Source organism: Chthoniobacterales bacterium, from assembly GCA_039930045.1.
Classification (GTDB): Bacteria; Verrucomicrobiota; Verrucomicrobiia; order Chthoniobacterales; family DASVRZ01; genus DASVRZ01.
The window spans coordinates 224,044-268,174 of sequence record JBDSQB010000010.1 but is presented as its reverse complement, the minus strand read 5'-3'; the positions used below and the strand labels follow the sequence as shown (position 1 = coordinate 268,174).

Genomic DNA, 44,131 nt, shown 5'->3' with positions numbered 1-44,131 from the left:
CGGAGCTGCTCGATGTAGGGCGCGCCGAGAAAGATCCAGAGGAAGCAGGGGGCAAACGTGGCCCAGGTGGTGATCAACGCGCCGAAGGTCGCAGCGACAAGCGGCGGCAGGGTGCCGGGTTGATTCCATGCGCCGACGAAGCCGACGAATTGCAGGACCATGATGAGGGGCCCCGGCGTGGTCTCGGCGAGACCCAGACCGTCGAGCATCTGAAGAGCGGTGAGCCATTGATGATTCTCCACCGCCTGCTGCGCGACGTAAGGCAGGACGGCATACGCGCCGCCGAAAGTGACCATCGCCGCCTGGCTAAAGAAGATTCCTTCGCGAGCCAGCGCGTGCTCTGAGCCGAGCCAGAGTCGAATCAGAAAAACGGGCACCCACCAGAGGAGTCCGCAGACGAGGATCACTCGCAGGGCGCGGGCGAGTGAGGGCCGGGTGTGGTTTTCATCCAGAATTGCGTCTGGCTGGACGTGTCCGGGAACGACGAGAAATTTCTCCCGTTGCCAGCGGCTGCCGAGGAGTCCGATCACGGCGGCGGCGAGCATTAGGAACGGAAACGGCACGCGAAAGAAATGGATCGCGACGAAAGCGAGAAGGGCGATGGCCCACATGAGTTCGTTTTTCAGCGCTTTTTTTCCGATGCGCAGAACGGCGGCGGCGACAATGGCGAGCACGGCGGGTTTGAGTCCGTGGAAAATGGCGGCGATCCACCAGACGCTGCCATGCATTACATAAATGACGCTGAGCAGCCAAAGCAGCAGGGCCGAGGGCAGCACGAAGAGCGCGCCGGCCACGATTCCACCCCAAGTCCGGTGCAGCAGCCAGCCGATGTAAATGGCGAGTTGCTGCGCCTCGGGGCCGGGGAGGATCATGCAATAATTCAGCGCGTGGAGGAATCGCGCCTCGCTGATCCAGCGCCGTTTTTCGACGAGTTCGGTGTGCATGATGGCGATCTGACCCGTGGGTCCGCCGAAGCTGATGAAACCCAGCTTGAGCCAGAAGCGAAATGCCTCGCCGAAGCTGGGCGGCGGATGGGTTTCGAGCGGGTCTGGCATGACTGGCCGACAGATTAACCCGGGACGGGTTTCGGTGAGAAGCGGGATATGAATCCGAAAGTCGGAGAGACTTTTAGGTTCCAGCTGTCGTTCGAGGCTCGGATACCGTCTTCTGCCCCGACAGTTTTCCCGGATTTACCTTCGGAGCCAGTAGGCCGGGCGCTCGTAGTGGGCGTGCAGGCGATCCTCGTATTCGCGGGTGATCGGCAGGTTAAATTCCGGGGCGTCCTCGATGCGGGAGGAAGGCAGGTTCACCACGACTTCGGCTCCCTCGTAGGAGACGCCTTCGATCCACTCCGGCGCGAGCAAGACGTGACGCTGCGTGGGCCAGTGGCCGGGGCGAATGACGAGGTAACGGATGTGCCAGGTTTTGTCGTCGATGATGAAGTCCTCGACTTTGCCCAGTTCGCCGTCGTTGGCATGGATGCGATAGCCCTTGAGCTCGTCGCTACTGCGCAAATGCGTGGTGATCGGCGGTGGAGGCGTGATGTTTTCCGGGTAGGCGGCTGCGCCCACACCCATGGGCGATATTCCGAAGCCAATACCGCTGTCGGCGATGCTCCAGTAAGGGTCCCATCCATAGTATTTATACATCTGCTCCTCGTATTGGCGGGAGACGGGTTTGTCGGCTTCGACCGGGGGCGAATGGCGGACTTCCTCCTGGCTGAGGTGGACGGCGAGGGAGCGGTGGGTCTCGTCGATGCCTTCGATGACGGACGGAGCGATGAGGACTTCGCGACCGGTGAGCCAGGAGCCGGTGGTGACAACGAAGTAACGCACCTTCCAATGCTGGTCGTCGAAGTAGATTTCCTGCACTTTGCCGATTTCGCCATCGGAGGCGGCCAGTGAGCAGCCGTGGAGGTTCTGGAAGTTTCGCAACATACTCGGGGAGAGTCGAATGGAAGTCAGCGCTACTGGATCCCGAAGATTATTCGTTTATCCCAATGCGTCTGGCCGTGCAAATCTGGCCCTGGGATGGGCAGGTAAACTAATTGGTCGCAGGCCGAAACGTCACCGGAAGTCCCGCGGCGATGATGTCGGCATTGGTCGTGTAGCTGGTGCCTTGGTAAACGAGGACACCGCCATGGGCAGTCCAATCTTCAGGGATGGAAATGGTGGTGCCGTTGGCAATTATCGCCGTCGTGATCTCGAAGGTGATGGGGGTGGTGATCGTGATGGTGCCGTGAGGCAACAGCAACGTGGTCACGCTGCCAACCGTAACTGAACTGTTAGTATTGATGACTCCTGAGCTGGAGCCCGATCCAGCCAGCGTCAGCGTTCCTGCGCTGACGGTCGTTCCACCTGTGTAAGTGTTATTTCCGCTTAAGGTAAGTGTGCCTACGCCGCTTTTTGTTAAATCACCGCTCTCCAGCGAGTCATCCACTCCATCGTCATTGGCGTCTGAGTCATCCTCATTGCGAATGCCATCGCCATCCATGTCGCGGTCGCGGGAATTGACAATGCCATCGCCGTCCATGTCGTGCTCGTGACGGGAATTATTTTTCAGATGATCACCGATGTAGTGGCCTCTCAATGGGCCTTTGCGGCAGAAACCTCCGTCGATATTCGGGTCGAGACGATTCGGGATGCCGTCGTTGTCCACGTCGCGATCGAAGCGATTCGGGATGCCGTCGTGATCCAGATCGGGGCCGGCAGCGCAAACGCTAAAGGTGGTGGCCAAAAGAAAACATGCACCGAGCAGCTTGGGGGTCATGGAGTTTTTTAGTGAAATAATCGTGGGCAGACAATGCTTTTTTTGCGACTTGGATTCCACTTTCACTCGACTCACGGGAGATATTTCTTCGTATCGAGGCCGTCAGCCAACAGATGATACTCGGTGCTGGTGCGGAGGACGAATATCTCGCCGAGTTGCCCCAAAGTTGCGGTGGCGGTGAGGCCGGCGCCGGAAAGTTTGATGCGATAGCCGTCCATCCGCTCGCCGCGAATGACGATGCTGGCGCGATTTGCCTGGCACTCGATGGTTTTCCAAAGTGCGCCGGGTTCCATCGGCATCGGCGGGAATCCGGCGAGTGCTGGCGCGAGCATGGCGAGGCCGCCGCCGGTGAGAGGCAGTTCTTGGGTGCCGAGGTCGAGGTCGCCGTTGCGGATGTTGTAACGGACTTTTTGCGAGGCGAGCAGGACTTCGATGAGCGCATTAAGCGGCGGCTGGCGGCGGCTGAGCCGAAGCTGGATCGTCTCGGGTTTAAGCTGATTGTGCTCCAAGTCGAAGCGCAGCGAAAAGCTGTAGGTCTCAGGTTTGCCACTGTCCTGCGGGATGACCAAATTGCCGTCGAGGCTGACGGAGTCCGACGGGTTGTGGACAGGGGTGACGTTGACGCTGCCGATGCGTTTTTGCCCGCGATAAATGCCGAGGCTGGAGGCGACCTCGTGTTTCAGCACCTGACGGAAGACGAGCAGCGGCGGCATGTCGGAAAACGGGGCGTTGCCATCATTCCAAGTCGTGCGCACGAGCCAGCCAGTCATCACCGCCCAGAAGGCGACGATCCCTACGCCGAGGGAAACTTTTGCGAAACGAGACACGAGTTACATTGCCATCTGCGGCTTCTCGATCAGCGCGTAGGCGTTGTGGCTGTGGATGGATTCGTAGTTCTCGGCCTCGACTCGATACCAGGTGATGTTCGGGTCGAGGTTGGCGCGGGCGGCGATGTTGCGAACGAGGTCTTCGACGAAAACCGGGTTGTCGTAGGCGCGTTCGGTAACGGCTTTTTCGTCGGGACGCTTGAGCACGCTGTAAAGTTCGCTGCTGGCGCACGCCTCGACCAGCGAGATGAGGTCCTCGATCCAGATCGGGTGTTTGGAGCGGACGGCGAAGGTCACTTTCCCCCGCTGATTGTGCGCGCCATGGGCCGAGATCGCCTTGGAGCACGGGCAAAGTGTGGTGACGAGAACGATGACGGTGACCACGAAGTCGATCCGGCCATTTTCGTAGTTGGCGTTGAATTTCACCTCGTAATCCATCAGACCGGGCGCGGCGGTGACAGGGGCTTTCTTTTCAATGAAATACGGGAAGACAAACTCGACGTGGGCCTTTTCCGAGTGCAGCCGGGCAACGAGGGTCTGGAGAATTTCGTGAATGTTTTCGACGTGCAGGACGGGTCCGTGGGCGTTGAGCACCTGGACGAACCGGCTCATGTGGGTGCCCTTGAACTGGTGCGGCAGATCGACGGTGAGCGCGCAGGTGGCGACGGTGCTTTGCAGGCTGTGGCCGCGGTCGCGAATCTGCAACGGGTAACGCAAATTCGTAATGCCGACGCGGTCGATCGCGATCTTGCGATGATCGGGCTGGTTTTGCGTGTCGATGAGCAGCGGCTGCGGGTCCATCCTTTGATTGAAAGGGACTCTGCGGAAAAAGACAAGGGACGGAATTATTCAGCCCGCAGACTTGTCTCTCGCCCGACTCTTCGACATCGTGATCGCCGCATGTCAGACAAACCTCTCAAGATCGGCGTGGTCGGCCTCGGAATGGGCCGCGCGCATCTGCTGAACTACAAAAAGGTGGAGAATTGCGTCTGCCAGGCGATCTGCGATCAGAATGCGACTCTGCTCGAGCAGGTCGGCAATGAGTTTTCCATCCCGCAGCGGTTCACGACTTTCGAGGAATTCATCGAGAAGGCCGACATCGACGCCTTGTCGCTGGCGGTGCCAAATTTTTTGCATAAGGAAATGACGCTCGCCTCGCTGGATCGCGGTCTGCATGTGATGTGCGAGAAGCCGATGGCGATGAACACCGCCGAGGCCGAGTTGATGCGGGATAAAGTGCGCGCGTCGGGGAAGAAGTTCATGATTCATTTCAACCAGCGCTTTCGTCCGGAGCATCAGTTTTTCCGCAACGTGATCAAGAGCGGCACCCTCGGCACGGTCTATTACGCGAGCGCCGGCTGGCGGCGAATGCGGGGGATGCCACGCTTCGGCGGGTGGTTTGGGCAGAAGAAAATGAGCGGTGGCGGTCCCTTGATCGATCTTGGCGTCCATATGCTCGATCTGGCGCGCTGGCTGATCGGCAATCCCAAGGTGGTGACGGTTTCCGCGAGCACGTTTGCCCACATCGGGCAGGCGCTGGCGAAGGAGCAAAAAAAGGAATTCGACGTGGAAGATCTGGCCTCGGCTTTGATTCGATTCGACGACGGATCGAGCATGGTTCTGGAGGTGAGCTGGGCGCTGAACTTCGAGGAGCGCGAGAAAACGTATCTCGAAATGAGCGGCACGAAAGGCGGCCTCTCCAGCGTGACTTACGACTATCGCGACACCAGCGTCTGCATTTTCAACGAGCAAAACGGCGCAATGGTGAAGACCGTGCCGCTGAAATATCCCGAGACCAGCGAGACGGCGCAGTCACATTTCCTGAGATCGATCTGGGAGGATTTCGAGCCCGACTGCGGAGCGAGCGAAGGCGTGGAAATCATGCGCATCCTCGACGCGATCTACGAAAGCGCACGCATCGGACGCGAGGTGGAACTCCGCCATGTGGACCTCAGCGCCGCCCTGCCCGTGGGACCGGCGGTGCCAGCCTAAAGTTATGAAGGCCTACCACGATTTACTCCGGCTCGTCCTTGAGACCGGCACGCCCAAGGAAGATCGCACCGGCACGGGCACCTTGTGCGTTTTCGGTGCCCAAGCCCGCTTCGACCTGGCGGATGGATTCCCGCTCCTGACCACGAAAAAAGTCCACCTGCGCTCGATCATTCACGAGTTGCTTTGGTTTCTCCAAGGCAGCACCAATGTCCGTTACTTGCAGGAAAACAAGGTCACGATCTGGGACGAATGGGCCGACGCAAACGGCGATCTCGGTCGCGTTTACGGAGCCCAATGGCGCGACTGGATCACCGCCGACGGACGCCACATCGACCAGATCGCCAACGTCGTCGAGCAAATCCGCCGCAACCCCGACAGCCGCCGCCTCATCGTTTCCGCATGGAATCCCGGCGAGGTCGGCCAGATGGCGCTCCCGCCGTGTCACGCGCTTTTTCAATTCGTCGTGCTCGAGGGCAAACTCCACTGCCAGCTCTACCAGCGCAGCGCGGATTTGTTTCTCGGCGTGCCCTTCAACATCGCGAGTTACGCCCTGCTCCTGATGATGGTCGCCCAAGTCACCGATCTGGAGCCCGGGACGTTCGTCCACACCTTCGGCGACTTGCATATTTATCGGAACCACCTCGACCAAGTCCACGAGCAGCTTTCCCGCGAGCCGCGTTCGCTGCCCAGAATGCGATTGAACTCCGCTGTAAAAGATATTTTCGCCTTTCGCTACGAGGATTTCACCTTGGAAAACTACGACCCGCATCCGGCGATCAAGGCGCCTATCGCCGTCTAAACCATGGCGCCTATCGCCGTCTAAAATCAAGGCTCCCATTGTCGTCTAACTCCCGCCCCGCCGTGATCGCGCCCAACCTCTCCGCCATCGTCGCCATGTCGCGCAACCGCGTCATCGGTGCCAACGGCACCATCCCCTGGCATCTGCCCGAAGACCTGCGCTGGTTCAAAGAACGCACCATGGGCGCCGCCCTCCTCATGGGCCGCAAAACCTACGACTCCATCGGACGCCCCCTGCCCGGCCGCCGCACCTTCGTCGTCTCCCGCACCGCCGAGATCGCCGGTGTGGAAATGATCCCCGACCTCGCCGCCTTCGATCCCGCCACCATCGACACCCCCGTTTACATCGTTGGCGGCAGCGAAATCTACGCGCAGATGCTCCCCCGCTGCGCCAGCCTCTACGTCACCCAACTCCCCACCGAAGCCGAGGGCGACACCTTCATGCCCCCCTTCGAGCACGATTTCCCCCAAGTCTCGATCATTCGGGAAACCGAGAAATTCCAGATCCTGCATTATTCACGGTAGAAGGTTCTGAGGCATTTTGCCTTACATGCTGAGCGCCCCCGGCCCGCGAATAGAGAATGCCATGACCCGCATCGCCCTTCTCCTCCTCGTTCTCATCGCCCTCTGCACCAGCGGCTGCCTCACGCGCCGCACGATCAAAGAAGGCGACCACGTCGTTGCCGAGGGCTACGTCGTCAAGCCTCCCCTCGCCCCGCTTTCTCCGCCGTAAACTTCAGCGTGGGCCTTCGACCAGAGAAACGCCGTCGAGTTACGGCGTATTCGCGTAGCGGAAGGTGAACGATAATCCGTGCGGGGCCGATTCGAACCCCACTCTGGCCAGATAATCGCCAAACTCCACAGTTTGCGGGGCAATGATGATTTCCCGCACCCCGCGTTCCCGGAAGAAATCCGCCTGCTCCACAAAGAGGAAACGCCCCATCTTCAAGCTGCGATATTGCGGAATCACAAAATCGAGCAACACCCGCAACACCCCGCCCGATTCCACGTCGGCCATGAATACCCCCACCGGCGCCGCGTCCCGCAGAATGAAGAGTGCGAGCTGATTCGCGTGCGGTTGATAGGTGAAATCCGGCACGACCCGTCGGATTTCCTCACGATAGAAGTTCAGGAAATACGGCAGGTATTGCGACTCGGGATGCAGGACGAGCAGCTTAAAATATTCGCGCGTATGGAAGATTTTCCAAAGGTAAAACGCGTTCACCACCACGATGATCCCATTCAACACCGCCACCGGATAAGCCCCGATGAGAAGTCCATAAATCAGAAAAATCAGTGCGCCCGCCGAGTTGATCAGGCGCAGGCGCAGGATGGAACTCATCATCAACGACACCGCGATAATGCCCGATGCCGCATAGCCAATGAGCTCGAGCCAGAGATGCTTGTCCATAACGGTGAACCTGCCACGGAGCGACCATTCTCGCTGGCAGTTTTCGAGGAGTGAAAAAACAACGAGCGGGGCCCCGCCCTCAACCTAATGGCATTTCACTTCGAGGCGGTTGCCACTACTCACCCGATTGGTCTTAAAATAAGATCTAGCTTCAACTCGGCTGCGATGGCGGCGATATCGTTCGGAAAATCCTTGCCCAGCTTCTCTAAGCCTGCCGCCGGTGCAATGAAGACCAGTGTGCGAACTGCGACATCTGGATTGCGTCGATTGAAAACCAAAGCCTTGAACACATCGCGATAGATTTCCATATGGACGTTGTTCGGTGAAGACTTGAGTTCGTAGGCGACGCGATCTTCTAAATCCACTAGGTCAATTTGCTGGCTCCGGCCTGTTTTGTTCAGCCGGTGCTCGGGGTGAAAGCGGTCGGGGAACTTCGCTTTCACTTCCTCCTGCCAGGCGCGGCATACCGTATTCGAGCGTCTGGTTTGTGCCCCTACATCTTTGCCTGCGGCCCATCCCTTGCAATGGCAGTGACAAGCAAGCCCCACGACTTCATCAATCACATTCATTGCTAAATCCTTAGAAAGGAGATGCTCATTCAGGTTCGCACGTGTCATTCGTTTTCAGGGTATTCCGGCGACCATCAATGCTCGTTTTATTCTTAGCAACCTTGCCAAACTTACGCAATAACCAATCCAATACCGCTTCTTGGTCATCAATCGTCGAGCCGCGGATTTGAGCGAGAAGATGCACGCGGTCTGGCTTTGGTAGAGCGGTGCTCTGAAGCCCTTCGTTGCATTCATTACAAAGAATCCATGTTTCAAAACTAGAGCGTGGCCTAGAAGAAAGAATCACATTTTTACCAGGGCACGTCTGCCATGCGTCACCATTGATAGCCCCACACATTTGGCAGAAAGAAAGCCGCATCAGCTAATTAGGCAGCCGAACAACTGTTTGCAAGGTGTTCTTTTAACGAACACTGCATCATGCCATTTCTGCTACTCACTGGCGCATGGCAGACCGCCCCAAAAAAACTGAAACTCGCAACATCATTGGCTTGCGAGTAAAAGAGGCCCGCCTGCAATTCACTCCTCCCTTAACGCAGGATCAGCTCTCTGGCAGATTGGCCAGAGAAGGGATTCAGTTGGATCGTGTGGCTCTAGCCAAAGTAGAAGGCGGAAATCGTTGTGCTTTTGACTTTGAGGTAAAAGCTTTGGCGTTGGTCTTAAAAGTGGATGTGAACTGGCTTCTCGGTATCACCAAACCAGACTGATGGCTTTCGAAACATCAGCTTATCTTCGGAAGGCAACTTCTCGTGCGAAGTCCGATGTGGCCAATAAGCTGGTCAGCATGTTTCTTCATGAGGTCAGTCGAAAAATCTCTACATTGCTTCAGATGAATGTGGCTGATTCCGATTACGCAGAAGCCGTATCCGTAAGATTTGGTTCTAGTTGTTGCTACTGTCGCAATCCATTGGAACCAGATCGTGCCTCAGTCGAGCACCTTGATGGTATGAACCGGTTTAGGGCAGGTCTTCATATTCCAGGCAACGTGATCGTCTCCTGCAAGAGATGTAACAACGAGAAGCGTCGTGACGATCAACTGCGTGAACTCAAACTCGCATCCAGCGGATGGGCATCCTTTCTCTCGCATGATTCATTGAAGTGCGAGAACACCTGCAAGACATGCCAATATTGGAAATTAATTTGGCCGAACTTTGAAGAGAGACAGACGAATCTGAGAAGTTCGCTCACAAGTATTCTGGAGTTCCGCGCCAAGTATGAAAAATCCACCCTCATGGGGCTTAAATGCCGAGATTCTTTGCACGAGGAACTGGAAAGGCTCTATCGGGAATGCCAAGCCTTTGCGACAAGTCACATTAAAGGATCCGTGGATAGAGTAGTTGAAGATTTAGAGCTTACCAAAGCTGAGGGCTCTGCCTGAACGAGCCTTGCACATTTTCAAAGAGAACGCCCCCGTGGTTTGGTACCCTCCACCATGCATCCGGTTTCCTTTGGAACGAATCGGGAACAACCGTCTGTCTCGAACAACTTGCAAGTTTTCCGAATCGACAACCGAACATCTGTTCCCAAAAGGCCCATTCACCTCCTCCCAGCCCCGTAAACCTCCCCAAAACCCCATTTCCGATGCCCAAATGCCCCCTGGCACCGTGCAGCGGGGCGATGGGAGGCTCCGGCGTCCTGGAAATCCGTGCAGCGAGGGCTCCCCGGCTCTCCCGATGCTCCGTGGCAGCTTGCACCGAGGCGATGAGGTGCTCGCGATGGCCATTTGCGCCGTGCAGCAGGTCGTTGCGGCTCTCCCGATGACGATTTGCGGCATGCAGCGGGGCGATGGGGTTCTCCCGGTGCCCATTTGCAATGTGCAGCGAGGCGATGCGGCACTCGCGATGGGCCGTAGGCACCGTGCGGCGAGGCATCGCGACCGGGCCGCCCATCTCCAGAATCGCCTGCAACTCAACTGGGAATGTACTTCCTACCTTTTCTTAAAAATAAGTGTGGCCATTGCACTGCGGCCGTCAGTGCCTGTGTGGGGTTTGGGGGTCACAGCGAGGGCCCGCTTCCCTCCAGGGTGAGCGCGGGGGCCATTCGCTCCGATGGGAACCTAGCGCGGGGCTTTTTGGCTGGCCTCGTAGATTTTCAAGGCGTCGGGCAGCAGGCGTTCGAGGTTGGCAACGCGGGTGGCGTCGGCGGGGTGAGTGGAGGCAAACTCCGGTGGCTTTTTCCCGCCGACAGCCGACATGCGTTTCCAGAATTCGATGGCTTCTCGCGGGTCGTATCCGGCGCGCGCCATGTAGGTGAGGCCGACGCGATCCGCCTCGGTCTCGTGTCCACGAGAGAAGGGCAGGATCGCGCCGTATTGCGCCGCGCCGCCGAGTAGGGCGATAACGGTGCGTTGTTTGTCGTAATCCAGATCGGACATGGAGAATTGCGCGCCCATCATTCCGGCCTGCATGAGCTGGCTCTGGAGCATTCGTTGCGATCCGTGTCGGCAGGTCGCGTGCGCCATTTCGTGTCCCATAACGGTCGCGAGTCCGGCCTCGCCGTGCGTGAGGGGGAGGATCCCGGTGTAAACGACGATCTTGCCACCGGGCAGACAAAAGGCATTCACCTGATCGCTCTGCACCACGCTGACGGCCCATTCAAAATTCTTCGCGGCGTCACCGGTCGCACCGGCCAGCCGCCCGGCGACGCGTTTTACCAATGCGACTTCCGGTCCACTGCTGACGACGTGTTCCTCGGATAAAACCTGCTGATACGACTGCAACCCGAGCCGGCTTTCCATCGTCTCCGACATGCCGACGCGGTGCGCTTCGCCGGTCTCGGGATTGACAAATTTCTCCGCCGAGAAGTATTTGAAGGCGATAAACGCGATGGCGAGAACGATGGGGACGAGGTGGATTTTGCGAGGTTGCATAGGAAGGGGGTTAGCTCATTAGATCGCGGATCTCGTCCAGACTGAGTGCACCGAAAGTCGGCTCTTCGCTCTCAACGGTGGCGTCGATGATGTCACGTTTGCGCTGCTGGAGGGAGAGGATTTTTTCCTCCACCGTGTTGCGGGCGATGAGTTTGTAGGATGTGACGACGCGGGTTTGTCCTATGCGATGGGCGCGGTCGGTGGCCTGGGCTTCCACGGCCGGATTCCACCACGGATCGAAATGGATGACGGTGTCGGCGGCGGAGAGATTGAGGCCGACGCCACCGGCTTTGAGGCTAATGAGGAAGAGCGGCAACGTGTCGCTATTCTGGAATTTATCGACCTCGCCTGCGCGATCTCGAGTGGAGCCGTCGAGATAGGCAAACGGGATTTCCGCCGCCGTCATGCGGTCGGCGATCAGCTTGAGCATGGTGACAAATTGCGAGAAAACCAGCACGCGATGACCGCCGTCGATGGCTTCCTGGACGAGTTCGTCGAGCATCTCGAGTTTGGATGACGCGTCCTCTGGTTTTTCCAATCCAAGCAGCCGCAAATCGCAACACGCCTGCCGCAGTCGCAGCAAAGCCGTCAACGCGGCCATGCGACTCTTACCCACATTCTTCTCATTGCTGGCTTCCTCAATTTTCCGGCGGCCCTGCTCCAAAAGCTCGCGATAAACCGATTTCTGTGAATCGGAAAGATCGACCCAGGCGACCTGCTCGAGACGCTCTGGAAGGTCCTTGGCCACGTCCTTCTTGAGTCGGCGCAGCATGATCGGACGCAAACGATTCGCCAGCCGCCGCTGCACCTCTGGAGCACCGCCACGCTGGATGGGAGCTTCATAGCGATCTTTGAAATCGTCGCGTCGTCCGAGGTAACCGGGCAGGATGAAATTGGCCAGCGACCAGACATCGCGCACGGAATTTTCCACGGGAGTGCCAGTCAAGGCGAAGCGATGATCCGCTCGAATCTTCTGCGCAGCCAGTGCATTCTGCGTATCGGGGTTTTTGATGTGATTCGCCTCATCCAAAATTACCGATTTAAACGCTAGCTGTTCATAACGAGCAATATCCCGACGAAGCAACGCGTAACTCGTAATCACCAAGTCTGCATTGTTAATCTTGGCAAAGAGCGGCGCGCGCTGATTTCCTTCGATGACAAGTGTTCTCAGCGTCGGCGTAAATTTCTTCGCCTCCCGCTCCCAGTTAAAGACCAATGAGGAGGGACAAACTACCAAGGATCGACCTCCAGAAGACTGGAGAAAAGCCAGGGTTTGCAGAGTTTTTCCCAACCCCATTTCATCAGCCAGGATGCCGCCGAGATGATTCCCAGCCAGGAAATGCATCCACTGAACGCCTTCCGTCTGATAGGGCCGGAGAATGCCCTGCAACTCGACTGGGATCGACACGTCAACTTTCTGGAGCGTGGCAGGACTGCCGCTGAGTTGCTCGCCCAAAGTCGATTGGAGAAATCCGGCGTGCATCTTTCCAATGCGATACGAGCCTAGCTGGCGCTGTTGCGGCTCGCAGTCGCGGAGTACTTCTTGAAGCTCGCTAAGGGCTCCCACATCGAAAAGAACCACGCTGCCATTCGCGCGTTTCTCGTAGGTTTTCCCTGAATTGAGGAGCTTCTGTATTTCCGCTCCTGTGTAACTACTCCCAACTTGACTCGTCATCTCCACAGAAAGATCAAACCAGTTTTCGCCACTGCTTTGAATTTCCAGTTTCGGACGGACGACTTCCGCTCGTCCCAGAAGAGTTTTTAAGCGAGGTCCGAGTTGCACTTCGGCCTTCTTTTGGAGGTGTGGCAGTTGTGTGGATAAGAAGCGAAGAACCGCGTGTTCGCCGCGAAGATTCATCACACAATTTGCGTCCACCGCGCCGAATTCTGCTGCCTTCAAAGACTCAATGATAGATTGCTCGGCCGCGTGATGACGTTTCAAGCGTTTCCCATCCACGACCACATGCGATTCTGTTATAAATGAATGACTTCCGTATGAAATCACTTGGTTTCCATAGATGACTTTCAGAACCAGTTGCAGCTGATTGAAGCTGCCTTCCAAGGTCAATTCAAAGGCAGGAACAGCCGTTTTTTCGACCTCAGTTATGGATGACACTTCATTTACACCAAACAGATTTTGCAGAGTCGGCAGCTCGCGGGTTCTGAAGGTTTCAGCAGCCGCTGAAGGAATCTCCACCTGTTGGCGAAAAAGGATTTGATAAGCGGGCGGAAGCAGAGGTTCCATCGCCTGCCATGTCATCTCGGACAGAGACCATTGCACCCCTTCATCGAGTAACAGGTAATCGCTTTTTTGTGAGTCGAGTTTGAACGTTATTTCGTCATCAGAAGTTTCATTGACCATCAGCTCGCGGCGAATTGAATTCGGATTAACTATCATCTTTTCGCGACGGGCGACTGTCAGTCGATCAAAGCCTTTTCCCGCATTGAGGATGGAGCCGAATTGTCGCCGGTTGCAGAGCAACATGCCGGGTGGTTCCGTGCCGCAGAAGTCGTAGATCGCCCGGAGAATGGCCCAATCGCGTTTGGAGCAGGTCCATGGCTCTGCAAAACCCAAGGCTCGAACCAAAGTCCTTTGATTTCCCCTCGCCGCTTCGACTCCGATGGTGATCTCGTTTTTGTCCAAGCCAGCTCGGAAATTCGGCCCCAGAACCAAATGCAACTCGATCCAGCGCGGGTCGGTAAAAGAGCCTTCAATAAATGGGAAAGGACGCGTTTCAACTTTTTCGACCGGCTGGATAGGTGTCGGAGCCGCCGGAGCGGGACGGATCGTGGCGAGTCCGACCGCGATGGAGTGCGCGCAAATCTGCCCAAAATCCCGCGACGGACGACAGGAGCAGAGGTTTTCGATATTAGTGGCGGTGGTGACTTTGAGCCCGGCGCGATACTCGGTGTTTCCCTCTTTCACCAAGCCCTTGAGAATGGGCGGCGCGTAGTGCGCGCTGATGACGCGATTCGTTTCCAGCAGCGCCTTGGCCATTTTCATGACCTGCCAGCCAGCGGCGTCATTGAGAATGCGTTCAGTGAGGGCGATCATGGGGTTTCCAGCTTAAGTCAGGCGGAAAGAAATGAAAGCGCATGCACATTTCCACTTCAATTTGAGCCGTCGCTCGTTACAGTCCGTGTGATGGTGAATTCCCCTACTCTCCCCACGCATTCCGAGGAAACCAATCTCGCTCACGTCGATCAATATCTCATGATCGGCATCGAATCCGGTGCATCCGACGTTCATTTGGGCGTCAACAGCCAGCCGACCTGGAGGCGATTTGGAAACCTGGAACCGATCTGGCTGCAAGCGCCGCGCCTGTCCGCCGCCGACACCGAGCGGCTGGCCATGGGATTTCTCACGGAGGCGCAAAAAGTGCAGCTCACGGAACGCGGCGACGTGGATTTTGCCTACAAAAACGAGCATGGCCGTTTTCGCACGAGCGTCGTGAGGCACCGGCTCGGACTCGATCTGGTTTTCCGAATTATCTACTCCCGCGTGCGTTCGATGGACGAAATCGGGCTCCCGGAAAATCTGAAACTCCTCACCCAGTATCATAATGGGCTCGTTCTCGTCACCGGTTCGGTCGGCTCGGGAAAATCGACGACGCTGGCGGCGCTTGTCGATGAAATCAATGCCGCACGGCACGACCATATCATCACGCTGGAAGACCCGATCGAATACGTTTTTGGCTCGAAAGGCTGTCATGTGACTCAGCGCGAGGTGCACACGCACACGAAGTCGTTTGCAGCGGCGTTGCGCGGGGCGCTGCGCGAAGATCCGGACGTCATCATGGTCGGCGAAATGCGCGATTTGGAAACGATTTCCCTCGCGATTACGGCGTCGGAAACGGGCCACTTGGTGCTCGGAACGCTGCACACCGCCAACGCGGCCCGCACACTCGACCGTTTGCTCGATGTCTTTCCAAATGATCAGCGCGACCAAATTCGCACGATGGTGAGCGAGTCGTTGCGCGGCATTATTTCGCAGCAACTCGTGCCCAAAGCCGATGGCACCGGACGCGCCCTGGCCCTCGAGATTCTCGTCAACACGCCCGCCGTCGGCAACGTCATCCGCGAGTCGAAGACGTTCATGCTCCCCGGCATTATCCAGACCGGTAAAAAACTCGGCATGAAACTGATGGACGACTCGCTCATCGAACTCTGGGAGTCCGGCACCATCACGGGCGAGGAATTAATGGCTCGCGCCGAGGACAAGCAAAACGTCCGCCTCCACATGTCCCGTTTTAAGAAATAATTTCCCCCGACCCATGGCTTACATCGATCAGTTTTTTCAATATCTCATCACCGCTGGCGCGTCCGATTTGCATCTCGGCGAGGGGCAGCCGCCAAAAATTCGCCGGCATGGCGACGTCATGTCCATTCGCGAGGAAGTCCTCAGCCACGAGGAAATCGAGTTTATGCTCCACGAGATTTGCGGGCAAAAAGGCTGGGAGCTGTTTTTGGAGAGAGGCGACTTCGATTTCGCTTACGAGATGAATGAGGACGCGCGTTTTCGCTGCAATTTCCTCAAGCAAACCAATGGCTACGGAGCCGTTTTCCGCCTCATTCCCACGAAAATCGCGACGCTCGAGCAGCTCGGAATCCCGCAGGTGGTTAAGGAGTTTGGCAACATCCGCGGTGGCATCGTTCTCGTCACCGGCCCGACTGGCTCTGGCAAATCGACCACGCTGGCCGCGCTGATCGACTACATCAACACCAACTTTAACCGGCACATCATCACCATCGAGGAGCCGATCGAGTTCGTGCATGTGAACAAAAAAAGCATCATCACCCAGCGCGAAGTGCCCGAGCACGCGACGACGTTCCCGGCGGGGTTGAAGGCCGCCCTGCGCGAGGATGCGGATATCGTTCTCGTCGGCGAAATGCGCGATTTGGAGACGATTTCTCTCGCACTAACGGCGGCGGAAACAGGATTGCTCGTTTTCGGCACGCTCCATACCAACAACGCCCGCAAAACGGTGGACCGCCTAATCGACGTGTTTCCAGCGGATCAACAATCGCAGGTGCGCACGATGCTTTCGGCCTCGCTGCGAGGCGTCGTGGCGCAGCTTCTTTTGAAGAAAACCGCCGAAGCCGGTGGCGGTCGTGTCGCCGTCAACGAAATCCTCGTTTCCACCAGCGCCGTGTCGGCGATCATTCGTGAAGGTGCCACGCAAAAGCTTCAGGACGTGATCGTCGGCGGTAAGGGCCAGGGCATGCAATTCATGGACGACGCCATCTGGTTCCATCTCCAGCAAGGCAACGTCTCGCCGCATGAAGCCTACATGAAAGCAATCGACAAGAGCCGGTTCCGTCCATTTCTTCCACCGGAGGAACAGGATCTCGGCAATTCAGCGGGCACGGGACCCGAAGATAAAAAGAAAAAGTGAGCCGGGTCTGATTCCAATGGCTGGGCGGTTCGCTTAAAAATAAAACGGCCAAAGTTTGACTCGCCCCGGATTTATAGCATTCATGCAAGCCATGCAAATTCCGGGCCGACTGGCTCTCATCCTTGGGCTGGTCATTGGCTCGGAACTCAGTTCCCAAGCCGCCGAGATCGTGCTGAAAAATGGCGCGCACTACAGCAAAGTCATCATTCTGCGCCGCACGCCGACGACGCTGAAAATGCACACCTCGTTTGGCGAAATCACCCTCCAAGGCGTGCAGATCGCGACAGTCGATGGGCAGCCATTCGACAATCCGCCGCCGGCCGCCACGCCCGCGCCTGAGCTAGTCGAGACGACGCCTGAGCCGACCGCGACTCCTGAAGTCATTGAAAAACCGTCGGTGGTGGCCGAAGAAACTCCCGCGCCCGCACGCGTCGCGACTCCCATTTTATCCGCTCCTATCAAGACGCCTGCGCCGCATCCTGTTTACCAGCACAGCCACGAAATGGATTGGAAACTCGGCGGCATCTTCCTCGCGATCTTGCTTTATCTGACGCATCTCGTCTGGGTGCAGCACCAGATGAACCGCCGTTCCAAGCCCGCATGGCTCTGGAACTCAATTGTGTTTTTGCTGCCCGTGGTCGGCTTCCTGCTTTTTCTAGCCGTCAACGCCCTCGTCGGCAGGAACAAAAAAGCCTACGGCGGAAAGGAAGACATCGCTGCCGCCGCGAAAAAGCGTCCTCTGTTTTCCTTCAAAAATCGCAACGAACAACCCAAGGGCCAGGGCATCGGGCTGCGGTTTGTCGATGAAACCAGCCAGACCGTTTCGACCTTGGGCAAGAAAGAATCCGGTCTCGAAACCGCCCGCGAAATTTTGGAGGCGGCGGTCGTGCAGCGGGCGAGTGACATTCATATCGAGCCCCAGGAGGAACTCTGCCGCGTGCGTTTCCGGGTGGACGGTCAGTTGGCCGAACATCGCGTCCTCGGTCCGACGGAAGGCATTCGATTGATCACGTCACTCAAGTCGCTCGCCGGGATTGACGTTGCTGAGAAACGCAAGGCGCAGGACGGGCGTTTCCATGTGAAGACCGACATTCGCGAGGTGGATTTTCGCGTAGCCACGGCCAATTCGATTCATGGCGAGAAAATCGTCATCCGCATCCTCGATCGCAAAGGAGGCCTGCTCAGCCTCGATCAAGTCGGCATGTCCGCCGATCTGGAAAGCGTCTTCGACCGCACCATCCGTTCACGCGCGGGGATGATCATTGTCACCGGCCCGACGGGTTCTGGAAAAACCTCCACGCTTTACGCGGCGTTGAGCCGGCTAGATCGCGAAAAACTCAACATCATGACCATTGAGGACCCGGTCGAGTACGAGCTTCCTGGAGCCACGCAAATCCCGGTCGCTCCGAAGGCGGGAACGACTTACGAGTCGGGCCTGCGCTCGATTTTGCGGCAGGACCCGGACGTGATTCTCGTCGGCGAAATGCGCGATGCCGAGGCCGCGACGGTGGCGATTCGCGCCGCGCTAACCGGCCATTTGGTTTTCACCTCGCTGCACACGCGCGACTCCATCGCGACTTTGATTCGACTCGAGGAAATGGGCATGGAGCGTTCCCAGATGGCGTCGGCTTTGATCATGCTCGTGGCCCAGCGCTTGGTCCGCGTGCTTTGCCCCGAATGCCGCAACCCCGTGACCAGCACGGGAGAGGAACTCATCGACATCGGCATCGAATGGGAACCGGGCGCGACTATTTACGAGTCAGCCGGCTGCCCCGATTGCGAGGGAACCGGCTTCCGCGGACGCACGGGAATTTTCGAGGTGCTAGTCTTGAATGATGGTCTGCGCCAGGCCGTGCAGCAGGGCGCGAGTCAGGAAGATATCCTGACGATGGCGCGCCAAAATGGGTTCCGGCCTTATCGCGAGGATGGCGCAACGAAGGTGCTCCTCGGCATCACCACGATTTCTGAAGTGAAGGAAGCGACATGATTGAACTCGGTATCAGCATCGTGGCCTTGGTGGCTATCGTTTACGGTGGAATGCACGGAGCGAAGGAAGGACTATTCTGGGCTTTCGCACGATTGTGCCTCGGGTTGCTCGGCTTCATCGCGGCGATTCGGTTTTGGTATTTGGGAACCGACTTCCTCGCCGCTCAAATCTCCGTGAGTCCAGAGCAAGTCGCCTTCGCCGCATTCTGGGGAATTTTTGTCTTGGTCGTCATGCCGCCACTCATCGGGATCAAGACGCTCAACAACGACTTCATTCCCGCCTATCCCATTCCATTAGAGCGATTTGCTGGGTTTCTCTTTGGAGCTGGCAACGCCGTCGTTCTAGCTTCGGCCATGCTCTTGAGCCTGACCTTGAACATTCCGAGCGTTCTCTCCAGCTACGATGAAACGAAGCTTCTGCTGCCGATTCATCGGCTCCCCACCCTCATCTATCGCTCCGTGGAAACCCGTCTGACGCATGTCACAGCGGATTCTCCGTCGCATACTTTGCTGCCTGTCGGCCAGCGATCCACTCCGCAGAGTGCATTGGAAGTCCGCTGGAAGTAAGTTAAAACAAAACGAGGGCGTCCCTTGCGAGACACCCTGCGTTTTATGAAAAGCTCCGAAGAGCGGAGAGCTTAGGCGGCGACCGGAGCGGCGGCAGACTTGACGCGCTCTTTCTTGATGATGCTGCGAACGGTGTCGCTCGGCTGGGCGCCAACGGAGAGCCAGTATTCTGCACGGGCGAGGTCGAGAGTAACGTTGTCACCGGCTTTTTTGGTGTCGTAAGTGCCGATCAACTCAATGAATTTGCCATCACGCGGGCTGCGGGAATCGGCCACTGCAATGCGGTAGAAAGGATGGTTCAGGGAACCTTCACGACGTAAACGAATGGAAACTGCCATAACTGTATTTTCTTAACTTGGGATTTGCGGGTTTATCTAAAATTCTTGAATGGGTTCCCCGAAGGCATTTGGGGCATCCTGCCGGATTTTCCAGCAGCACCGCCCATCATTTTCTTCATGTTACCCATGTTCTTCATCATTTTCTGCATCTGACCAAATTGGGTGAGGAGCGTGTTCACCTCAGTGACTGTCACTCCACTCCCACGGGCGATTCGCTGACGTCGTCGGGCATTCAAAATGTCCGGCTTCGCCCGCTCTTGCAAAGTCATCGACAAAACGATGGCTTCGACCCGCTTCATTTGTTTTTCGTCAACGGAAAAGCCTTTAAGGTTACCCATGCCGGGCAACATGCCAAGTAGATTTTCAAGCGGGCCCAGCTTTTTAATCATTTTGAAGGTACCAAGGAAATCATTCAGGTCGAAAGTCGCTGTGCGCAGCTTCTTTTCCATCCGCGCGGCTTCTTCCTGATCGATGGCTTCGGCGGCTTTTTCGACCAAACCCACGATGTCGCCCATGCCGAGAATGCGGCCCGCCAGACGATCCGGAACAAAGACCTCAAACTGGTCCAGTTTCTCACCGACGCCTGCGAATTTGATCGGCTGCTTGGTCACTTCCCGCATGGAAAGCGCCGCGCCTCCACGAGCATCGCCGTCGAGTTTGGTGAGCACGAGTCCAGTCAGACCGAGCGCCTCGTGAAAATGCGTGGCAACACTGACCGCTTGCTGGCCGGTCGCGGAATCCGCCACGAGTAGAACCTCACCCGGCTGGAGAAAATCGCGGACGCGCTTGAGTTCCTGCACTAGCGGCTCGTCGATTTCCTGGCGTCCGGCGGTGTCGTAAATCTCGACATTGGCGTTCTGCGCCTGGGCCCAAGCTGCGCCTTCGCGGGCGACTTTGATGACATCCGTTTCACCCGGCTGCGGACGAAACATTGGCACTCCGACCTGAGCGGCCAGCGTGGCGAGTTGCTCGATGGCCGCAGGACGATGCAAGTCGCAGGCGATGAGCACGGGATTTTTGCCCTGCTTCTTAAGTAGTTTCGCCAGCTTGGCCGAGGAAGTCGTCTTGCCCGCGCCGTTGAGGCCGACCATAAGAATGCGACCCGGCTTTTCCAGATTCAGCGGGGCCGCGTCGCCGCCAAGCAGAGTGGTTAGTTCATCCTGAAAAATTTTGACGATCTGTTGTCCCGGCGAGACGCTGCGGAGAACGTCCTGACCCAATGCTTTTTCTTTCACCCGGGCGATAAAATCCTTCGCCACTTGGAAATGCACGTCCGCCTCCAACAAGGCCAGTCGCACCTGGCGCATGGCGTCGTTGATGTTTGTCTCCGTGATCGCGCCCTGGCCGCGGAGGTCCTTAAAAACGTCCTGAAGTTTGTCAGCGAGTAAGGAAAACATGCGGGTGAATTATTTAGCGTATTTCGGGCGAACTACAACTGGTAGATGAAGCGAAACTCGTCACGGCTAGCCCACAACCGCCACCGCATTTTCCTCCGCCAATATCCGGCGGGCGCGGGCAAGGGCTTCATCAGTATCCGCGCAGAATTTTTGGGGGCCGAGACGGTCCATCAACCCGGATTCAAACATCACCTTCATCGGTTGCGGCTGCACGGCCGTCAGGAAAACTTTCACCCCGTCGCGGTGCAATTTTCCGATGGCTACTTCAAAAGCATGCAGGCCGCTTGCGTCCATTGCCGGGACGTTGCGCATTCGAAAAATCACGATTTTTGGCTCACCACCAGAAAGGCGCAAGGCCTGCTCCAGATTCTCTGCGGCTGCGAAAAAGAGCGGCCCCTCGATCCTAAAAAGAATGACTCCTTCAGGCACGTCTTTCCCACGAATCCCGTGGCTTCCCTCTCCCTCAGGTTCGCTTTCCTGAGTGACCAACCGGATATGCGACACCTCCTCCATCTGGCGCAGGAAGAGCATCACCGCCATGATTAGACCTGCCCCGACGCCGATGGTGAGATCGAAAATTACGGTTAAGCCGAAGGCCGCCAGCATGACCGCGAAATCACTTCTCGGGCCGCGCCAAAGCTCAATCACCGTATGCCATTCCACCATGCGAGCCGCGACCAGGAGCAGGATGGCGCTTAGTGCCGCCAGTGGAATGTAACCCGCCAAGGGTGCCGCCACGAGCGCCACCACCAGCAAGACCAGGCAATGGACTACTCCGGCGACAGGGCTTCGCGCCCCGCTGCGGATGTTGGCTGCCGTCCGGGCAATCGCCCCAGTGGCCGCGATGCCGCCCGCCATCGGACATAAAATATTGGCAATGCCCTGGGCAAAAAGCTCTTGATTCGGATCGTGCCGGGTATCCGCCATGCCGTCCGCCACGACGGCCGAAAGCAGCGATTCGATCGCACCCAATGCCGCAATCGTAAATGCAGGCACCATCAGGTCGCGCATGGCATCCAGCGTGATCGCAGGAAAATGAAAGCCCGGCAGTCCTGCGGGAATGCCACCAAATTTGCTCCCGATGGTGGCCACTGGCCAGTGGCCTAATTTGACCACTAGAGCTGTAACGATAACCGCCACAATGCTCGCCGGAATGCGTTTGGTGAGGCGCGGCCAGAAAATCAGGATGGCCAGTGCCAGTGCCCCGGTGGCCAGCGCATAGAAATTGATGCCGCCCAGATGAGACGCTAGGGCAGCGATCTGATGAGGCACGTGCTCTGGCATTTTCAGTCCGAGCCCGAGAAATTCATTGAGCTGCCCGAAGAAAATAATAACGGCGATTCCACTCGTAAACCCCGCAATCACAGGATACGGGAAAAATTTAAGCAGCCGACCCATCTTCAGCACCCCGAGAATGATCAACATTACTCCGGCCATTAGTGTGGCGAGGGCGAGACCGTTGTAACCGTGCGCGGCCACAATGGAGAAAAGCACGGGCACGAACGCTCCAGTCGGCCCGGCAATCTGAAAGCGCGAACCGCCGAATAATGCCACCGCCATCCCCGCGATGACACCTGTCCAGAGACCTTGTTGCGGCGTCACTCCCGACGCGATGGCAAATCCGATGGCCAGCGGCAGAGCTATAATTCCCACCGTGAGCCCGGCAGACAGATCCGCAAAAAAATCCGGCCTGCGATAATTTCGGAGACAATCGACGATTGCTGGACGAAACGCGATCAATGCCCCGACAGAATACGAAAATAGTGGCTCATCACCAGTAATTTCGTGGAATCAGGCTGAATTAGGCACCGACTTAAACGATCTCGACCACGCCGCTGCCGGAAACGATCTCGCCGATGCGTTTGCCCTTGGTCGCCTTTAGGACGGCGGGAGCGTCCTCGGGAGAAACGACGAGCGTCATACCGATGCCCATGTTGAAGACTTGATACATCTCCAGCGGATCGATTTTGCCGCGAGTTTGAATCAATTGGAAGAGCGCTGGCACGGTCCACGACTTGGAGTCGATTCGGGCGTTCAGCGTCTTCGGCAGCACGCGGGGAAGATTGTCGAGCAATCCGCCGCCAGTGATGTGCGCGGCGCCTTTCAGAACGCCGTCCGGCAGGGAAGCCATCAGCGGCTGATAGTTTTTGTGCACGCGCAAAAGTTCCTCGCCCAAGGTGAGTTTCGTGCCTTCGATGCGGTCGTCGAGCTTGTAGGCACCGCGCCCGGAGAGGAGCACTTTTCTGGCGAGCGAGTAGCCATTCGTATGCAACCCGTTGGAGGCGAGTCCGATAACAATGTCGCCCTTTTCGATGCGCGAACCGTCGAGCATTTTCTCACGATCCACGACGCCGACGATGCAGCCGGCGAGATCGTATTCGCCGGGTTGATACATCCCGGGCATCTGGGCCGTCTCGCCGCCGATCAGGGCGCAACCCGCTGCCTGACAGGCTTTTGTGAAGCCAGTGAGCATCTGATCAAAGGCCTTAGTATCGAGTTTCCCCGAGCCGATGTAGTCGAGAAAGAAAAGCGGTTTGGCTCCGATCACCGCGATGTCGTCCACGCAATGATTCACCAGATCCTGAGCCACGGTGTCATGGCGGCCAACCGCGAAGGCGATCTTCAATTTCGTGCCGACGCCATCGATGCTGGAGACGAGAACCGGTTCTTTCATCCCTCCGAAATCCGCCCGGAACAAACCGCCGAAGCCACCGATTTTTCCCAGAACATTGGGCCCGTGCGTTTTGCTGACCTTGGCATGAATGCCACTTTTGACTTGGTTGCCGAGGTCCACATCGACGCCGGCTTTGGCGTAGGCTTTTACTTTGGCGGTGGGTTTTCTAACACTCATGATTTGCTGGCAAAAAGCTCCTGCTGACCGACGCCGTTGGAGAGAAACCGCGACTGGCTGCGGCGTTTTTCCATGATGAATTTATCCAGCTCGGGATCGAACGGAATCGGATAGTTGCCGGTAAAACACGCCAGACAAAAATCATTTTCCGGCAGTCCGGTCGCCTTCACCATGCCGGCGACATCGAGATAGCCGATGCTGTCTGCACCAAGATATTCGCGGATCTCGTCCAAGGTTAGCTGATTGGCCAGCAACTTGCCCGGATCGGGAAAATCGATGCCGTAATGACAGGCAAATTTGTGCGGCGGACAACTGATTCTCATGTGGACTTCCTTCGCGCCCGCCTCGCGCAGATTGATCACGCGCGCCTTGGCCGTCGTGCCGCGAACGATGCTGTCATCGACGACGACGACGCGTTTTCCATCGACGGCCTCTTTGATGAGGTTGAGTTTCACCCGAACGTTAAAATCTCGGATCAACTGCGTCGGCTGGAGAAACGTCCGGCCAATGTAATGATTTCTCACAAACGCGTGCTCGAAAGGAATGTTCAACTCCTCGGAAAAACCCATCGCGGCATAGTTCCCCGAGTCGGGCACAGGCACCACGATGTCGGCCTCGCAGGGATGCAGCTTGGCGAGTTCGCGGCCCATGCGGGTGCGGACTTTGCTCACATTGACGTTGGAAATGATGCTGTCGGGCCGCGCAAAATAGACGTACTCGAACATGCAGAACGCCTTTTTTTCCACCTCGCGAAAGGGAAACTCCGAGCGCACGCCGTCTGCATTGATGATCACGACCTCACCTGGCTCAACCTCGCGAACGAATTCGGCATGAATCAAATCAAACGCGCAAGTCTCCGAGGAAAGAATGTAAGCGCCGTCCAGTTTTCCGAGCGACAACGGGCGGAAACCAAACGGATCGCGCACGCCGATGATCTCTTCCTCGCTCATGATCACTAGCGAAAATGCGCCTTCCAACCGCCGCAAAGCCGCCAGCGGACTCTCCCCGTTTTTGTTCGGCTGTGCGAGGAGATGAACGATGATTTCGCTATCGACCGTGGTCTGGAAAATGGAGCCGCGTGACTCGAGTTCCTCGCGCAGGGCAGCGGCGTTGATCAAGTTGCCGTTGTGCCCGATGGCGAGTTGGCCGCGCTGGCAGTTGATCGCCAGCGGCTGCGAATTGATCAATGTGCTGGAGCCCGTGGTCGAGTAGCGGACGTGCCCGATGGAGCGTGTGCCCTTGAGTTTCTCCAATTCGGGAGCGGAGAAAACCGTGGAAACCAGCCCCATGTCCTTGTGCATGATGAACGGCGCACCGGGCTCCGTGGCGGTGATAATTCCCGCGCTTTCCTGTCCGCGATGCTGGAGCGCGAACAATCCGTAATAGGTCAGAATCGCCGCGTTCGGGTGTCCATAGACGGCAAAGACGCCGCATTCGTGTTTGAAATCGTGGGTGCTCAAAGAATAATTTGTTAGAAAAGAACCTAACTCAGTTCGCCGTTATTGCATCACGCGACCGATGCTGTTTTTCCACGCGGCAGACAAATCGGCCACTGGCCATGCGTAGCTGGCTTGGGCGGTGATCTTCAATTCGCTACCGCCGACCACGCCGAGACGGGTGACTTGCGTTCCATTCTGCTCGAGGAAATCAAGGACGGCGGCGGCGTTCGCCTCGCTGCTGGTGAAGACGATGCGGGCCTGGCTCTCGTTGAACAGCGCGACCGCATCCGACTCATTCGACTGCAACTCGACTGTGGCCCCGAGACTGTTGGCGAAGCACGATTCGGCCAGCGCCACGGCCAGTCCGCCCTCGCTGCAATCGTGGGCGCTGCGGACGAGTTCCATATGAATGAGGCTGCGCAGCGCGTCGTGAATAGCGCGTTCCTTCCCAAAGTCCACTCGCGGCGGGAGGCCTTCCTTTTTGCCGTGGAGCACCTTCAAGAAATGCGAGCCGCCCATTTCGTAACCCGCGTCGCCGAGGAGAAAAATAACGTCGCCAGCCGATTGAAAGTGCTGCGTGGTGATGTGCTTTTCCGACGCGATCAGGCCGACCATGCCGACGGTCGGCGTCGGGTCGATGGCTCCGGCGGGACTTTGATTGTAAAGCGACACGTTGCCGCCCGTCACCGGGACATCGAAGGCGTTGCAGCCCTCGGCCAGACCTTCGACGCACTGCTGGAGTTGCCAGAAATTCTCCGGATTGTGCGGGTTGCCGAAATTGAGATTGTCCGTCACCGCGAGCGGAACCGCACCCGAGCAAGCCAGGTTGCGAGCGGCTTCGGCGATGGCGGCTTTGGCACCCTCACGCGGATCGAGCGCGCAATAGAGGCTGTTGCAGTCGCTCGTGGAGGCCACAAATTTATCCGCCTCGCGAATGTAGAAAACCGCCGCGTCGGAACCCGGACGCACCACGCAGCCGTTGCGAACCATGTGATCGTATTGCGTCCAGACCCATTCTTTCGACGCAATGCTCGGGTCCGCCAGCAACGTCGGCAGAGCGGAATGCAAGTCGGTTGGCGGCAAATCGCTGTTCTTGTAAGGAGCGGGAATCGGACGCGGCGACACTTCGCGAACGTAAATCGGGGCGTCGTCGGCCAGTTTCTTCGCGGGAATTTCCACCACGGTCGCGCCGTGATTCTTCACCCGCATCATGCCGTCGTCGCGGACGAATCCGACGTGCGCGTAGGGCAAATCCCATTTCTCGAAGATACGTTTCACCGCGTCTTCCTCGCCGAGTTTGACAATAATCAGCATCCGCTCCTGCGACTCGCTGAGAAGCGTTTCGTAGGGAGTCATCCCGGTTTCGCGCTTCGGCACGAGGGCCAGATCGATCTCGACTCCCGTGTCGCCACGGCTGGCGGTTTCGCAGGTGGAACAGGTCAACCCCGCCGCGCCCATGTCCTGGATGCCGGCCACGCAACCGCTGGCGAGCAATTCCAGACACGCCTCCAGCAGTAATTTCTCTTTGAATGGATCGCCCACCTGCACGGCGGGACGGTCTTCCTTGCTTTCCTCGGTGAGGTCGCGCGAGGCAAACGCAGCCCCGGCCAATCCATCGCGACCCGTCTCGGCTCCAACGTAGAAAACCGGGTTGCCGACTCCGCTGGCCGCGCCTCGGGCGATTTCCTCGTGACGGAGGACGCCGAGGCAAAAGACGTTCACCAGCGGGTTGCCGTTGTAGCTTTCGTCGAAATAAATCTCCCCGCCGATGGTCGGCACGCCGATGCAGTTGCCATAATGGGCGATACCAGAGACGACTCCCGCGAAAAGACGGCGGTTATGCGCGTCTGTCAGCGGCCCGAACCGCAGCGAGTTCAGCGAAAAGACCGGGCGCGCGCCCATCGTAAAGATGTCGCGAATGATCCCGCCCACGCCGGTGGCCGCGCCTTGGAAGGGCTCCACCGCGCTGGGGTGGTTGTGCGATTCCATCTTGAACGCCACCGCCCAGCCGTCGCCAATGTCGATGACGCCAGCGTTTTCCTCGCCCGCCTTCACCAGCACGCGCGGGCCGCTCGTGGGGAATTTCCGCAGCTCGGGTTTGGAGTTTTTGTAGGAACAGTGCTCGCTCCACATCACGGAGAAGACGCCGAGTTCAGTAAAATTGGGATCGCGCCCCAAGATGCCCTGGATGCGGGTGTATTCGTCGGGGGTGATGCCGTGTTTGGCGATGACTTCGGGTGTGATGGCGGTTTCCATTTAAGTGAGACTCGATTCTGCGTGGAAGGCCAGCATGGAGCGGAAAATGAGGAGTCCGTCGTCGCTGCCGAGGCGTTTTTCCGTGGCGCGATCGGGATGCGGCATGAGGCCGAAAACGTTGCGCGCCTCGTTGCAGATACCCGCGATGGCCTCCATGGAGCCGTTGGGATTGGCGTCGGAATAACGCAGCACGACTTGCTGGTTTTCGTTGAGGTCGGCCAGGGTTTTCGCGTCGGCGGTGTAGCGTCCCTCGCCATGCGCGACGGGGATTTTCAAAATGTCGCCCACACTGCACAAATTCGTGAACGGAGTGGCAGTCGATTCGACTTTGAGGAGCGCGTCGCGGCAGACGAAGTGGAGTTTTTCATTGCGAACCAGCGCACCGGGGAGCAGCCCGGCTTCGCACAAAATCTGGAAGCCGTTGCAGATGCCGATGACGAGTTTCCCCTCGGCAGCGGCTTCTTTGACGGCGGGCATGATGGGCGAAAACCGGGCGATGGCGCCGCAACGCAGGTAATCTCCATAGGAAAAACCACCCGGCAACACGATGGCATCGAAGCCGTCAAGGGAGGTGTCCTTATGCCAGACGTATTCGGCAGTCGCGCCGTCGATGGCAGCGATGGAGTTGTGGCAATCCTGATCGCAGTTCGACCCGGGAAAACGAATAACGGCAAATTTCATAGCAAAGCGAGTGTTTGTCTGGGGAGCGCACGCGTCCCGCGTGTTCCCTTTTGCGTCCCAAAGAAGGGCCGCCTCATTCCCCGATCTCCAGTCGGTAGTCTTCGATCACCGGATTGGAAAGCAAGTCGCGACAGATGGCGTGGAGTTGTTTTTCACCGGCGGCGTCCAGCGGTGAGTCGAGTTCGATTTCCATGGTTTTGCCGATGCGAATGCCGGTCACCGAGGTGAGGCCGAGGGAGTGAACTGCATTTTTCACAGCGACTCCCTGGGGATCGAGCACGGAGGCTTTGGGCATGACGACGACGGTGGCTTTCATAGGCGATGGATAACGATTTTGGGAACGCCTCTTTTCGCCGACCAGCCTCGACAGGACAAGAGTAAAGTTGTTTCTCAGCGCGAGATTCCCGCTCGGCATCGCTTTTTCACGGACCAAGCAAGCTGTCGGAGAGAGACAAGTAGGACGCCAGTGGAGATGAGGAGCGCCAAAGTGGAAGGCTCGGGAACGGCTACGGCATCGAAGGACTGACGAAACGCAACGGGCGCGAATCCATTGACTTCCGAGACGTTGGCAAAAAGCAGATTGATGCTGTAGCTGTCGGGCTGCGCCTGTGTTGTTACCGATAGCGCAAAACTGATGTCAAGATAGCCCGTAACGCCTGCTTCAATGTCGCCAAAGTCGAGCGTCTGGTCATTGAAATAAGCTCCGGCCAGAGCAAGGCTCGTGAAGCTTCTCGATTCTACAATGGAGCCCTCGACGGTGACGGTGAATTGGAGCGTGGAAAACCCATTGCCTGTGCTGAGCGGATCGAGCAGGCCGACTTTGAGGTGATCGAGAGAGGGTAATTGGGCGAGATCCAAGCTGAAGGAGGCGGAGGAGGTGGCCGTCTGCGACCCGCTGGGTGCGGAGGAATGGCCGCCTTGCAAGAGGACGAGCCCGAGCATGGTGCCGGAGCCGTTGACATCGAGATGGGAAGCGACGTTTGGATTGGAGGCAACGATTTGTTGGACGTTGGCTGCGGTGGGCAGGCCAATGGCGTAACTGGCGCTTTCCAGGCCGTTGCCGAGCGAACGCGAAGGATTCGCACTGCCGATGCCCGTGCGCGCCTCAACGGAGGCGTCTGTGCGCACGTAGATTTGAGCAGCCGCTGATACCGTTCTTACCAGACCGGCTGAAGATGAAGCGGCTGTCGCTCGCACGGTTCCGCCGGACACGCGGCTGTTGACGCGAGCGATAGCCGTTCCTGCCGTGCTTCCGGCCTGCCCATAGCCTCCGACTGCGGAAGCCACGGCGGTGCCTATCCTGCTGGTGCTTGCATCGGCAGTGGCACGCGCATTTCCTCCGGCCCCGCTTGTTGCTCCATTAAATCCCACGCCGCCGGTGCCGCCTCTGGCTAAAGCAGAGATTCTAAGGAATGCTCCTCCCGAGCTGGAGGCGGTGACGTTTGCCGTGGCAGCCGCTCCATTGCCGGCGTGCTTGCCCGCACCGTATCCCCTGCCCCCGCTGCCGCCGGTGGCTATGGCATCGAAGCCACCGATTGCCTGAGTAGTAGCGGTATTGGTGGATCCGTTTCCAGTGGAAGTTGCAGAGCCGCCATTACCGCCGCTACCAAAAGTTTTGGAGTTGGCACTGCCACCGTTGCCGCCCCGAGCGGAATCAACAAGGGTAATCGTTCCTCCCAGCCCGCTTGAGGTGATAGATGAAATGCTGTTGGCCGTGCCACCATTGCCACCATTGCCAAAAGGGTTACTGGTCGCGGTACTTGTGCTGACGGAGCCGCCAGAGCCGCCTTGGGCAGCGCCGTAAGCTTCAACGGCTTTGCCGTTTTCCGACGAGGTTGCAGTGAGGATATTGGCAGCTCGCCCTCCGCTTCCCGCTACTTCGCCTGAACCGAAGTTGAGAATGCCCCCGTTTCCGCCCTGAGCGGTGCTGTAGCCAATGATGCTGCCACTCCCAGAATTCGAAGCGTGCAGGGTGGAAACGCCACCTCCAGCTGTGCCTGCGGTCGCGGATCCGATGCCAGAGAAACTGCCTCCTCCTCCTCCGAGGACTGTCTGATGAAGGGAAAGGGTGCCGCTGGTGGAACCGCTAACGAAATCTTCTCCAGTCAGGCCAGCTCCATTGCCACCGCTGGCTCCGTTGTTTCCATAGCCGCCAGTGCCGCCGATTCGAATGCCATATAAATCGAGCGACGCGCCGTCGGAGCTATTTCCGTTCGTGGTCGCCACGCCAGCAGCGCCGTTACCACCTTTTTTCCCGTTGCCGGAGCCAGTGCCGCCATTGCCACCGGTCCCACGTGCGATAATGCCCTGGGTGCCAGCCGTGGAGGCAGACACGCTGTTCGCTTTGGCCGTGGACGTTCCAGTTCCACCGTTGCCGCCGCTGCCAGAAGCGCCGAAAATTACGCTGCCGCCTGTTCCTCCAATCGCGGAGTCGTTCAGGCGGAGAGCGCCGCCGACACCATTGGAAGAAAGGGTGGAATTGCTGGAAGCGCTGCCGCCCGCACCGGCATTGCCCGTGGTGTTGAGATTTCGCACTGAGCCTCCGACGCCTCCCACAGCAGAACCGTAAGCTTCAACAGCGACGTTGTTTGCATTGGAACTCGAGGTCAAAGTATTCACTGCCTTGCCTCCCGCCGAAGCGATTGTGCCGGCGCCGCCTTCGATGGAACCGCCGGTGCCGCCTTGGGCGCTTCCAAATCCAGCGATACTGCCACCACCAGGGTTGGCGGCGTGGAGAGTCGAACTCGCAGTTCCTGCGGTGCCTAGGGCTCCTAAAGTTTCTGCCGGAGAGACACCGCCGCCGAAGCCGCCGGTGGTACTTTGCCGCAACTGCAAAAAGCCCGATGTCGAGCCGGAGACCGTATTCGTAGCAGAAACAATCGCTCCATTTCCACCGTTCGCTCCACCACGGCCGAAACCACCTCCACCGCCCACCCGATTAGCAGAAACATTTAAAAAAGCTCCTTCCGTGCTGGTAGCTTCTGCGGTTGCAAAGGCGCTTGCGCCGTTCCCACCTCTTTTCCCCGCCCCAAATCCATCACCGCCATGGCCTCCCAAGGCAGTCGCCAGGATTCCGTCGCTAAATTCACCAGCCGCTGCAAACCCAGTGGTGGCCGTTGCTCTGGCATTCGCCAGTCCCCCGTTGCCGCCGCTGCCCACGGCACCAAGGCCCACATGACCACCGCTGCCGCCTATCGCCAAATCATCCACGCGCAGGCTGCCACTGCTGAAATAGGAAGTGGCTGAAGACGCGCTATTTGCATTGCCACCATTTCCACCGCTGGCGTTCGCCCCGCTGTTCTGCACGGCACCACCGTATCCGCCATAAGCCCTTCCATAGGCTTCCACCCGACCAAAATTCGTGCCCGAAACCGCTGTCACTCGATTAACTGCCCCTGCGCCATTTCCCGCCATCGCTCCTGTCCCACCGGTGATGTTCCCGCCCCCGCCGCCTGTGGCTGTACTCTCGCTGATCAGGCTTCCGCCACCGAGATTTGTGGCGTTGAGAGTGGAGTTAGCGGAACCTGCCAGACCAACATTTCCTATTGCCCCAGTCGCTGACACGCCTCCGCCCGCACCTCCAGTGGACCCCTGATGCAGACTTAGTAATCCAGAGGTGGACCCACTGACAATATTGCTGGCTGTGGCGGCAGCTCCATTTCCGCCATTAGCGCCGCCGAGCCCCAGTCCCCCGCTGCCGCCGACCTTGCTGGCAAGTACATCGAGGTTGGCTCCGCCGGAGCTGGTGGCTTCCGCAGTGGCGGATCCAAAGCCGCCGCTGCCGCCACTATTTCCTACACCGGAGGCTTGTCCGCCAACGCCGCCAACGCCAATGGCGTTGAGACCCGAAAAAGGAACGGTGGATGCAACACTACTGGCCGTAGCTTCCGAAGTCCCGTTGCCCCCGTTTCCTCCACTGCCGGTAGCACCGAGAATCACTCCGCCGCCAGAACCGCCGGTGGCAAAATCGTGAATCCGGATCTCCCCGCCTTCGCTCCCTGTGGAAGTGACGGAAGAATGGCTGGTGGCAGTCCCTCCCGCACCTCCCTTACCTGTGGTGCCGTTGTAATGAACATAACCGCCCCCGCCGCCGATGGCTTCTCCGTTGAGTTCCATCGTAATGCCGCTTTGGTTGGAATCTGCCGTGAGGGTGTTGCTGGCGTTGGCCCCCTTGCCTGCGGCAATTCCGGTGCCACTCAGGACGGAGCCGCCTGCACCGCCAGAGACTGTGGTGTTGGCGGTCAGGTTTCCACCCCCTGCATTGGCGGCATGGAGAACGGAAGTGGCGTTTCCGGCAACTCCCACCGTTCCACCGCCACCAGTGCTGCCGCCGTGTCCACCTGTGGTCAATTGAGTCAGGTTGAGCAGCCCCGCAGTGGAACCGCTAACGGTATCAGTGGCAGAAACGCCTGCCCCGGCACCGCCGTTGGCGCCGAAAAAGCCGGTTCCGCCGCCACCGCCCGTGGCATTGGAGAAAAGGGTGAAACTGGATCCAGTCATGCTGGAGGCGTGAGCAGTGGCCGCTGCGGCACCTCCATTTCCACCTTTGTTTCCGGCTCCCTGGCCCACTCCGCCCATGCCGCCATTCGCTGCCGCGTTGATGGAGTTGGTGAAGATCGCGTTGGTGGCAGAGCCTTCCGCTGAAGAGGAAGCGGCACCGCCGCTGCCCCCATTTCCGAAAATTCCACTGGCCTGAAGAATGCCGCCCCCGACGCCTCCATACGCAATGTCGTAGACCTGAATGGCACCGCCGGGCCCGCTCGCATTGGAAGTCGAATGGCTGCTGGCGGAACCGCCTGCTCCGGCATTTCCCGACCCTCCAATTACCGTCCCACCAAGTCCACCTTGGGCATTGGACGAGGAATAGACATTGGCACTGCTGCCAGAGGAAGACGCGTTTGCTGAGCCGGTCGAATCGGCGCCCTTTCCTGAATTACCCCCGTTGGCATCTCCTCCTGCACCTCCCCTGCTAGAGGAAAGAGCCGTTGCGGCAGCATACGCACCTTTGGTTTCGGAAATTGCGCTGGCCGCTCCGCCACTGCCGCCCGGCGAAGGGTTGGCAGTGCCATTTCCACCTTTACCGCCTGTGGCTGCGGCCGAATTGACCGAATCGCCGCTGATCGCGACAGCGGAAGCACCAGTGCCGTCACCCGGCGGATTACCATTGGCTCCGTTTGTGCCCGTCTGGGCATCGGAAGCAGCGCGGGCGTGCTGTAGAGTGGTGAGAGTGACGAGAAGGAGAAAGCGCAGAGCGCGGGTCGCTACAGGTGCCTTCCCGAATTTCTTAAAACGCGGTTGCTTCATAGTACAACAGGGGGTTCGGTTGTTCATGTGTATGAGATCCGTGCAAATACTGTCAAGCAACCAATCAAAATGTGGTTTCTGACAAGGGGAAGCACCGCTCGCCGTCATTGAAATCTCTTGAAGTCACTTATGGGTTGACGTTCCGTCGATTGGCTTTACGAGGCTCCAGCTTCGATCGAACGTGCTTTGGTGGAAGTGGCGATTTGCGCTCTTGATTCTCTAGGCGCTTTGCTCTTTTCTCCCCGAGTATGCCTATTGTTAGATTTTCTGGTCGGCTGAAGGGAAAAGACGATCCCCAGCGCGAGGTGCGTTCGCGTTTGCTCTATCTTCTCTTCCGCGCGGGCTGGGATATTTACAATGCCAATGGCGACCAGCGCATCACGCTGCGGAATATTGAAAAAAAAATCATCGAGTCCGATGCGTTCGTCTTCACGCCCGGCGCAACGCTGGAGGATATGTTTAAAGCCACCTCCGTGCTCGTCGGCTACCAAACGCAGGACCCGCATTTGAATGGAAAACCGACTCTCGTGCTCGACGAGGACGGTTCCTGGGGAATGTATTACGCGCTCATGGATCACCTGCACGTCACGGGGATGATCCGCCAGGAATATCGCGAGCTGCTCATCCCGGTGAAGTCGGCTCAGGAAGTGATCGAATGGCTCCAAAACGACCCGGTCATCGGCGAAAACAGACTCGAGTCCGATCCGATTGACGACTGCGCTCCGACCGATGCGACCGAGGACATCGTTATCGGAATGCCGCCGCAAAACGTCTGCGTTTTCTGCTCCGCCAGCATCAAGACACCCGAAGTCATCAACGACGGCTACCTCCTCGGCAAAGCCCTCGCCGACGCGGGGCTCGGCTGCATTTCCGGCGCGGGCAACAGCGGCGTCATGGGTTCCGTCGTTCGCGGCGCGATCGAGGCCAACGGCTGGAGCGGCGGTTCCAACGTCCCGCACATTATCGAACTCGAGGGGCTGCCCGATGGCATCAGTTGCTTCTGGCCGCGGCCCGATATTTACCTGCGCATGGAGGTCATGATCCAGCGTTCGCAGGCGTTCGTCATCTTTCCCGGCGGCGCAGGGACGTTTCAGGAATTGCTCGCGCTCCTCATTTTGCACCAGCAAAACTCGAAGATCATGGAAGGCAAACCGGTGATCATTTTCAACCGCCTGATGGAAGACGGCACCCGCTTCTGGGGTCCGCTTTTCCCACTGCTCGAAGCGGCGGGCGGCCAGGGCTTTTACACCGAAGTGACGAAGCTCGAGGACGTGGTCCCGACCGTCCAGCGATTGCTCGGGAGTTAGATCATGATCACCGTCGCCGAACAGCTCGCCGAGATTCGTTCGCGCTCGCTCCATCGGAGTTTGAGGGAAATCGTCACACCGCAGGGCAACGAAATCGCGCTCGTTGGCAAACGGTTGCTGAATTTTTCCTCCAACGACTACCTCGGCCTCGCCAGCGACCCGGTTCTCGTCGAGGCGGCTCAGGCTGCGCTGGAAAAATACGGAGTCGGAGCCGGCGCGTCGCGGTTGGTTTGCGGCACGCTCACGCCGCACATCCAGTTGGAGAAAACGCTCGCCGCCTTCAAGCGCACCGAGGCCGCGCTTACCTTTTCCAGCGGTCACGCCGCTGCCCTCGGAGCCGTCCAATCGCTCGTCGGCAAACACGATGTCATCATTATCGACAAACTCGCCCACGCCTGCCTGATCGACGCCGCGCGGTTGAGCCAGGCCGTCGTCCGCGTGTTCCCTCACAATCATCTCGGCAAACTCGAAAGCCACCTCGAATGGGCCCGCGAAAATCATCCCGAGAGCCGCGTGCTCATCATCACCGAATCCATCTTCAGCATGGACGGCGACCACGCGCCGCTCGTGGAAATCGTCGCCTTGAAACAGAAATACCAGGCCTACCTGCTTGTCGATGAGGCGCACGCCGTCGGCATCCTCGGCGCGCACGGACGCGGACTCGCCGAAAAGCTCGGAGTCGCCAGCAAGATCGACCTGCAAATGGGCACGCTGAGCAAGGCACTCGGCGTCAGCGGCGGCTACATTTGTGCCAGCCGCGTGATGATCGAACTCCTGGTCAACCGCGCCCGGAGTTTCATCTTTTCCACCGCCGTCCCTCCGATGCTGGCCGCAGCGGCGACGGCAGCGGTGAACTTCGTCGCCTCCCCCGAAGGGGACGAACGCCGCAAGGCTCTCTGGCAAAACATCCGCCACCTCGAAAAAGCCCTGCGCAAGATCGATCCCAATTATCCCGCCGCCGGCTCGGCGATTCTCCCCTGGATCGTCGGCGGCGAAGAAGACGCCCTGCTCCTGGCGAGGTCGCTCTTTGAGGAAGGTTTCCACGTTCCAGCGATCCGTTACCCAACCGTCGCGAAGGGTGCTGCCCGACTCCGCATCACCGTCAACGCCCTCCACACCACAGAGCAGATCGACGCCCTCTGCGAAGCCCTCGCCCGCCTCTGCCCCATTCCCTTGGAAGTCGCGGGAGATTAAGAAAAAATCGCTGGCAGCCCAACCAAGGCTGCAAATTCCTTTCGGAAAACTCCCGCATCCACTGTGCGCCTCTGCAAATCCCCTTCGGGAAATTCCGAAGACACCGCGCACCACTGCAAACCTCATTCGGAAAACTCCGAACGCACCATGCAGCCCTGCAAACCGTGTTCGGAAAATTCCGAAGGCACTGTGCAGTCCTGCAAATGGCACTTGGGAAATTCCGAATGCTTTGTGCAGCACTGCAAGCCCGCTTCGGAGAAATTCGATATGAATTATCTCAGTTCCCGTCCACGGTGACTCGGGGCGTGATCGCGTCCATGATCGAGGACTTCATGCCTTTCACCATCATCAGGTCGCTGACGGTTTTGTAAGGGCGACCGGCGATGATCCGCTGGGTGAGCACGTCGCCGATCTTCGGCAGGGTGTTGATTTCCTCCGCCGATGCCGTGTTGATATTTACCAAACTCGACCCGTTGGGCGACAACCTCGGCCCGGTCGTTTTCGCCGGGACCTGCGGTGTGGCCGTCACGGTCGCTGGAGTGGGCGTCGGTGCGGGTGTTGGCAGCGGCGTGGCCTTGGATAGGGCGCGGGCGCGGTTGAAGAAATCGTCGTTCGTCGGGGCTTTCACTTCGACGGCTTCTTTTCCGCCCCAGCCGCCGAGATGTTGCGACTTCGCCTTGTCTTCGAGCCGCGTCAATTGCTGGTGAAAAGCGTCCACGTCGCGTCCGTCGGGCAGCCGCGTGTTCATGCCGAAGACTCGCGCCAGACCGTTCGCAACAAGCTGTTCCTGGAGGATTTCCTTGCCGTTCTCGGGATAGACAAATCCGTAGTAGCGCGGTTGGTTGCTCGCCCCACGAGCGTTCAGAAACTGGGTGATGACGGTGAAGGGCTTCGACAGTTTCCGATTGGTGAATTCCTCCGCTTTCTTGCCGAGTTCCAATGTTTTCTTAGTGTCGATTTTCCAGTAAGCACCCTGCGTTTCCACGCGGTCGGGGTAGCTGTCGTTCGTCTCGGCGCAATCGACGAAATAGAGGCGAATGATGTAGTCGGTGCCCGCGGCATAGACGTGGAAACTGTCGCCGTCGCCATACTCGGAGCGGACGAGTTTGCAGTCCTTCAGCGTGGTCCATTTGTCGGCATAAACCGATGCGACTTGGAGAACAACCAGCCAGACGAGGACGAGACGAGACAGAAGACGTTTCATGGGGGGAACCCAAGATAACCGGCGCGCGTCTGCCTGCAACTCAGGCGTTTACATAAGAAAGCGGCTTACAACGCCGGACGGGCCTTGTGCCATTCCGTCGTCTGCTCGTAGGCGTGGGCGAGGCGGAGGAGGTTGCTTTCGTCGAAGGATTTCCCAAGAAGTTGCACTCCAATGGGGAGGTGTTTGCCGTCCACCTCGGCGAATCCGCAGGGGAGGCTCAGACCGGGGAGACCGGCCAGATTCGTGGCGATGGTGAAGATGTCGGCGAGATACATCGCGAGCGGGTCGTTGGATTTTTCCCCGATCTTGAAGGCGGGCGTCGGCGATGTCGGGCAGATGATCGCGTCCACTTTTTCAAAGGCCTGGGTGAAGTCGCGCCGGATGAGGGTGCGGACTTTTTGCGCCTGCAAATAGTAGGCGTCGTGGTAGCCGGAGCTGAGAACGTAGGTGCCGAGAATGATGCGGCGCTTCACCTCGGGGCCGAAGCCTTCGGCGCGGGTTTTCAGGTAATGCTCGAGCAGACCCTGACCCGACTTCGAGCGATGCCCGTAACGCACGCCATCGAAGCGGGCGAGATTGGCCGACGCCTCGGCGGTCGCGATGATGTAATAAACGCCGACCGCGTGCTCAGTATGCGGGAGCGAAACATCGATGATCTCGGCCCCGAGCGAAGCGTAATGATCGACGGCAGCGCGCACGGCGCGTTCGACTTGGGGATCGATGCCAGCGATGAAATATTCTTTGGGGAGTCCGATCCGCATTCCGCGAATGTCTTTGCCGAGGTCGGCGGTGAAATCGGGCACGGGAATGTCGAGCGAAGTGGAATCGAGCGGATCGAGACCGGACAGGGCGTTGAGGACGAGCGCGGCGTCTTCCACGGTTTTGGCGAAGGGTCCGATCTGATCGAGAGAGGAGGCAAAGGCGGTGAGGCCGAAACGCGAGACGCGTCCGTAAGTCGGCTTTAACCCGACGCAGCCACAAAGCGCCGCTGGTTGGCGAATGGAACCGCCGGTGTCGGAGCCAAGCGAGGCAAACGCTTCATCCGCCGCCACGACCGCCGCCGAGCCGCCGCTGGAACCACCCGGAATGCGATCCAATTCCCATGGGTTTTTGGTTTTCTGGTAGGCGGAATTTTCCGTGGAGGAACCCATCGCAAACTCATCGAGATTGCAGCGTCCGAAGGGAATCGCACCCGCTGCGCGCAGCTTGTGAATGACGGTGGCCGAGAAGGAAGCGCGATAAGTTTCGAGGATTTTCGAGGCGCAGGTGTTTTGCTCGCCCTGGACGGCGATGACGTCCTTGATCGCGATCGGCACGCCGCCGAGCGGGAGATCGAGGTTGGCGTTTTTCGCTTCCGCGAGCGCGTTTTCAATCGAGTAAGAGAGGTATCCCTGGACCTGCGGATCGACCGACTGGATGCGGCTGGCGAGGGCTTCGATGACTTCCGTGGCCGTGACTTCCCTACCGACGAGTTTGCGCCGCAGACCGGCGATGGTGAGCGTGTGCATTTATTTATTCGAGAACCTTGGTGACGACGAAGAGTTGATTGGCCTGATGCGGTGCATTCGCCAGCGCCTCGGCGGGCGTGAACCAGTCGCGCGGCACGTCCTCGCGAAAGACGTTGTAAATCGGGTAGGCGTGGGCCGTGGGCTCGATGCCGGTGACATCGACGGTGCGCATTTTGGCGACGTATTCGAGCACATGGCCGATCTGCGATTGAAATTGAGTGGCCTCGTCATCGGTCAATTCGATGCGGGCGAGATGGGCAATGTGGCGGACGTCGAAGTCGGGCTGGCTCATAAATTTTTCTACCAAGGGAGCATCTTCAAGACGAAGAAAATCGCCAGCGCGAGAAGAACCATCAGCGCGAGAAACTGATATTGCGCGGCGCGTTTCTCGCCTTTGCGGCGGCCGCGCGGGGCCGTCATGGTGGTGTTGAGCTGGTAGGCCCGCTTGTCGGGGATGGAGGAAAAGAAATCGGACCCTCGAGTCTGCTCGTGGCGGCGCATGATCTCTGTGGCCTGGCGGCGGAGTTGCTCCTGCTTGCGCGCGGGGGCCTCGCTGATCTGGCGCTCCAGAGTTTCCATGTCGCGCTTCAGTTTGGCCTCAGTATCGGCAAGCTGGCGCTGGACGTGGTTGAATGGCGAGGACTTCGCCGAGGTCGGTTTTTTCGAGGCGGGACGGCGTTTCACTTGGCGGAATGGATGAAGTAAACGATGAGCGCGATGAGGCCGAGCACGAGCAGCGGCAGGGTGAAGGCGAACCCGGCGTTCAGCCAATAAAGAAAGCCTTGGGCCTCGCCCGTCTCGCCGACGTAGCTGGCGATGGAGGCGTTGCCACCCGATGACTCGGCGGCTTCGAGTCCAATCTTGGCGCGGTTTTTGGAATAAACCGCGCGGGCGTCCTCGACGTCGCTCTGGGCCTTGGAAAGCTCCTTGCCGAGGTCGGTGGGCGACCATGTTTTCGGATTGATGCTTTCCAGCAAATCCAGGTGCTGGGAAAAGGCCTCGTGCGTGTTCCGCAGATGATCGACCCGGCGCTCGGCCTCGACGGCTTCGCGCTCGATGATCGTGAGTGAGCGGCTGAGTTTCTCGATCATGTCGTTGCGACCGCGCTCAAGCTCTTCCTGACGCTGACTGAGGTCTTCCAGCTCGCGTTTTTGTTTCTCGATCTGGTCTGCCTGACGACGCAGGGCGAGCAGTTGCTCCTGCGCTTTCTGCACCTGCGAATCGAGCATGGCGCCGGTGTCCAAATCAGGGTCCGGCAGATTCAGGTCTTGGTCGGAGTGTCCGTAAGGGTTGGAATAATCGGGCATAAAGTGAGTGAGGCGGCGAACTTCGCAGCATGATAGAAGTCGGCGGCTAAAACTCCAGATTTTTCACCCTTTTTTCTGCGAGCCAGAGGGGAAAAAACGTATTCAGCGCCGTCCATAGCAATGCAACTCCGATCAAGGCGTCCGTCCAGCGTCCGGGACGGCCTGCGGGGTCCATCACCTCGCGCATTCCGGGCAGCGCGATCAGGAGAATGAAGACGAGGATGTAGAGAAAACTCCCGACCAGACAAAGCGTGCCGCCGAAGCCGGAAACGATCTTCGTTGGGTTATCTTCCTTCAAATTCGGAAAGATCGCCCCAAGGCCCGCAGCGAGCCCGGAAAGACTCGTGCCCATGCAGATCGCCGCGCCGATGAAGAACAGGACGCGCCCGACGCTTTGCCCGAGAATAACGCCGGAGAGGATCATCAGCGGAATCGTCACCACGGCGGCGGCGCTGGCGCTGGTCCAGAATTTCTGGCGCACGACACGTTCCAACCCGAGTGGAGCCAAGCCGAGAATCCAGAGGCGTTTTCCCTCGAGGCTGAACTGCGGGAAAATGAAACGCGTGGTCAGCGTGGACAGGGTGAGCGAGGCGGCGGCGAGGTTCAGGTAACCGATGAGCGTGGGCCAGAAAGGGTTATCGAAGTCGAGTTTGGAGTTGCGCAAGTTCGCAAAATACAACGCCAGCAAACCGAAGAAGATGACGCACTGAATCCATTGCGCCGGATCGCGCCAGAAGATGCGGGCGTCCTTTAAGACCAGCGCGGAAAATTGACGGTCCAACGGCAGCACGCGCGCGAGCCGTTCCGTCCAGGGGAGTTGCATCGCAATGGCCCTTCCCCTCGCCGCCTGGCGCGCGGCTTGCAGGCGAATCGCCGCGCCGTAGCTGCCGTAAAAGAGCCGGCTGAAACCCGCCACGCCGGCGAGCAGGACTAACATTGCGTTGCTCAACAAGACGCCGAAATAAAACCAGGCCGTGCCCTGCGTTCCATCACGCCAACTCAGGAGCGATTGCACCAGCCACGTGCTCGGCAGCCAGGGACTGATGACGAGCCGGGAGTTGCGCAGGAGTTTTTCAAAGATCATGCTGTCAGCGCCTGTTACGGCGTCGGCGGAGTTAGGTTGGATTCTGAAAATGGCAATTGCGGCGACCAGCAACGCCAAGGTTAGCAATGCTTTTCCAAGCCAAGGATGCGCCAGGATTCTAACTGTTAGTAAAATGCCGAACACGCCCAGCGCCGCCGGGATGATGAGGAACGGCAGGTAAAGCAGCGGCATGAATAGATAGAAGCTCCAGCCGACTTCGTAGAGTCGTCCGTAGGCCAGCAGCAGCGGCGCACTGAGAAAGACCAAGGCCCAACTCGATACGGCGAGGCATTCCAGATATTTCCATTGCAAGACATCGCGGTGATCGACTGGCAAGGTGAGGAGCCAGGCCGTTTCGCGGTTTCGGAAGAGCGTGCTGTAGCCGATGATGATGTTAGAAAAGACTAACATCAGGAAGAAGAACGCGAAGAGCAGATAGAGGATGCGCTGCGAGATGAGTGTGCCGACGAGTGGGAAGCCGTTGACGAAGTGCAGCCCCTGATAAAACAGGAAGTACGCCGCGGCGAGGTAGCCCGCGAGGAAGGTTCCTAACACGGCGGTTAGCAGGCGTGATTGCGTTCTAACTCGACTGAAAAACGCCAGCAGGATGAGCCACTTCGTCCGACCCATCTGCACCAAAAATGGAACGGATTGAATGCTGGAGCTCATAGGCTTCGGGAGCGCACGCGTCTGGCGTGTCCTTGCCGGCGTCTCGCCGGGAAGCTCGGTGAAAGCCATCGGACGGGACGCCCGCTGGAACACGCGAGACGCGTGCGCTCCCGAAGAAAAACCACCGCTTTCATCTAACGTCCGCGCATCGCTTCCAACAAGACGCCGTGCAAATAATGCGTCTCCGGCAGATGCGGCAGGATCGGATGATCCAGGCCCTGGCTGTAGGTCGCGATCTGGCGCACGGAACGTTTCGCATCGTTCGACGCATCGACGATCACCTCGTTGAGAAGACTGGAAGTCATGTGATGCGAACAGGAAAACGTCGCGATCATTCCATCAGGCGCGAGGAGTTGCAGCGCCCGCAGATGGATCTCTTTGTAACCCCGCAGCGCGTCGTCGATTTTTCCCTTCCCTTTGGCAAACGACGGCGGGTCCAGGACGATCAAATCGTAAGTCGAACCCGAGCGCGTTTGCGTGCTGAGGAAGTCGAACACATTGGCTTCCAAGGCTTTGACTTTCAGTTCATTGCGCCGCGCGTTGGCCTCGATCTTGTTGCACAAGTCCCCGCTCACTTCGACGGCCAGCACCTCGCCCGCGCCCGCTTTTGCGCAAGCCAGCGCAAATCCGCCCTGACTGCTAAAACAATCCAGCACGCGCCGTCCGTAAGAGACCTCTGCCACCCGGCTGTAATTTTCCACCTGGTCCAGATAAAACCCCGTCTTGTGCCCGGCTCCGGCGTCGATCTCGAAGCTCACTCCCGCCATTTCAAATACTCTCGGCACCGGCGCGTCGCCCCAGAGCAGACCCGACTGCAACTCGAGTCCCTCGGCCTTGCGCGAGCCACTTTCGTTGCGCTCGACGATGCCGGAAATGCCATTCACGACGGCGACCAGAGCTTCGACGATGAGATTTTTCCGCTGATCCATCGCAAGGGTGAGTGTTTGCAGAACGAGCGTCGCGCCATAACGATCCACAATGACGCCGGGCAGCCCGTCGCTCTCGCTCCAGACGAGCCGGCAAAGGTCGCTCCGCACGCCGCGCCGCTCGCGATATTCCACCGCCTGCCGGATGCGCCGGGTAAAGAAATCGAGGTCCAGCTCCTGGCGTTGACGAGAAAAACGCCGCGCGACGATTTGCGAGCGTTTGTTATAAATGGCCGAGCCGAGCAGCCGGTCCTTGCCGTCCTTCAGCGACACGACATCGCCATCCTGCGGATCGCCAAACGCCTTTAGCACCTCGCTGGCGTAAACCCAGTCGTGTCCATGTAAAATCTGCGAGCGAGGTTTGATCACGAGTCCGGCCATCCCGGACTTTATGCCCTCGCCACCGGCTGCAAACTAAAAAATGCGGCGCGCGGTCTGTCTGATTTTTACCGCTGTTCTTTGGCGCGGGGTTCGCGGTCTTTGGCGGTGGCGGTGCTGGGCGAGGTGACGAAGGGTCCACCAGCCAGCGGGGCGGATTTTGTGAAGGCGACGTCGGGCATTTCGCTGGGACGGCCCGCGAGCGGGAAGTCTTTGCGCAAGGGGAAAAACGGGTAGCCGTCCCACATGAGGATGCGGCGCAGATCGGGATGCGCGTCGAATTTGATCCCCATCATGTCGTAAATCTCGCGCTCGTGCCAGTCGGCCGTCGCCCAAAGGTCGGTGATCGTCGGCACGGAAAGATGGTCCTCGGAGACGGTGCATTTCAGCCGCAGATGGAGGTGCGTGGTCAGCGAATAGATTTCATAGACGATCTCGAAACGCGGTTCGTCGCCGAAATTATCCACGCTGCTGATGTCGAGTAAGAAGTCGAACCCGAGGGTTTCCTTGGCAAACTGCAGCGCGGGTTTGATGCTTTCGGCAGTGAAGAGAAGCGTGGTCTCGCCGCGAAATTCCTTCGTGTGAAGGAGGGCGGCGCCAAATTGTTTCGCGAGGGCGGCGGAAGCGTCGGCGAGTTTCATGGTGTTTAAGAAAGGGAGGCGAAGAACTCTTCTTTCTGCTCGTGAGACGAGGATTCGGTCATGATCTTGTTCTGCAATTTCATAAGACCCTCCAGGAGCGCCTCGGGCCGCGGAGGGCAGCCGGAAACATAGACATCGACCGGGATGAGCTGGTCGATCCCCTGGAGGACGGCGTAGCTGCGATACATGCCGCCGCTGGAGGCGCAGGCACCCATGGCGATGCACCATTTGGGCTCGGGCATTTGGTCCCAGATGCGTTTGACGGCGAGCGCCATTTTATAGGTGACGGTGCCGGCGACGATCATGACGTCGGCTTGACGCGGGGAAAATCGCATGACCTCAGCTCCGAAGCGGGCAATGTCGAACCGGCTCGCGCCCGTGGCCATGAGCTCGATCGCGCAACAGGCGAGTCCCATCGGCATGGGCCAGAGGGAGTTTTTGCGCATCCAGTTGATGGCGGAGTCGA

The 44,131-nt window shown here is 58.5% G+C and carries 40 protein-coding genes (1 of these 40 cut by a window edge); 12 read left to right on the top strand and 28 right to left on the bottom strand.

Annotated elements, in window-relative coordinates:
• The 5 genes from chrA to folE2 form a co-directional block, all read right to left on the bottom strand.
• Positions 1 to 1,055 (bottom strand): chromate efflux transporter (gene chrA, locus ABIT76_09165; GenBank protein ID MEO7933313.1); only part of this gene is annotated, 1,055 nt, incomplete at its 3' end.
• Between the two features lie 135 nt (positions 1,056 to 1,190).
• Positions 1,191 to 1,937, bottom strand: a complete 747-nt coding sequence (locus ABIT76_09160; protein ID MEO7933312.1) for a PRC-barrel domain-containing protein — start codon at positions 1,935 to 1,937, stop codon at positions 1,191 to 1,193.
• Positions 1,938 to 2,043: 106 nt separating this feature from the next.
• Positions 2,044 to 2,769: an autotransporter-associated beta strand repeat-containing protein gene (locus ABIT76_09155; GenBank protein MEO7933311.1), complete on the bottom strand. Its 726-nt coding sequence runs from the start codon at positions 2,767 to 2,769 to the stop codon at positions 2,044 to 2,046.
• Between the two features lie 71 nt (positions 2,770 to 2,840).
• Complete coding sequence (locus tag ABIT76_09150) at positions 2,841 to 3,596, bottom strand: hypothetical protein (protein ID MEO7933310.1); 756 nt, start codon at positions 3,594 to 3,596, stop codon at positions 2,841 to 2,843.
• Positions 3,597 to 3,599: 3 nt separating this feature from the next.
• The gene (gene folE2, locus ABIT76_09145) at positions 3,600 to 4,397 is read right to left on the bottom strand and encodes a GTP cyclohydrolase FolE2 (protein ID MEO7933309.1); all 798 of its coding nucleotides are present in this window, start codon (positions 4,395 to 4,397) and stop codon (positions 3,600 to 3,602) included.
• Between the two features lie 99 nt (positions 4,398 to 4,496).
• On the opposite strand from folE2, the gene ABIT76_09140 reads away from it, so the two are divergent.
• From ABIT76_09140 to ABIT76_09125, 4 genes are all read left to right on the top strand, one after another.
• Positions 4,497 to 5,588, top strand: coding sequence for a Gfo/Idh/MocA family oxidoreductase (locus tag ABIT76_09140; protein ID MEO7933308.1), 1,092 nt, complete (start codon positions 4,497 to 4,499; stop codon positions 5,586 to 5,588).
• Between the two features lie 4 nt (positions 5,589 to 5,592).
• A complete protein-coding gene (locus ABIT76_09135) occupies positions 5,593 to 6,387 on the top strand; it encodes a thymidylate synthase (protein ID MEO7933307.1) in 795 nt (264 codons plus the stop codon).
• A gap of 62 nt (positions 6,388 to 6,449) precedes the next feature.
• Positions 6,450 to 6,911 carry a dihydrofolate reductase gene (locus ABIT76_09130; protein ID MEO7933306.1) on the top strand — a complete coding sequence of 154 codons (462 nt, stop codon included), beginning with the start codon at positions 6,450 to 6,452 and terminating at the stop codon, positions 6,909 to 6,911.
• 25 nt (positions 6,912 to 6,936) lie between these two features.
• Positions 6,937 to 7,119 (top strand): hypothetical protein, encoded by a 183-nt coding sequence (locus tag ABIT76_09125; GenBank protein MEO7933305.1) that lies wholly within the window; start codon positions 6,937 to 6,939, stop codon positions 7,117 to 7,119.
• A 39-nt stretch (positions 7,120 to 7,158) separates the two neighbouring features.
• Here the strand turns inward: ABIT76_09125 and ABIT76_09120 are convergent, their stop codons facing one another.
• From ABIT76_09120 to ABIT76_09110, 3 genes are all read right to left on the bottom strand, one after another.
• Positions 7,159 to 7,797: a hypothetical protein gene (locus ABIT76_09120; GenBank protein ID MEO7933304.1), complete on the bottom strand. Its 639-nt coding sequence runs from the start codon at positions 7,795 to 7,797 to the stop codon at positions 7,159 to 7,161.
• A gap of 119 nt (positions 7,798 to 7,916) precedes the next feature.
• Positions 7,917 to 8,366: a hypothetical protein gene (locus ABIT76_09115; protein MEO7933303.1), complete on the bottom strand. Its 450-nt coding sequence runs from the start codon at positions 8,364 to 8,366 to the stop codon at positions 7,917 to 7,919.
• Positions 8,367 to 8,391: 25 nt separating this feature from the next.
• Positions 8,392 to 8,652: a hypothetical protein gene (locus tag ABIT76_09110; GenBank protein MEO7933302.1), complete on the bottom strand. Its 261-nt coding sequence runs from the start codon at positions 8,650 to 8,652 to the stop codon at positions 8,392 to 8,394.
• A gap of 157 nt (positions 8,653 to 8,809) precedes the next feature.
• On the opposite strand from ABIT76_09110, the gene ABIT76_09105 reads away from it, so the two are divergent.
• Positions 8,810 to 9,070, top strand: a complete 261-nt coding sequence (locus ABIT76_09105; protein ID MEO7933301.1) for an XRE family transcriptional regulator — start codon at positions 8,810 to 8,812, stop codon at positions 9,068 to 9,070.
• Entirely contained in the window at positions 9,070 to 9,741 is a 672-nt protein-coding gene (locus ABIT76_09100; protein MEO7933300.1) for a hypothetical protein, read from the top strand. The genes ABIT76_09105 and ABIT76_09100 overlap by 1 nt, the downstream gene beginning before the upstream one ends.
• A gap of 678 nt (positions 9,742 to 10,419) precedes the next feature.
• Here the strand turns inward: ABIT76_09100 and ABIT76_09095 are convergent.
• Positions 10,420 to 11,232, bottom strand: coding sequence for a M48 family metallopeptidase (locus tag ABIT76_09095; protein MEO7933299.1), 813 nt, complete (start codon positions 11,230 to 11,232; stop codon positions 10,420 to 10,422).
• A gap of 10 nt (positions 11,233 to 11,242) precedes the next feature.
• Positions 11,243 to 14,287, bottom strand: a complete 3,045-nt coding sequence (locus ABIT76_09090; protein ID MEO7933298.1) for an SNF2-related protein — start codon at positions 14,285 to 14,287, stop codon at positions 11,243 to 11,245.
• Positions 14,288 to 14,377: 90 nt separating this feature from the next.
• Between ABIT76_09090 and ABIT76_09085 the strand changes: the two genes are divergently transcribed.
• The 4 genes from ABIT76_09085 to ABIT76_09070 all read left to right on the top strand — a co-directional run bounded on the left by ABIT76_09085 (position 14,378) and on the right by ABIT76_09070 (position 19,181).
• Positions 14,378 to 15,493: a PilT/PilU family type 4a pilus ATPase gene (locus ABIT76_09085; GenBank protein ID MEO7933297.1), complete on the top strand. Its 1,116-nt coding sequence runs from the start codon at positions 14,378 to 14,380 to the stop codon at positions 15,491 to 15,493.
• A 13-nt stretch (positions 15,494 to 15,506) separates the two neighbouring features.
• A complete protein-coding gene (locus ABIT76_09080) occupies positions 15,507 to 16,628 on the top strand; it encodes a PilT/PilU family type 4a pilus ATPase (protein MEO7933296.1) in 1,122 nt (373 codons plus the stop codon).
• A gap of 91 nt (positions 16,629 to 16,719) precedes the next feature.
• The gene (locus ABIT76_09075) at positions 16,720 to 18,615 is read left to right on the top strand and encodes an ATPase, T2SS/T4P/T4SS family (GenBank protein ID MEO7933295.1); all 1,896 of its coding nucleotides are present in this window, start codon (positions 16,720 to 16,722) and stop codon (positions 18,613 to 18,615) included.
• Positions 18,612 to 19,181 carry a CvpA family protein gene (locus ABIT76_09070; protein ID MEO7933294.1) on the top strand — a complete coding sequence of 190 codons (570 nt, stop codon included), beginning with the start codon at positions 18,612 to 18,614 and terminating at the stop codon, positions 19,179 to 19,181. The genes ABIT76_09075 and ABIT76_09070 overlap by 4 nt, the downstream gene beginning before the upstream one ends.
• 71 nt (positions 19,182 to 19,252) lie before the next feature.
• Here the strand turns inward: ABIT76_09070 and rpsP are convergent, their stop codons facing one another.
• The 9 genes from rpsP to ABIT76_09025 form a co-directional block, all read right to left on the bottom strand.
• Complete coding sequence (gene rpsP, locus ABIT76_09065; GenBank protein MEO7933293.1) at positions 19,253 to 19,519, bottom strand: 30S ribosomal protein S16; 267 nt, start codon at positions 19,517 to 19,519, stop codon at positions 19,253 to 19,255.
• A 32-nt stretch (positions 19,520 to 19,551) separates the two neighbouring features.
• Positions 19,552 to 20,916, bottom strand: a complete 1,365-nt coding sequence (gene ffh, locus ABIT76_09060) for a signal recognition particle protein (protein MEO7933292.1) — start codon at positions 20,914 to 20,916, stop codon at positions 19,552 to 19,554.
• A 66-nt stretch (positions 20,917 to 20,982) separates the two neighbouring features.
• Positions 20,983 to 22,656 (bottom strand): sulfate permease, encoded by a 1,674-nt coding sequence (gene sulP / locus ABIT76_09055; GenBank protein ID MEO7933291.1) that lies wholly within the window; start codon positions 22,654 to 22,656, stop codon positions 20,983 to 20,985.
• A gap of 73 nt (positions 22,657 to 22,729) precedes the next feature.
• Positions 22,730 to 23,767, bottom strand: a complete 1,038-nt coding sequence (gene purM, locus ABIT76_09050) for a phosphoribosylformylglycinamidine cyclo-ligase (protein ID MEO7933290.1) — start codon at positions 23,765 to 23,767, stop codon at positions 22,730 to 22,732.
• Complete coding sequence (gene purF, locus ABIT76_09045; protein MEO7933289.1) at positions 23,764 to 25,227, bottom strand: amidophosphoribosyltransferase; 1,464 nt, start codon at positions 25,225 to 25,227, stop codon at positions 23,764 to 23,766. Before purF ends, purM begins: the two co-directional genes overlap by 4 nt.
• Before the next feature lie 39 nt (positions 25,228 to 25,266).
• The gene (gene purL, locus ABIT76_09040) at positions 25,267 to 27,462 is read right to left on the bottom strand and encodes a phosphoribosylformylglycinamidine synthase subunit PurL (protein MEO7933288.1); all 2,196 of its coding nucleotides are present in this window, start codon (positions 27,460 to 27,462) and stop codon (positions 25,267 to 25,269) included.
• Entirely contained in the window at positions 27,463 to 28,143 is a 681-nt protein-coding gene (purQ, locus tag ABIT76_09035) for a phosphoribosylformylglycinamidine synthase subunit PurQ (GenBank protein MEO7933287.1), read from the bottom strand.
• A 73-nt stretch (positions 28,144 to 28,216) separates the two neighbouring features.
• Positions 28,217 to 28,459, bottom strand: a complete 243-nt coding sequence (purS, locus tag ABIT76_09030) for a phosphoribosylformylglycinamidine synthase subunit PurS (protein MEO7933286.1) — start codon at positions 28,457 to 28,459, stop codon at positions 28,217 to 28,219.
• Between the two features lie 74 nt (positions 28,460 to 28,533).
• The gene (locus ABIT76_09025) at positions 28,534 to 33,447 is read right to left on the bottom strand and encodes a hypothetical protein (protein MEO7933285.1); all 4,914 of its coding nucleotides are present in this window, start codon (positions 33,445 to 33,447) and stop codon (positions 28,534 to 28,536) included.
• Between the two features lie 248 nt (positions 33,448 to 33,695).
• Here ABIT76_09025 and ABIT76_09020 point away from each other — a divergent pair, with 248 nt between their 5' ends.
• Positions 33,696 to 34,754, top strand: a complete 1,059-nt coding sequence (locus tag ABIT76_09020; protein ID MEO7933284.1) for an LOG family protein — start codon at positions 33,696 to 33,698, stop codon at positions 34,752 to 34,754.
• A 3-nt stretch (positions 34,755 to 34,757) separates the two neighbouring features.
• A complete protein-coding gene (gene bioF / locus ABIT76_09015; GenBank protein MEO7933283.1) occupies positions 34,758 to 35,948 on the top strand; it encodes an 8-amino-7-oxononanoate synthase in 1,191 nt (396 codons plus the stop codon).
• 277 nt (positions 35,949 to 36,225) lie between these two features.
• Here the strand turns inward: bioF and ABIT76_09010 are convergent, their stop codons facing one another.
• The 9 genes from ABIT76_09010 to nuoB form a co-directional block, all read right to left on the bottom strand.
• Complete coding sequence (locus ABIT76_09010) at positions 36,226 to 37,152, bottom strand: helix-hairpin-helix domain-containing protein (protein ID MEO7933282.1); 927 nt, start codon at positions 37,150 to 37,152, stop codon at positions 36,226 to 36,228.
• 65 nt (positions 37,153 to 37,217) lie between these two features.
• The gene (gene gatA / locus ABIT76_09005) at positions 37,218 to 38,660 is read right to left on the bottom strand and encodes an Asp-tRNA(Asn)/Glu-tRNA(Gln) amidotransferase subunit GatA (GenBank protein MEO7933281.1); all 1,443 of its coding nucleotides are present in this window, start codon (positions 38,658 to 38,660) and stop codon (positions 37,218 to 37,220) included.
• A gap of 4 nt (positions 38,661 to 38,664) precedes the next feature.
• A complete protein-coding gene (gene gatC, locus ABIT76_09000) occupies positions 38,665 to 38,952 on the bottom strand; it encodes an Asp-tRNA(Asn)/Glu-tRNA(Gln) amidotransferase subunit GatC (protein ID MEO7933280.1) in 288 nt (95 codons plus the stop codon).
• A gap of 8 nt (positions 38,953 to 38,960) precedes the next feature.
• Complete coding sequence (locus tag ABIT76_08995; protein MEO7933279.1) at positions 38,961 to 39,344, bottom strand: hypothetical protein; 384 nt, start codon at positions 39,342 to 39,344, stop codon at positions 38,961 to 38,963.
• Positions 39,341 to 39,967: a hypothetical protein gene (locus ABIT76_08990; protein ID MEO7933278.1), complete on the bottom strand. Its 627-nt coding sequence runs from the start codon at positions 39,965 to 39,967 to the stop codon at positions 39,341 to 39,343. The genes ABIT76_08995 and ABIT76_08990 overlap by 4 nt, the downstream gene beginning before the upstream one ends.
• Before the next feature lie 46 nt (positions 39,968 to 40,013).
• Positions 40,014 to 41,720, bottom strand: a complete 1,707-nt coding sequence (locus ABIT76_08985; GenBank protein ID MEO7933277.1) for a hypothetical protein — start codon at positions 41,718 to 41,720, stop codon at positions 40,014 to 40,016.
• Positions 41,721 to 41,854: 134 nt separating this feature from the next.
• A complete protein-coding gene (locus ABIT76_08980) occupies positions 41,855 to 43,027 on the bottom strand; it encodes a class I SAM-dependent rRNA methyltransferase (GenBank protein ID MEO7933276.1) in 1,173 nt (390 codons plus the stop codon).
• A 65-nt stretch (positions 43,028 to 43,092) separates the two neighbouring features.
• Complete coding sequence (locus ABIT76_08975) at positions 43,093 to 43,665, bottom strand: NADH-quinone oxidoreductase subunit C (protein ID MEO7933275.1); 573 nt, start codon at positions 43,663 to 43,665, stop codon at positions 43,093 to 43,095.
• A 5-nt stretch (positions 43,666 to 43,670) separates the two neighbouring features.
• Positions 43,671 to 44,131, bottom strand: partial view of an NADH-quinone oxidoreductase subunit NuoB gene (nuoB, locus tag ABIT76_08970; protein ID MEO7933274.1) — the 3' portion only. It continues 79 nt past the right edge of the window; 461 of the gene's 540 nt are visible here — the last part of the coding sequence; its start codon lies off the right edge, out of view; its stop codon occupies positions 43,671 to 43,673.

Excerpts from the sequence above, each read along its gene's own strand:
- ABIT76_09140 (MEO7933308.1), top strand. The coding sequence starts at position 4,497 with ATGTCAGACAAACCTCTCAAGATCGGCGTGGTCGGCCTCGGAATGGGC.
- purS (MEO7933286.1), bottom strand. The coding sequence starts at position 28,459 with ATGAAAGCCACCGTCGTCGTCATGCCCAAAGCCTCCGTGCTCGATCCC.
- ABIT76_09010 (MEO7933282.1), bottom strand. The coding sequence starts at position 37,152 with ATGAAACGTCTTCTGTCTCGTCTCGTCCTCGTCTGGCTGGTTGTTCTC.
- purM (MEO7933290.1), bottom strand. The coding sequence starts at position 23,767 with ATGAGTGTTAGAAAACCCACCGCCAAAGTAAAAGCCTACGCCAAAGCC.
- ABIT76_08990 (MEO7933278.1), bottom strand. The coding sequence starts at position 39,967 with ATGCCCGATTATTCCAACCCTTACGGACACTCCGACCAAGACCTGAAT.
- ABIT76_08985 (MEO7933277.1), bottom strand. The coding sequence starts at position 41,720 with ATGAGCTCCAGCATTCAATCCGTTCCATTTTTGGTGCAGATGGGTCGG.
- ABIT76_09090 (MEO7933298.1), bottom strand. The coding sequence starts at position 14,287 with ATGATCGCCCTCACTGAACGCATTCTCAATGACGCCGCTGGCTGGCAG.
- ABIT76_09105 (MEO7933301.1), top strand. The coding sequence starts at position 8,810 with ATGGCAGACCGCCCCAAAAAAACTGAAACTCGCAACATCATTGGCTTG.
- ABIT76_09160 (MEO7933312.1), bottom strand. The coding sequence starts at position 1,937 with ATGTTGCGAAACTTCCAGAACCTCCACGGCTGCTCACTGGCCGCCTCC.
- ABIT76_09075 (MEO7933295.1), top strand. The coding sequence starts at position 16,720 with ATGCAAATTCCGGGCCGACTGGCTCTCATCCTTGGGCTGGTCATTGGC.
- ffh (MEO7933292.1), bottom strand. The coding sequence starts at position 20,916 with ATGTTTTCCTTACTCGCTGACAAACTTCAGGACGTTTTTAAGGACCTC.
- ABIT76_09135 (MEO7933307.1), top strand. The coding sequence starts at position 5,593 with ATGAAGGCCTACCACGATTTACTCCGGCTCGTCCTTGAGACCGGCACG.
- gatC (MEO7933280.1), bottom strand. The coding sequence starts at position 38,952 with ATGAGCCAGCCCGACTTCGACGTCCGCCACATTGCCCATCTCGCCCGC.
- ABIT76_09125 (MEO7933305.1), top strand. The coding sequence starts at position 6,937 with ATGCTGAGCGCCCCCGGCCCGCGAATAGAGAATGCCATGACCCGCATC.
- ABIT76_09080 (MEO7933296.1), top strand. The coding sequence starts at position 15,507 with ATGGCTTACATCGATCAGTTTTTTCAATATCTCATCACCGCTGGCGCG.
- bioF (MEO7933283.1), top strand. The coding sequence starts at position 34,758 with ATGATCACCGTCGCCGAACAGCTCGCCGAGATTCGTTCGCGCTCGCTC.
- ABIT76_09120 (MEO7933304.1), bottom strand. The coding sequence starts at position 7,797 with ATGGACAAGCATCTCTGGCTCGAGCTCATTGGCTATGCGGCATCGGGC.
- ABIT76_09085 (MEO7933297.1), top strand. The coding sequence starts at position 14,378 with ATGGTGAATTCCCCTACTCTCCCCACGCATTCCGAGGAAACCAATCTC.
- ABIT76_09020 (MEO7933284.1), top strand. The coding sequence starts at position 33,696 with ATGCCTATTGTTAGATTTTCTGGTCGGCTGAAGGGAAAAGACGATCCC.
- ABIT76_09095 (MEO7933299.1), bottom strand. The coding sequence starts at position 11,232 with ATGCAACCTCGCAAAATCCACCTCGTCCCCATCGTTCTCGCCATCGCG.
- ABIT76_09100 (MEO7933300.1), top strand. The coding sequence starts at position 9,070 with ATGGCTTTCGAAACATCAGCTTATCTTCGGAAGGCAACTTCTCGTGCG.
- folE2 (MEO7933309.1), bottom strand. The coding sequence starts at position 4,397 with ATGGACCCGCAGCCGCTGCTCATCGACACGCAAAACCAGCCCGATCAT.
- ABIT76_09155 (MEO7933311.1), bottom strand. The coding sequence starts at position 2,769 with ATGACCCCCAAGCTGCTCGGTGCATGTTTTCTTTTGGCCACCACCTTT.
- ABIT76_08975 (MEO7933275.1), bottom strand. The coding sequence starts at position 43,665 with ATGAAACTCGCCGACGCTTCCGCCGCCCTCGCGAAACAATTTGGCGCC.
- ABIT76_08980 (MEO7933276.1), bottom strand. The coding sequence starts at position 43,027 with ATGGCCGGACTCGTGATCAAACCTCGCTCGCAGATTTTACATGGACAC.
- rpsP (MEO7933293.1), bottom strand. The coding sequence starts at position 19,519 with ATGGCAGTTTCCATTCGTTTACGTCGTGAAGGTTCCCTGAACCATCCT.
- gatA (MEO7933281.1), bottom strand. The coding sequence starts at position 38,660 with ATGCACACGCTCACCATCGCCGGTCTGCGGCGCAAACTCGTCGGTAGG.
- ABIT76_09025 (MEO7933285.1), bottom strand. The coding sequence starts at position 33,447 with ATGAAGCAACCGCGTTTTAAGAAATTCGGGAAGGCACCTGTAGCGACC.
- ABIT76_09070 (MEO7933294.1), top strand. The coding sequence starts at position 18,612 with ATGATTGAACTCGGTATCAGCATCGTGGCCTTGGTGGCTATCGTTTAC.
- purL (MEO7933288.1), bottom strand. The coding sequence starts at position 27,462 with ATGGAAACCGCCATCACACCCGAAGTCATCGCCAAACACGGCATCACC.
- purQ (MEO7933287.1), bottom strand. The coding sequence starts at position 28,143 with ATGAAATTTGCCGTTATTCGTTTTCCCGGGTCGAACTGCGATCAGGAT.
- ABIT76_09115 (MEO7933303.1), bottom strand. The coding sequence starts at position 8,366 with ATGAATGTGATTGATGAAGTCGTGGGGCTTGCTTGTCACTGCCATTGC.